Genomic DNA, 57,671 nt, shown 5'->3' with positions numbered 1-57,671 from the left:
CTAAAACCCTTGAAGATTCCATTAATTTAGCTGTATCTTATAATTTGAAACAATCTATTTCTGATGATTCGGAAAGTGATGATGTGCAAATTACTGTAGATAAAACAGTAGTGATGATTAATGTTTCGGACAAATTATTATTCAATAGTGGTAGTTACCGAGTAAGCAGTAAGGCAAATAACCTATTGAAAAAACTTTCAGAAGTAATTAATTCAGAACCAAGTATGGAAGTAATGGTTGAAGGTCATACCGATTCTCAGACATTAGTGCCAGGTTCTTACATTCAAGACAACTGGGATTTAAGTGTTAGAAGAGCAACTTCCATTGTGAGAATTCTACAGGATAAATATAATGTAGAGCCGGCTAAATTAATTGCCGCAGGAAGAAGTAGCTATTCACCTTTAGTTGAAAATACATCTAAAGAGAACAGAGCTAAAAACAGAAGAACAAGAATTGTGATTATTCCAAATCTTGATAAATTCTTTGCTCTTCTGGAGTCGGAATAAGAATTAAAAATATAGTTCTACTATAAAAGGTGAAAGCAAATGCTTTCACCTTTTTTTTGTGATACTCAATATAAAGTCACATACTTTATATTAATAACTGAAACATTCAGGTTTAAAACAATCAATTTTGTAGGAATTAATGAAATTTTTCTTACAAAGACCATAATTCTTGTAATCCGTGTTAACCCCTATGATTATTGTTTAAAATCGTTTTACTAATATTTATGATGTTAATAAATCTTAAAATATTGTGCATTTCATCGATTATATGATGTCTTTTGTCGATTAAGTGTTTTTAATCTCTATATTTGACCTATAGAATTTTGAAAGTTATGAATCGGTCAATCATTTTAGCGGGAATATTAATGCTTATCACAAATTTAGTGTGTATGGCTCAAGCCACCGCTAACTTTACTGCTTCTGCTACTATTATTCAACCAATTGGAATTACTACCACTTCTAATATGAGTTTTGCCAACCTAGACGCTAAGTCTGGTGGAGCAGTAATTTTATCTCCAGATAACACCAGATTAACTTCTGGTGACGTTGCATTAGCCGACGGTACTCCAGCTTCTGCTGCTAGTTTTACAGTTACCGGGGAAACGGGTTTTACATATGCTGTAACTTTACCGTCATCAGAATATGTATTAACCAATGGAAGTGAAAATATGATTATTAAAGATTTCACCAGTAACATTGATAACTCAGGAAGTCTTGCCGGAGGTTCTCAAAATATACGTGTTGGTGCTACTTTAAAAGTTAACCCTAACCAAACACCAGGTAATTATACTTCACCTGCCGGATTTAATGTTACAGTAAATTATAACTAGATTAATTACTTAACGTACCAATTTCCATCTAACATCTTCTCAGTTTTCTTGCCCGTTTTTAACGTAATAGGTTATTTTTTGTGTTAATAAAGTTCAAATTTTTGCACTTTAACGAGTATATAAAGTATATCAACGATTAAATTTTGTTGCAATTTGTATTTAAACTCATATTTGCAGTGTTAAAAAAACGAACCCAAACCTATACACTTTAATACCTACAAACATGAAAAAAATTACTTTTGCTTTATTCGCACTTATCGCTGGAACATCTTTCGCACAAAATTCAGCAAATGCTGAAGCAGCTACTTTTGCTGAAATAGTAGAACCATTAACAATTGAAAAAGATCAAGATCTTAATTTCGGAAGAATTATTGGTGGATCTGCCGGAGGTGGAACTGTAAGCATAAGCGCTGAAGATGCAGCAACTAGAACCATCGATGATGCATTGAATGCACCTGGTGGAACTATACAAGCAGCTAAATTTACAATTACAGGAAGTGACTATAATTATGGAATTAAAATCGAAGGTTCTGATTTAGAATCAGGTGAATCAACAGCCATGAAATACACTCCTGATAGCAATTTGTCTAGTTCAGAAAAAGGAGACCAAACTTTATACGTTGGTGGTGACCTTGTAGTAGGAACTAATCAAGATGCTGGTAATTACGAAGGTACAGTTACAGTAACCGTTACTTACGAATAATTATATATAATTCCTATACTTTAAAAACGCCGCCCATGTGGCGGCGTTTTTCAGTTTTAATCAGATTTTATAATTGGTTCACCTTAACTAAGAAATTACAAATATGTACCTAAAACATTATTTGCTTTCCTTTTTCTTCTTATTGTGTTATAATTTATATTCTCAAGTTTCTGCTACATCTACCGTAGAGAGCAGAGCTACCATTATTGATCCAATAAAAATAGAAAAAACCATAGATCTTGACTTCGGGAATGTGATTAGCGGCTATACTCCCGGAAGTGTTGTTCTTACTCCCGATGGAACTCGAACTGCCAATGGTGTAATGATCTCCAATAGTTTTGCAGGAACTGTTAGTGCCGCAGAGGCAGTAGTAACTCATGGCAATAATAGTTATGCAATAACACTACCTACTTCGTTCACATTATACAATCAGGAAAATCAGAACCAAATTTTAGTAATTGATCAATTTCAAGTTATGCCACTGCTAAACTCTGGTGTCGATGGCGAAGATATTTTAAAGATTGGTGCTACTTTAAATTTGGAGGCTAATCAAATACCCGGCTATTATACTAATACAGGTGGTTTCAATGTTACAGTTTCGTATAATTGATTTAAATGAAGCCACTTTACTTTAAGTTAGATTATCTATATTTGGAAATTATTACAAAATATTAGCTATATTACTTCCAAAGCCCCTAAAATGACATTAAAATTACTCAGAATATTCTCTATTTGTTCTTTAATTATTTTTTCTTCCAGCATATATGCTCAGGGAGATTTAATGGTTATGCCCAAACGTCTTGTTTTTGATGGCTCTCAAAGAGCACAGGAAATAAATCTTGCAAATACAGGAACCGATTCTACCACCTACGCCATTTCCATAGTTCAATACAAAATGACGGAGGAGGGGAATTTTGTAGAAATTTCCGATCCGGAAGAAAACCAACGTTTTGCAACCAACTTTTTAAGATATTACCCGCGTAGAGTGACACTTGCTCCCAATGAGGCTCAAACGGTACGAATTCAGGTAACCAGGACCGGAGATTTAGAGAATGGGGAATACAGATCACATATTTATTTTAGAGCGGTAGAAAAACAAGTTGCTCTTGGAGAGGAAGCTAAAGAAGATTCGGAAGGGATCTCAATTAATATAAAGACAGTTTTTGGAATTAGTATTCCTATAATTATAAGAGAAGGAGAATCTACAACCACAATAGATTTAGACGATTTAAATTTAGATACTTCTGAGACTGCTCCTAAATTATCCCTTGCCATTAAGAGGTCTGGAAACATGTCGGTTTATGGTACTTTATCGGTAAAGCACATCTCTCCTACCGGAACTACTATCGAAGTAGGATTGGTAAAAGGTATAGCTGTATACACTCCAAATATAAAACGAGATTTCTCTCTAAATTTATTCCAATCACCCGAAATAGACTATACCTCGGGAAAATTATTAGTTACCTATAGTGATGAAAACGGTAAATTGTTAGGAAAAAACGAATTTACTATTAAATAAAACGAGTTAAATCGCCTATGGCAAAAGACTACTCATCAGTAAAAAATAAATAGAAATGAGGTTTAACAAGATTATTCCTTATTTCATTTTGCTTCCCCTAATGTTTCTATTTACAGATACTCTTAGCGGACAAAGTATTAATAATATAACATTGTCTAGCAATTCTGTTTGTGCAGGAAGTAATATTGATATTAGTTTCAGTATAAGAAATGGAACTGGTCCAAATAATCGTTTTAATGCGAATACAGAATTCAACATTTACTTATATCGTTATGCGAATGGTAATTATGCATTCTATGGTATAATTGATTCATTTCAATCTTCCTCCTATCCTATCGGAAATAATAATGCTTTAAATATTAATAGAAGTAATATTCCAGTTCCAAATAATCTTCCTCAAAATAACGATTATTTTGTTCTTATCATATCTTCTAATCCAGATGCTTATGATTTTACTAATTATTTTGAAGTAAAATCTAGACCAGCCACTCCAACACTTTCAAATAACGGCCCCATCTGTGTTGGAGGCACTCTAAATCTATCCGCTTCATCAATTTCTGGAGCCACCTATAGATGGAATGGTCCGAATGGATATACATCAACACAACAAAATCCGAGTAGAACAAATGTTACCACAGCTATGGCTGGTACTTATACTGTTGTTGCTACTGTTAATGGATGTACTAGTACCGCTTCCAGTACCAACGTAGTTATTCAACCTGCTAGTACAACATACAATCAAACAGAATCGGGAAATAATAGTTGGATTGGGCATGTTTATGATAATGTAAATTTCACCAATTATCTTGGAGGGTATACAGAAGCTCGCAGTTTTGATCAATCTTTTGGAGGAAATCAAAATAATTTTAGGCTTGGTACTACTAGCTGTTCTCCTACTGTTTATACTGAGACTTTTTCCGTAAGATATAGAATGACTTCAAATCTAAAAGGCTTGTATTACACCACTATTGGAGCAGATGATGGTAATAGGTTAAGTATAGACGGCACTGAAATTTATAATGATTGGAATGATCATGCTTACAGAGAAAATAGTAACATACTATTAAATTTAAATGGCGCTAGTAATCTTGTTCTGGACTATTATGAGAATGGTGGAGGAAATAGAATAAGTTTTGCCAATTTGATGCCTCTTGTAGAAAATACCCTTTCCCAAAATACAAATCAAAATTTATGCTCCGGGTCTAATGCTACTGCAATTTCAGGTGATCAAATTAATACGCTTCCCAACGGTATAAACCGAGTAGGTACAGGTTATCAATGGGTATATTCAAATACTGTAAATGGACCTAGAACTAATATTAACGGAGCTACAGCCGCTACTTTTACGCCTAATACAAATGCAACTCCTTTCAATCAGGCAGGCACCTATTATATTTATAGACAGGTAAAATTATCTAGTAGCAACAATACCGGGAACAATCCTTATGTAACCACACATGAATCCAATGCCGCAACGGTTGTGGTAACAACGGGCCCTACTGCTACTTTAAGTGGTACTACAACTATATGTGAAGGGGAATCTACAGATATAACTGCAACTTTTACAGGAGTTGGACCGTGGACTATTTCAGGAACTATAAATTCTACTCCTTATTCTTATAATGTAAATCAAAACCCTTATACGTTATCGGTTAATCCCACTACATCTACAACATATCGCATCACTAGTATTTCCGATAGTCGTAATTGTACAAATAATTCGGTTAACACTAGTGCTACTGTTACTGTAAATAACAATGTTATTAATAATAGCATCAGTCAGAATCAGAACTTATGTCAGGGTACAGCAATACAACAGTTAACAGGAAGTGTACCATCAGGAGGGAATGGAACTTTTAGTTACCTATGGGAATCTAGTGTTACTAGTGCTACATCGGGCTTTAATGCTGCCCCAGGAAACAATTCTACAATTAACTACACCCCAGGAAATATCACTCAAACAACATGGTTTAGAAGGAGAGTTACTTCATCAACATGTGGGGCCAGCACCTCTAATGTTGTAACAATCACAATTAATTCCGCATTGGCTAATAATAATATAAGTTTTGTAAATGGGAATTCAGGAAAACTTTGCGCAGTAGCCGATGAGAATGCTACACTAAACCTTTCTGCACCCGTAGGAACAGTTTTTACCTATGTAAATTTTGCCAGTTACGGTACTCCTAATGGAAATTGTAACGCATTTACTTACAGCGCATGCCATGCAAATGATAGCCAAAGTATTAGTGAAAGTTATCTTCTAAACAATACTACTGTTTCTATTCCTGCTACTAATGGTATTTTTGGAGACCCATGTCAGGGAACCTATAAAAAACTAGCTGTAGAAGCTACCTATTCTCAACCTATTTGTGTTGGAACAAATCCAGGAGTTATTCTTGGAACAACACCAAGTGGTGGAGATTCTAATTTCACGTATTTATGGCAAATAAGTTCTACAGGGCCAAATTCTGGTTTTACAAATGCACCTGGAACCAATAACACAAAAGATTATAGCCCTGGAGAACTATCACAGACAATATGGTTAAGGAGAACAGTTAGCTCTGGAGGTTGTTCCAGCACTAGTCCTGTATTATTGATACCTGTTAAAACAGATAATGTGTGGACCGGAGCCACAAGTACCAATTGGAATACAACTTCCAATTGGGCCTGTAATACGCTTCCTACTCTTAATACCAATGTTGTAATTAATGGCGGACTTACAAATTATCCGATCTTAAATAATGGCGTCACAGGAAAATCAAAAAGTATTGATATCGCAGCAGGAGCTTCTGTAATTGTAGTGGATAATACTTTAGAAATTGCCGGCGCAATTACGAATGCTGGCAGCTTTAATGTAGAAAGAGGTGGTATCGAATTAAAAGGAAATGTATTACAACAAATTCCGGCCGGAATATTTACGAATAACCGAATAAAGAATATTGCTGTTAATAATTCTTCTAACGGGCAACTACAAGGTCCTCTTGAAGTAACTGGAATAGTTAATGCTGCTATGGGAGATTTAATAACCGGAAATAATTTAAAACTGATTTCAGATGCTGTTCAAACTGCACTTATAGATGGTTCCGGAAATGGGCAGGTTTTAGGAACAGTAACTATGCAACGTTACCTGGATTCTAGCTTTGGATATAAATATTTTAGTAGCCCTTTCAGTAATTCGGTAGTAGGTGATTTTGGAGCTTTTATGGATCTCACAGAAACTTTTCCTACGTTCTATTATTATGATGAGAACCGGCAGGATTCTGAAAACAGAGACGCTACAGGTTGGGAATCATATACAGGTGAAAGCAATCCAATAGGTGTTTTTCAAGGTTATGCTATTAATTTTGGCAGTGCTACCTCTCCTATAACTGTTGAAATTTCGGGAGAGGTAAATAATGGGAATCAAGCCACCTCTTTAATCAGCCATAATAGAACCTATACTAAAGGTTTCAACCTTATTGGTAACCCCTACCCTTCTCCTATAGACTGGAATGCATCGGGATGGGACAAATCGGGTGTTGATGATGCTATTTACTTTTTTACCGCAGGTAATACCAACCGATATACCGGAAGCTACTCATCGTATGTTAACGGGGTGCAAAGTGTTGATGGACTTTCCTCTAGTATAATACCTTCTATGCAGGGATTCTTTGTTCATGTAAAAGATTCACCGGTTGATAGTTACCCTGTAAATCATGTGCTTTCCGCGACAAATCAGGTAAGAGTAAATAATTTCAGTCAGCCATTTTTGAAAGTTGCTGAAAGAGAAAGCCGACCTTTAATTAGATTGATCGCAAATTTCGAAAATACTATTTCGTCGGATGCCTTAGTAATCTATTTTGACCAACTTGCTAAGAAAGAATTTCAGGGAGATCTGGATGCTCTTAAGTTATTTAATACCGATTCGGAAATTCCTAACTTCTATAGTATTTCAAAAGATAATAAGCAGCTTTCTATAAACGCGATCTCAGATTTTTCTCAAAATAATTATGAGAAAATCCCATTGGGTATTGCTATTGAAAAGGAAGGCTGGGCCTATATTCAATTAAAGGATTTAAAGAATGTTTCTTCAAGTTTAAATGTTTACCTGATAGATTCGGAAAAGAGAATTGGACAGAACCTGAGTGAAAATCCTAAGTATAAGTTTTACAGTAAGTCTGGTGAGAATAACAAAAGGTTTTCTTTACTATTTTCCTACACTCCTATGACCGATCCGGCCATTGCTTTTAATGAACCCTTTAGCGTAAATACTCAAAGTTCTACTGTTGTAATTAATATGAATCTAGAACATAATGAAAAGGGAACTATCAAAGTGAGTACCGTTACAGGCCAACTTATAGACGTTAAACCGGTTCAGGGAAATGAGCCGGTAGAAATTGAAGGTATCAAAAGTTCTGGCGTATATTTTATTACTTTAACTGTAAATTCTGAAACATTTTCAAAGAAAGTCCTAATTCGCAAATAATGAAAACGCTCTTAAAACATAAAGACAACTTGAATAAGACTTCCTATGTTATTCTATTATTAATGATGTTTTACGGGAGTTTAGTAGTGGCACAGGAAAATCCCCCAATACCGGTAGAAGTGGATGTAAATACCTCTAGATTTTTAAACTTTGGATCCTTTATTACGGGCGACAGTGGCGGAACTGTATCGGTTGACTACAATAGTATAAGAACTTCTTCAGGAGATATTATATTACTTAATTTAGGTCAAACAGTTTCTTCAGCATTATTTGAAGTTAAAGTAAATCCGGGAACAATTATTAGTATTGCTCCTACTCCCGCTATAGTTATGAACGGTTCTAATGGGGGATCTGTTACATTGAATATAGATAGTTACAGTACAGGATCAACCTTTATTACCACAAGCAGTTCCGAGGTTATAAACGACGTATACATAGGGGGAACCTTAAGCGTTGGTAATTCTACCGCAAGTCCTGCCGGAAATTATAATGGAACTTTTACAATAACTTTTATTCAGCAATAAGTATCTACTCTAATCGATGAGACATAAATACCCTGCTTGTTTTTTTCAATACATATTTTATTTACTTGGCAGGGTAACATTACTCTTACTTTTATTCAGTATAGGAATTCCTACCGTTAAGGCCCAGGGCTATCCGGAATATGATGAACTAACTGTTGATCTTAAAATTCCCAACTACGGAGTATTAGATCTTCCTATTGCGATTAAAAATGAAGATGCTTATATAGGGGTTACCGAATTATTTAACCATTTAAAGATCAAAAACACCAAGGAATCCTCCGGTAATGTGATAACCGGATTTTTAATTAATTCCGGGTTTAAATATAAAATAGATCCCACCAGTAAAAGTATTTTATATAAAGACGTAACCTACCCTGCAAGCGATGCGTTTATAGTAACACCCACAACTACGTATTTAAAGTCCGATTACTTTGGAAAGATCTTTGAAATTAATACAGATTTTAATTTCAGAAACTTAGAAGTTGTTCTGCAAACAGAATTGGAATTACCGCTTTTAAAAGAGATTAGACTGCGTAAAATGCGTAGCAATTTAGATAATGTGAAAGGTATTGTAAAACCAGATACTACAATTGCCAAAACATATCCGTTTTTTAAAGCTGGAATGTTAGATTGGGGAATTACCACTACACAACAGTCCATAAGCGAAAATGACAACCGGTTTAACCTTGGCTTAGGAACAATTATTGCCGGAGGAGAAACAAATGTGCTCTTAAATTATTCAACTCAGGTTCCCTTTATTTCTCGCAATCAATTTTATCAATGGAGATATGTAAATAATAGTAACTCGGTATTTAAGCAAATTACTGCAGGTAAAATATTTACTCGCTCCACCTCCTCGTTATTCGCTCCGGTTGTTGGGCTTCAACTTAGTAATGCCCCTGTCCATAACCGACGCTCTTTTGGAAGTTATACTCTTAGTGATTACACTGAACCGCGCTGGACGGTAGAGTTATATATTAATAACATACTTGTAGACTTCGTAGAAGCCGATGCTTCCGGATTTTACACTTTTGATGTCCCTCTTATGTATGGTAATACCGCTGTTAATTTAAAATTCTACGGTCCGAACGGAGAGGAGCGCTTTGAAGAAAAATCTATAAATATCCCTTATAATTTTATTCCGAAGAATGAATTTGAATATACCTTAAGTGCCGGAATTGTTGAGGATGGAGATAACAGAAAATTTTCAAGATTAAATTTAAACTATGGAATTACCAACGGACTTACAATTGGTGGTGGAGCAGAATATGTTTCTAACACAGCGAGCGGTGAGGTTATTCCTTTTATTAATACCTCCATCAAATTAGCACCCAGCTTTCTGTTTACAGGGGAGTATTCTTACGGGGTAAAAGCTGAAGGTTTATTAAGCTATAGAACTCTCTCCAGTTTTCAAGTCGATTTTAGTTATATAAATTACGACAGGGATCAAACTGCAATAAATTATAATTATCTGGAAGAAAGAAAACTAACCATTTCTACTCCTATACGTACAAAATTCTTTACGGCCTATACCCGATTTGGTCTCAATCAAATTATCATGCCTACTTCAGAGTTTACAACAGCTCAGCTTCTTTTGTCCGGTGTTGTTATGGGAGTAAGCACTAATTTAACCACTTACGGCCTGTTCAATGACCGAAGTGTGGACCCCACAATTTACAGCATCTTATCTCAAACCTATCGCCTACCCTATCAATTCCTCTTTTCTCCACAAATTCAGTATGATTACAATACCAGTGAATTAACAAATATGCGTGTAGAGTTGGAAAGACCTGTTTTTAGAAGAGGTTTCCTCAATTTAAGTTATGAAAATAATCTACAAAGAAATTTATATAATCTTGAGATAGGATTAAGATATATTTTTGATTTTGCCCAAACCGCCGTGGTTTCAAGGTTTGGAAACAAAAACTCATCATTTGTACAATCTGCCAGGGGAAGTTTAAGATTGGATGATAACACAGGAAGTTTAAGCGTAAGTGATAGAAATAGCGCTGGAAAAGGCTCTATTAATATTCTTCCTTTTCTGGATCTCAACTCTAATGGAAAGATGGATGATTCGGAACCGGAAGTACCAAATGTTCATTTAAAGAACAATTTGGGAGCAGTTTCTTATAATAAAAATGAAACTATTATTAATATAACCGATTTGCAACCTTACACAAATCTGGTAATAGAAATCGATACTTTAAGTGTAGATAACATTGCGTGGAGAATTAAAAATCCTAGAATTAGCGTAGAGACGGTTCCTAATCAGTTTAAAAATATTTATGTCCCTATTCATGTTGTGGGAGAAGTTTCGGGAATGGTATATCTTAAAAACGAGTCAGGCACCAACGGTCTGGGTAGGATTATAATTAATATTTTAGATTCCAACCAAGAGGTAATTGCCAATATTCTTACCGAAGGTGATGGGTATTTTAGCTATTTAGGTTTGCCTCCTGGCACATATAAAGCAAAGTTGAATGAAAATCAGCTTTCCAATCTTGGATATTTTTCAAAAACATCTGAAGTCTCCTTTGAAATAGAAATTGATAAATATGGAGACATTGTAGATACTATTGAATTTGTAATTCAGTCAAATTAGTATTCTATCATTAAAATTTCTAATTCTTGCTGTTTTCCGGCCATAAATGCTTGTGTTTTTTCACCAACTTTCTTTCCTGTAAGCGCTTTGGCAATAGGAGCTACAAAAGCTATTTTTTGATCTTTTATATTCGCCTCATCCACACCTACAAGCTGAAATTTCAGGGTCTTTTTATCGTCTAAATTTTTAAAGCTCACCGTTGCACCAAATCGAACTTCATCCTGTGGTTGCTCTTCGGGTTTTAAAATTCTGGAAGAATTAATTCTATCCTGCAATAAATTAATGGTTCCGTCCAACACTGCAAGCGCATGCCTTCGCTCCTTATCGTCTGTAATATCAAGATTTGCTCGCTGCTGTTCAAGTTCCTTTTTTTCATCTATCAGTTTCTTATAACCCAGAGGGGTAACATAATTAATAACGCCCACTGGTAAGGCAGCTCTTGGAGGAATAAAAGGTGCTTCTTCCTGATCATCTTCTTTTACAAAACCTCGACTCATAACTATAAAATTTTCTTTTTTTCAAATTATACAAAAACTGAAGAAGAGAAAAAGGAATTAAGATTACTTTATTAATTAATCTTTTTTTTCGCACAAATTGTGGAACTTGAAATTTGAATCGCTTAGATGTGTATTACGGTATACTTATGCTGATTTATTAAAAGAGATTCATCTACTATTAATACAATTACCTAATAAAAGGTTAAAGTATTTATTTAGTTGATGTATTAGTTGAATTCTCGTAAATTAGAAACATGATTTTGTATAACAAAAAAAGCACTTTTTGCGGTTGCAAAATTAAAACTCCCAATCTCAGATATATCTATTTTTATGGCATTTAGTTTTTTAAAAGGTTTAAGCAGGTCTAACATTGTTGCTCAAACACAAGAGTACTGCATTGATTTTTTAAACAACAGTCGCTGTAAATCTTTACCTTTCCATAGTGTACAACATACTCAGGATGTCTATAAATATGTAAAGACCATCGCAAATTATGAAGAGGTTTTTGGTGCAGATTTAGAACCTATTCTTATCGCTGCATTATTTCATGATACCGGCATGGCCGAAACCTATAAGGACCATGAGGATAAAAGTGTAGTATTTGCCATGGATTATCTGGAAAAGCATAATTATCCAAAGGACAAGATGGAGATTGTGAAAAGCTGTATTATGGCTACCAAAATGCCTCAAAACCCCAAGAATCAGGCTGAAAAAATTATTTGTGACGCTGATCTTTATCATTTGGGTTTAGAGAGTTATATTTTTAGAAATGAGCGCCTTAGAGCCGAATGGGAGCAATTTTTCAATAGGCAATATTCTGATGAGGAATGGTTTGCTATAAATGTTGAATTTCTCGAAAACCAGAAATATCATACCTGGTTCGGAAAAACAGTTCTCCGAAATAGAAAAGATCTCAATTGTAAAATGCTTAAAGAAAGGCATGAAAAATATAAAATCTAGTTACGGTTGTTATAAGGATTTTCTTATTCATTACATCAATTCATAAATATTTCAGAACTTCATAAGATTAAACTCTTTTTAATTCTACTTTTAACTTCCTAATTTAGGGGTATGACTGTAGAAATAATTTTGGTGTTTATCATTTTAGCTATTGTAATTGTATTTTTTGCTCTGGAAGTTTTTCCTGTAGACAAAATTGCTTTTTTTATAATGGTAAGTCTACTCGTCACCAATATAATTAGTCCTGAAGAAGCCATAAGTGGGTTTTCCAACCCTGCAACCATTACAGTTCTCGCCTTAATGATAATAGCTATTGGCTTGGAAACAAATGGGGTTATAGACTGGCTTGCCAAAGGCTTACGGAATTTTAAGGGTCTTCCCATTTATCTCATGATTCCTTTATTTATGCTTATTGCAGGCGGGATTTCAGCCTTTATTAATACAACCGCAGTGGTAATTGTGTTTATTAAAATTATCACCGAACTCTCTGCAAAATATAATATTCCAAGCGAAAAGTTATTGTTGCCTATCTCTTTTGCAGGAATTATTGGAGGAAGCTGTACCCTTATGGGAACTTCTACCAATTTAATTGTTAATGCTATTGCCGTAGAACGGGGTGTAGAAAAGTTTTCCTTTTTTGAATTTACCTGGTATGGCGTTATATTTTTGGTAATTACCATATTAACTGTCACCATCTTTTCAAGATTTCTTCCTAAGAAAAAAGAGACCAACCTAAATGAAGCATATAATTTAGACGAATATATTACTACCGTTATTATAAATCATGATTCTAAACTTATTGGAAGGAACATAGTTGATACTTTTTTCTATGACAATAATGATATAGAAATATTAAGATTGAAAAGGGACGGGATTATAAATGATAGACCTGGAAAATATACTAGCTTACAGGAAAATGATCAGCTGTTATTAAGATCTAACTTAGAAAACCTGGTAAAGCTTAAGGAGAATAAAGGTCTTACTATAATAAAAAAATCGGATGCAGAAAAATTATTAGATCCTCTTAAACATGAAGAACCAATAGAAGAAAGCGTCCAGTTAGTGGAACTTTTAATGCTGCCTAATTCCCCGTTAATAGGTAAAAATATCAACTCGGTTGGGGCCTATGATCTACATGGAGCAGTTCCTTTGGCTATTAAAAAACGAAGAAGTTATATTCATCCAGAAAGCAGGATTTTTGGTAAAAAACGTGACCAAATTGAACTAAGAGTTGGTGACAGATTGTTGGTAGAAGTTTCCCAGCGTACCCTATCCAATTTAAGTAAATTAGAAAATATAGCGATTTTACAGGAGCATGAAGAAGTAGATGTATCTACCAAATCTAAGAAATATATTAGTTTAGGCATCTTATTACTTGTAATTGCACTTTCAGCCTTCTCTATCTTTCCAATCTTAAAAAGTGCACTTGTAGGCTGTTTTCTTATGATCTATTTTAAATGCATAGATCTCGGTAAAATATATTCTCAGGTAAACTGGCAAATAATATTTCTCCTGGCAGGAATGATACCTTTAGGGGTGGCTATGAGTAACAGCGGGGCAGATGAATGGATTTCAGCAAGATTACTCGAATTATTTGACGATCAAACCGGAACTGTAATTGTAGGAATACTATTTTTAGTGACGATGATTATGAGCGGCTTTGTTTCAAACAATGCCACCGCTATTATTATAACACCTATAGCCATTACTATTGCCTTGGCTTTAAAATTAGATCCTAAACCTTTTATTCTTGCCATCATGTTTGCTGCAAATTTTAGTTTCTTCACACCAGTTGGATATCAAACAAATACCATTATTTATGGAATGGGAATCTATAGATTTAGGCATTTTCTTATAATTGGAGGAGCGGTTTCACTAGTACTATGGATTGTAGGTTCTCTTTTACTTTCAAGTAGTTTTACTAATTGAACATATTTAAGAAAATTTCGGGTATTTTTGAAAAAATCAAAATTTGAAATCTCTTTTAGTAATAGGGTACGTATGGCCGGAACCCAATTCTTCGGCTGCAGGGGCGCGTATGATGCAGCTTCTGGACTTTTTTCTTTTGCAAAATTATAAAATAACTTTTGCCTCTACAGCTGCCAAGACCATTCATATGGCTAACCTTGAGGAAATGGACATTAATAGCATCAATATTGAATTGAACAACAGTAGTTTTGATGATTTTATTTCTGCCCTAGCTCCGGATATTGTTTTATTCGATAGGTTTATGATGGAAGAGCAGTTTGGATGGAGAGTAACGAAGATTTGTCCTAATTCAATAAAGATTCTCGATACGGAAGATCTTCATTTTTTAAGAAAACACCGTGAACTGGAGTTTAAAGCTCTACAAAAAAACCAATTAAAAATTAAAGATTCTGAACTGGCAAAACGAGAGATAGCTAGTATTTATAGATGTGATTTAAGCCTTATTATTTCTAAGCAAGAAATGCAGCTGCTTATTACCGATTTTGAGGTTCCTATTAATTTACTGATTTATATTCCCTTCCTATTCGATAAACTTTCTGAAAACACTATAACTGAACTTCCCAAATATGAGGAAAGAGAGCATTTTGTGAGTATTGGAAATTTCAGACACTTTCCAAATTATGATGCGGTCCTTTACTTAAAAAAGGAGATATGGCCTTTAATTAATAAAGAACTTCCACGTGCCCAAATGCACGTATATGGTGCCTATCCTTCTCAAAAAGTTACACAATTAAATGCACCCAGAAATAATTTTTTCATCAAAGGATGGACAAAGAATGCCCAGTGGGAAGTGAAAAATGCAAAAGTTAGCTTAGCTCCACTGCGCTTTGGTGCAGGACTAAAAGGTAAGTTAACGGAGGCTATGTTATGTGGAACTCCTAATGTAACTACCAGCCTTGGAGCTGAAGGGATGCATGGAGAATTGGGATGGAATGGTTATATTGAGAATGCCCCTGTACTTTTTGCGCAAGCTGCAATAGCACTTTACACCAAACCCGATATATGGAAAGAAGCCCAGTTAAGAGGTTTTGACATTATCAATCAGTTATATGATAAAATTCCGCATCAGGAAAGACTAAAACTTAAAATAGAAGAATTATTTAATACACTACAAAAACATAGAACAGCTAACTTTACCGGTGCAATGCTTAATCAGCATAGAAATAAAAGCACTTATTTTCTTTCGAAATTTATTGAGGTAAAGAATGAACTAGAACAATTAAGAGCAGAAAAATAAAAACCGCCTACCCTAAAATAAGGCAGAACGGTTTATTATAAACAAAACGAATCTTAATTTTAATGGATAAGTTCTGGCTCGTTAATTTTGAATAACTTTTGATGAAGAGCCTGCAATGTTGCAATTTTATTATTGGTTTCTACCAGTAGGGAAACATTATTAATACTTCCACCGTACGAGATCATTCTAACCGGTATGTCATTTAATATTTCAAATAATCTAGAAGTTGCTTTATCCTCTATAAGCCCCTCACCTACTATACATATAATGCTATGGTCGGTTTCTACAGTGATCTCACCATAATCTTCCAGATCGTTAATTATAGCCTCTAGATTGTGGGTATCATCTATTGTTAATGAAATAGCTATCTCTGAAGTGGTTATCATATCAATCGCCGTTTCGTGCGCATCAAACACATCAAAGATCCTTCTTAGAAAGCCGTGAGCCATTAGCATTCTATTAGACTTTATTTTTATGGCTGTAATACCATCTTTAGCTGAAATAGCCTTAAGCCCTTTGCTGGTTATCTGCGATGATATCATAGTTCCCTGAGCTTCTGGTGTGAAAGTATTTTTTAAGAAAATGGGAATATTTTTATCAATTACCGGGGAAACTGTTTGTGGATGTAAGATTTTGGCTCCAAAATATGCCAGTTCTGCCGCCTCCTCAAAAGTAAGGTGAAATAATGGATGGGTATGTTCAACATAACGGGGATCATTATTGTGAAAGCCATCTATATCTGTCCATATTTGAATTTCTTCTGCTTCAATAGCTGCCCCGAGAATAGTTGCTGTAAAATCGCTTCCACCTCTTTTTAAAGTATTAATTCTATTGAATTTATCTATTCTCACAAAGCCTTGAGTAACATATACCTTTTCTTCTCCTAGGTTTGAAACGTATTGCTGGAATAACCTTCCTACCTTTTCGGTATCAGGATTTTCCAAATTTGATACATACATAAATTTCTTTGCGTCCAATAATTTGTTCTGTATTCCGGTAGAATTTAAAAAGGCGGAAAAAATACATGATAGTAAAGATTCTCCAAAGGTTAGAATAGCAGAGATCAGGTTTTCGGAATAATCGTTGCTGGTAATTTCTACCAAGCTGGAAAATATATTATCTACTTGGGTAAATACTGCTTCTATTTGACCATGAGGTATCAATTCGGAAATCAGGTTGTAATGTTTGGTTTTTAAGCCAGCAATTATATAATTTACCTCTCGGGAATTTCCGGCTTTAAAATATTCAGTAATCTTTACAAGATCATTAGTTACCCCAGACATTGCAGAAACAACGATTAACTTCTTCCCATCTACATTTTCTACAATATTTCTAACATTTCGTATGCTCTGAGCAGATCCTACAGAGGTCCCTCCAAATTTTAAAACTTTCATAGTTCTCTTTATTTACTAGTGCATAAGTACTCAAACTTTGAAATACTATAAAAAACATAATTAAATTTATATACATTTGCACAAAATGTATATTATTTAACAATGAACACGATCACCTCCTGCGTACACAATATGCTCAGGCATCAACCTTTTTTAGATGATGCACTTGCCAAGGACCTTATAAACTTTAGCGCGTTAGCCGAATACTTGCAACCAGATATTGAAAAAGAGCTTAGAAAACCTGTAAAACAGGGATCTATAATTATGGCTCTTAGAAGGTATGCACCTAAAAAAAATCTGCTTAAGAATTCCAATTTAAGAGAAATGGGAGATATCGTGGTGCGTTCGGGGATTACAGAATATACTTATTTAAATTCCCGTAGCATTTTATCCAGTCAGGCGGAATTATTAAATATTGTTAAAAATGAAGTGGGAATCTATTTTAACTATAGTAGTAATTATCAGGAAAGTAATATTCTAGTTGCAAACGATTTACGTGAGACCGTGGCCGAATGTTTTAAAAATGAAATTTTGGTCACTGTAAAAGAGGATCTTTCCAGCATAACAATAGCCTTACCAAAGAATAGTTCCAAAACAGTTGGACTCTATTTCTATATATTCAAATTATTGGCATATGAAGGTATACCTATATTTGAAATGATATCCACCTCTAATTACTTTGCCCTCTTCGTAGAAAAAGAATATGTTAATCAGGCGTTTTTATTACTAAATGAAATTAAAATTTCATAACTGTATGATGTAGATTATTCTACCAGTAATCAAAATAAACGCCAGTCATAGCTACAACAGCAATTAATACTACGAGTATGATGATAATAAAAACCGACCCAAATCGGGTTTTATTATTATTTTGTATAATATAATCTTCTGATTTATTGTCATTCTCATCACGTATCTGCATATATTATTTTTTAAGATTATAAGGTGTTACTAATTACTTTTGTTCAATTTAATAAAGATTATTCAAACTATAGGCATATTAGCTAAAACTAAAGTTTTCTTAATGCAGATTGTAGCTTATAAATATCTATCTATTTTTAAACAATTAACCTAATCAATAAAATTATGAAAAATATAATTAGAGCTATACTTGCAGGCTGGGGAGCAAAAAAACTTGGTGGCGGTTGTGGCTGTATTGGCGTTATAGTTGTTTTTATAATTCTATGGATTATTTTAGGCTATCTTGGTTTAGGCTAATAGTGTAATTATACTTCCTTCTAATTCATTTTGTTAGAGATATCACTGATTTCTGCGTTATTCGTCCTTCTCTTAAAAAGGTCCACTACATTAAACATAAGCACACAGAATGTGATCCATATTAATCCTGCGATAAATCCTCCGGCAATGTCTGAAGGAAAATGTACTCCTAGGTAAATTCTACTAATCCCAATGGCTGCAATTAAAAGAACAAAAATGCTTATGAGACTAAATTTGAGCCATCTATTCATTTTTAATCTATAACATAAATAAATTAAGAATCCGTAGAAAGATATAGCACTCATTGCGTGTCCACTTGGATAGCTTAGAGTTTCTACAGATACTAAATGTTCTCCCATAGGTCTGGCTCTATCTATAAACCTTTTTAATGCTAAATTTGATAAAGCAGAGACTCCCAAGATCAGGATCATTTGTCCTACATAGCTCCAGTTTTTAAGTTTGAAATAAAAGAAGAAAGCACTTAATAAAGCTACTACCAGATAACCATAGAAATCTCCAATATTCGTTATAAACTGAAGTATTTTATTAAGTATCGGACTTCTATAAGAAATTACATAATTTATAATAGAAGCATCGTAGGTAGCTAAAGTTTTAGATTTTAGGGTCTCGGTAAGTTCAATGAATAGGTTAATCCCTATCACAACTATTATCAAGGCAAGAATGATGGTTAATATATAGGGAAGCTTACTATTATATTTTTTGAAATTTCTCTTTAAAAATTCGGCGATTACCTGTACAAATTGAATTAATTGTGCTTTCATGTGCAATTATGTGTGCTATAACCTTCATAGCCATTTTAAATTTATAACTAATTGCAAATCTATTTATTATGAAATATTATCTCTCCCTATAAATTCTTAAAGTGAATGTTTTAAAAAAATTAGGCGATGGTAACTTATTGGGTGTTAGGAGAAACATCAATGATATCGGCCGCAATATTTTCAACTAAATAATGAATATGCACTCGCTTTCTCCCCCACTTTTTCGCTTTTTGAATATTGTTGCCCATATAGATGTCAATTTTATTTTTCCATCGATGATGCATCTTATCTTTTACAAAAAATACGCCTTCCAGACCTTCAATTCTTACAGGAGTGTTATAATCTAACCCATCTTTTATTAAATCGCGGGATACTGCAATTACATTCATTCCCGGAACTAGGGTATCTCCCCAAGCAGTAATTCTTGGATTGGCACTTCCCGTTTGATATTGAACAGAATTATAGGCACTAGCCGAAACTTCCAGTGTTTGCCATTCCATTATTGCTGCAGGAGAAGTATCTTCTTTTTTGCATCCTATGTAAATCCCCACAAGCACACTTAATGTAGAGAACAAAAATAACTCTCGTATCATCCCTTTAATTTTAAAGATATATGCTATAACTGACATATTTTCCGATTATTATTTGAGGCTGCAATATTTTCCGTATTCATATTGCAAAGTACGAAAAATGGGCCTTTAAAGCCCGTTTCTCTATTTTATGAATATTAATCTTGCATAATATCACAGGGAATTGGTAGAAATATACTTATTAGGACTTTGGCTTGGTTTTGGCACATACTATAGAAATTAGTAAAAAATTAAAAGTAGTTCCATATACTAACTGGATCTCTTTTAAAAATTGAAAAACATTATTATGAGTCAAGTAAAACAGAATGACACGGTAAAAGTACATTACACAGGAAAATTAGCAGACGGGCAAGTCTTTGATAGTTCTGTAGGAAAAGATCCTATTGAATTTACTTTAGGCCAAGGTCAACTGATTCCAGGTTTTGAAAAAGGCCTGATTGATATGCAACTTAATGAGAAAAAAACTATCAATATTCCTAAAGAAGAAGCTTACGGTGAGCCTCGTCAAGAATTAATCCAAGAGGTTGATAAAAGTCAGTTGCCTGAGGAAATCACTCCTGAAGTGGGAATGGGACTTGTTTCTAAAGGACCTGATGGACAGGAAATGAATCTTCTAGTATCAGAAGTGAAGGAAAACTCTATCGTAGTGGATGCTAACCATCCATTGGCTGGAAAAGACCTTATTTTTGATCTTGAAGTTGTAGAGATAAAATAATTTCCAGTTATATTTATTTTAAAGAGCCTGCTTATGCAGGCTCTTTTTATTTTAAGGTATTAACGGTAATTTTTAATGCCTTATAAATGTTATTTTTTAATACTATATTCAAACTTTTCTCATCAGCAAAGCTTTGGTTGATCTCCAATTCAATTCCTGCATAATTTAGCGGAAACCTCCTTCTTAAATAAGTTGTAAACCCATCAGCCGTGCCTTTATACGGATAATTATACCGAATTTTAAGCCTCGGATTTAATACTTTAAGCTCCGTTTTAAAAAGCTTCGAAAACTCTTTTTCACTATTATTGGCAGGATCATATAATAAACCAATATTTGCTTCTCGCACTATTCCATTTAAGACGGGTGTAAAGCTATGTACAGAAATATGCAGCACGTTCTCTCCTAAAGCGATATATTCCTTTATTTTATTTTCAATCTTATCTCTATAATTAGAAAAATACTTTTCTATAAGTTTGGTTTTTTCATCAGGCGAAAGACTTTTGGTAAATTCTGAAAATAACGAACGGTGATGTTGCGACCTGTTGACTTCAATAAGTAGGCGGCTAGTCGTCGTATGCTCATGATAATCGGCAAGCTTTACTAGCTTTTTGTAAATATCAAAGGCACCTAGATCAATTCCCTGGTGAGAATTCAATACCTCTTTATTATTTTCAAATAAATAAGCATAGTGCGGGGGAATCTCATTTCCCGCATGTTCACAGGAGATTATAAGTTTCATGGTAGGAATAGTTTATTTTCGGCAAGACAATTCCCTAACTTTTCATACACTTTTATAATATTCTCTTCGGAAAAATCTGTCCCTACCGCAGATAATATCCGTGTCGATAAACTTTTGCGCTTTAAAATAAATTCAATAGTTTCTCTGTGCTTTGGTGAAATATTATCTTTTACCCTATTATATATTTTAATCCAAAGTTTATTTGCTGAAGTTTCTTCCTTTATATCGAAAAGATTCAGGTATAATTTATTTTCAATTTGTGCATCTTCGGCTTCTTTTATAACCTCATTAAAAATTTTATAAAGATCATTTTCATGCCAGGCTTTTTGATCCTCTAAAGCCACTAGTTCTTCACTTACCAGCACTTTCAAGGTTTCAATAATTAGGACTGCAATGGCAATATCTGCTTTGGGGCATTCCTGTATATCGATAACCCGAATTTCAATTGCGTTTCTATCAAATCTTGCTATTGCTCCTCTGGAATTGAGAAAATGATGATCTAAAATTTTCTCTGTGTCATATGGTTTGATAGCCTTATTGATAGGCTCAAATATTCCCTCGAAATACTCTTTTTTAGTAAACAAGCCTTCCGGAATTACTTTACCAGTCATTTCCGGAATTTCCTTTTGGTTATATTTATATACTTCCATTCTGGCATCTTTAAACCCAGTAAATTTCCCTTCAAATATGGGAGAACTTGAACTTAAGGCAGGAATTATAGGTAATAGGATTCTAATCGCTGCATGTAATCGCTCAAATTCGGCATCATCATAAAAAGGTAAATTAATGTGCATACTTTGTAAATTGCTCCATCCATGCCCTTTACAGTCAAAAATACGATTGTATAAGGCATAAATTTCACTATAATTATGTTGCCATAATTGCATATCGGTATCTGGATTCATCAATGGATGAGAAGCACTGGGCCACAATTTAGAATTTAAATGGGAAAGAATTTCATTGATTTCCTTTATGTTATTGGCAAATAACTCATCTAAATTTTCGAGATCGGATGTTGGCCCATTGGTTTTAAGCTCTACCACATGCCCTACCAACTCGTTACTCCATTCAATTTTACCATTATCGATATCTGATGTTAATGAACCATTTTTGGCAATCATCAGTTCATCCACGATAGGAGTTACTTTATGATCGGCGTTTCTTACAAGCATATACTCCAGCTCTATGCCATATACTTCAAAAAGGTGATAGCTCATATTATTTCTTTAGTAATCTATTTTTAATTGCGGTTAAAATCTCCATATAAACCTTGTCTCCATAGAAAGAATCTTCTACACCAAAGTCTATATTCGGGTTGTCGTTAATTTCAATAACAAGAGGCTGGCCATTTACCTCCTTTACATCAATTCCATATAAGCCCTTTCCCATTAATTTAGCCGATTTTAATGCTACATTTAAAATCTTCTTCGGAACATCCTCTATAGCCATACAATCGGCATTCCCATCCTGATCATCTTTTTTTGGAGCATTCCAGTTATAGATCTGCCAATGCCCCTTAGCCATATAATATCTACAGGCAAAAATTGGCTTATCATCTAAAATGCCTATTCTCCAATCATATTCTGAAGGAGAGAATTCCTGAGCAATAATAAGTTCAGAACTCTTAAGCATAGAGCTCACTAAAGTTTGAAACTCCTCTACAGTCTCCGCTTTTTTAACTCCAAAGGAAAAAGTAGAATCTGGCGATTTTAGAACACAGGGTAAGCCAGTATAAGGCAAAACTTCATGTTTGTTTTCTTTATGAACAATCATGGTTCGTGGAGTGGGGATATTTGCGTTTTGCAAGGCTTCGGCCATAAAAACCTTGTTACAACATTTTAAAATTGCATCGGGATAATCAATAATGGCGATGTCTTCCTGTTGCGCTTTTCTTGCAAAGGCATAGGCTTCATTATTTACCTCGGTGCTCTGGCGAATAAACAAAGCGTCGAATGCGGAAAGTCTAGACAAGTCTTTCGGAGAGATAACCTCTACATAGAAATTCATTTTTTCAGCTATCTCAATAAATTTCTTAATCGCTTTTGGATTACTGGGAGGTGCTGGATCATCAGCTTGTACTAAAATTGCCAGATCAAATTCAGACGTATTAAGTTTGGGAGTATCGTAGCGCTTCTTTGCAAAATACTCTGAAGCAAATGAATACATACTTTCCTTATGCTCCTCTGGTATTTCAGATTCTGCTATTGCTCGAATAGATTTTATATTCCATTTATTGGTGAAATTGAATTTTACCCTTAAAAATGGAATTTGAAAATGCCTGTAGAACATAGCACTTAATTCCTTGTATTTCTGAGCCACGTTCTGACCAAAATAGATGCTTAACGTAAATTTCTGGGATTTGATATTCTTAAAACTTTGCTGAATAAGATCATCAAAATCTTCAGAAATGATCTTCACCAATTTAGGTTCCCTTAAATCTACAATATTCTTAACGGTTGGGATAGCAAGATGCCCCCTGGCTTCGGCTAAAAGAGAAACATAATAACCTTTAGATTGATAAGAATAATCTTTACTCAAGTTAAAGATCCTGGCTTTTTTAAGTTGTGCAAATTTAGAATTGGTCAAGTATTCCTGCGTAGAAATGACACTTACATTATCAACCGATAAATTCCATTTTTCAGGTTGGTTAACAACAATAATTTTATTCATATAATTAATTAAAACTTATCAAAGTTAGAATAAAAACCAGTAGCTAAATAAAATATTATTATGCTATTCGGCATATTTTATATTACAGTATAAGTTAAGATTTTAAGATGAGATTTTAGTATAAAAATAGGCTGCTTACACATCGTAAAAAGTTTATTTATTATTCTTAATTTTCGGAATCAAATTTTAAAATGAACTTTATGAAAATCAAATTACTTAGTATAAGCTTTTTATTAGCCGGAGGTTTTGCTTTTGGTCAGGTAATAGATGACACGCAATTATTGCAGAAAGCAAGAGCAATTCATGAGAAGTTAATTACTATTGATACCCATGATGATATAAATGTAAATAATTTTACCATTGATAATAACTACAGTAGTAATTTAGATTCTCAGGTAAATATTCCCAAAATGTTGGAGGGAAAATTGGATGTGGCCTGGTTTATAGTTTATACTGGCCAGGGAGAACTAACGGATACAGGTTATGAAGCAGCCTACGACAATGCAATGTCAAAATTTGAAGCTATTCATAGGCTAACAGAAGAAATTGCTCCAGGTAAAATTGGACTTGCTACCAATTCAGAAGAAGTAAGAGATTTAGTTAGCCAAGGGAAGCTCGTGGCCATGATAGGCGTTGAAAATGCCTATCCAATTGGGGAGGATCTATCGAACATTAGTAAATTTTACGATCTGGGAGCGAGATATATGTCATTGTCGCATAACGGACATAGTCAGTTTAGTGATTCGAATACAGGAGAAGAGGATAATATCTGGCTTTATAATGGGTTAAGTGAACTTGGCAAGAAAGCTATAGTTGAAATGAATAGGTTGGGAATTATGATAGATGTATCACATCCCTCTAAAGAAGCTATAAAACAAATGTTTGAGCTCTCTAAAGCACCATTAATAGCTTCCCATTCATCTGCCAGAGCCTTATGCGATCACAGTAGAAATCTTGATGACGAATTGCTGATGCTTTTTAAAAAGCATGGAGGTGTTGTACAAACAGTAGCATTCAGATCGTATGTGAATTCTGAAAAAGATGAGGCCTTTAGTAATGCTCAAAATGAAATCTATAAAACAAAGGCTAGTGAAATTGGTTTTAACTTATTAGAGAGAGATAGTATACAAAAATTAAATATCGCTCAGAAAACAGCATATTATGAAGGATATCAGAAAGTAATCGAGACTTCTCATACTGATGTAAAAGCATTAAAAAAACAAACTAGTCCGGTAAATGTCTCCGATTATGTAGATCATATCGATTATTTGGTAGAAAAAATTGGGATCGACCATGTAGGAATTAGCTCCGATTTTGATGGAGGGGGTGGTGTAGAAGGCTGGAGTGATGCTTCTGAAACATTTAATGTTACTTTAGAATTGGTGAAGCGTGGCTATACTGAAGAACAAATAGCTAAACTGTGGGGTGAAAATTTATTGAGGGTGCTAGATGAAGTGCAGGCAGTAGCTAAAAAGCTTCAGAAATTGTAGAAAGAAAAATCAAAGAAAGAAAAGCTGCCACATTGTGACAGCTTTCTTTTTTAATCTAATGTAACTTGAAGAATGTTAGGAGCTCCGCCCTGGCCTTCGTTAGATATATATAACTTTCCATCTTTACTAAAAGTTAATCCTTCAGCTTGCGGGAATTGACCTTCTTTTAAAACATACAGTTCTTTAGCTTTACCGGTGGCATTTAGGATTAATAGTTTTGGATTTTTCCCTTCTAAAATATAGATGTCTTCTGTGACCGGATTAATTCCAATCTCTGAGGGATTCATGCGAGAATTATTTTTTTTCTGGTCCAACTTATTAAAAACAGCATCTTCATAATCAATTCGAAAAACTGGCTTTTCATTAATTGCCTTAATACTCAGATCGAAAGCAAAAACAGGCTTCTTATTCTTTCCGGCTTTATCCTTCACTGCTAAAAGAAGTTGATTGTTATTTCTATCATAACAGAGTCCTTCAAAATTATAATTTTCCTTTAGCTCATACTTATATTTGTAGGTTTTTGGATCTTCTTTATATATATCTTCAATCTCGAAAATTGTACCATTACTTTCTAAAACATAAGCCTTCTTCCCTATCAACGCAACGCCTTCAAAATCTCCATTCTCTTCAAAATCTATTTTTCTTTCAATTTTAGAGGAAGCTAAATCATATATAAATAAGATACCATCTTCGTCTTGTACACAAAGTATTTTATTTCCACTTATCCAGGCTATCCCAGAAATTTCTTCAAGTGCATCAGGTAACTCCCATTTTTGAACGATTTTCAATGCCTGAGCATTTGGAAGATCAAAATTTGGAGCGGTTCCATGAAATGCATAATATATGATTCCAACCACTCCTAATACTCCAATTACAATTAATAAGACTGTTCTTTGCATATTCAAATTTAATTAATCTCTTGCTCGTCCCCTTGTGATTTTAACTACTTATTAAAACTTTAGGTTTTAATTATATATTTTTTTGAATTACATCTAGTTCTGTTAAAAATATGTTAAATACTACCTTTTTATACATAGTACTGTAACAAAATATATTTCCTGTCGTCTATTAGGTATAACTTAAAACTTTTATATTATGGCAACTTTAGAAAACATTATCCAGAATTACAATGTACTGAAAGAAGGAGACTTAACACATCGTAGACATTTTATGAACTTGAAAAGCTCTACCAGAGAGAGCTGGTATAATAGAAGACGTTACGGGGTGTAATTTGATAACTAAATTTTTACTAAATGGTTTATCTTAAAAGCTAATAGCCGATTATTTAAATAATAATCGGCTATTTTATTCATATTATTTGATTATAATATAAACTGAAATCTAAAAATTACCTTAACGTCCTACTTCCTTTTTAGAAGTATTCGTTTATTTGTAAGGATTAATTCCAGTTATGCTTGAAAAATTCAAAAAGTCCAGAAAATTAAAATGGGCTCTTGGCGTCCTACTATCTCTAATAGCAATACCCCTGCTATTTTATACTCTTATATATTTAGGTGCCTTTGGAAAGATACCAAGTACCTCTGATCTTAAAGAATTAAACCAAAGCAAGGCAACTCAAGTTCTGGCTGCGCATGGAGAACTCATTGGTAAATTTTACATTTTTGATAGACAACCCATAACTTACTCTCAAATTCCTCAACATCTAATTGATGCGTTAATAGCTACCGAAGATGTTCGCTATTACGAACACAATGGAATTGATAGTAGAAGTCTATTACGTGTTTTCTTTAAAACCTTGTTACTCCAAGATAAATCGTCTGGCGGAGGAAGCACCATTACCCTACAATTAGCAAAGAATCTATATGGAAGAAAAGATTACGGAGCATTCGGCATAGTGGTTAATAAACTCCAAGAGGCTATTATAGCAAAACGATTAGAAGATATTTACTCAAAGAAAGAAATACTTACGCTGTATCTTAATACAGTTCCATTTAGCGATAACACCTTTGGAATTGAAAGTGCCGCTATGAAATTTTTCAATAAACATACAAAGGCTCTTAATCTGGAAGAAGCTGCTGTATTAATTGGAATGCTTAAAGCATCTCACTACTTTAATCCCAGAATTTTTCCTGAAAGGAGCCGTTTACGCCGTGATGTTGTATTAATGCAAATGGAGAAATATGGTTATTTGTCTAATGCGCAAATGGAGCAAGCAAAACAAAAGAATCTTCAGCTGGATTATCAGTTCTACAGCAGTAACCAGGGCGTTGCTCCGTATTTTCGTGAACAGCTACGAAAAGATGTTAGCGCCATTTTAGACACTTTAAAAAACGCGGAAGGTGAAAAATATAATATCTATAAAGATGGATTGATCATTCACTCTACCATCGATTTCACGATGCAACAACTTGCCGAAGCTTCTGTAAAAGAACATATGCAAGATTTGCAGAAAGCTCATGAACAATCTTATGGTTCCAGAGCTCCTTGGTTAACCAATAACGAAATTATTTTAGCTGCTGTTAAACGCACAGAAGTATATAAAAAGTTGAGTAACCAAGGACTTTCAGACGCTGAGATATTGAAAAGACTTAATAAAGATTCTCATGAAATGGAACTTTTCAATTATGATGAAGAGAAAGTGATTACGGGAACTACTTTAGATAGTATAAAACATTATTTAAAGTTTCTTAATACCGGGTTCTTAGCGTTGGAACCCTCATCTGGCGCCGTAAAAGCCTGGGTGGGTGGTGTTAATTTTGAGCATTTTAAGTACGATCACATCTCGCAAAGTAAACGCCAAATTGGCTCTACTTTTAAACCTATTGTCTATACGGCTGCTTTGGAAAATGGAATAGCACCTTGCTCCTATTTCTCGATCAATGAAGTAACCTATGAAAATGGTTGGACTCCTTCAAATTCGGGCAGTTATGGAGAAGATCCATTTATGAACTACAACCTAAAAACGGCACTCAGTAATTCTATTAACACCATTGCGGTCAAAGTTTTGATGGAAACGGGAATAAGTAATGTAATAAGTCAAGCTGAAAAAATGGGCATTCAGTCCTCATTGCCCAAAGTTCCCTCTTTGGCATTAGGTACTGCTGAATTAAGCATAAAAGAATTAGCCGGGGCGTATACCAGTTACGTGAACAACGGAAAATCTACTACTCCATTTTATATAACCAAAATTGAAGATAGTAAAGGAAATACCCTGGCGGAATTTAAACCAGTACAAAAAAAACAAGCAGCTTTTACTGAAACCAATAGACAGGTTATGATAGAGTTTATGAAGGCCACTGTGAATGAAGGAACCGCTACCCGACTTAGAACTACTTATGGACTTCAAAACGAAATTGCTGGTAAGACCGGAACAACTCAATCTAATAAAGATGGATGGTTCGTGGGTATTACTCCAAAATTAGTAACGGTTACCTGGGTGGGATCAGACGATCATAGAATTGGATTTAGAAATACGCGAATTGGACAGGGAGCAAATTCAGCTCTTCCAGTTTTTGCCCTTTTTATGCAGAAATTAAATCAAAATCCTAATTTTAGTGACATAACCCAGGCGCATTTTAAAAAGCCTTCTGAGGAAGTTGTAGAGCTTTTGGATTGTGAAGCAAGTTCCAGAGATGGCTTTTTTGACCGACTTTTTAATAATCCGGATAAATCAAATAACAAGAAAAAAGAACCCAAAAAGAAGAAAGGGCTTTTTAAACGCTTGTTTGGTAAAAAAGATAGAGACTAGTTTTCACCTACAAAAGAATACCTCTCCTTTTTAAACAGGAACTACACTTTCTGCCCAGCTTCGTGCATCGTCAAGATTATTGAAGTAAGCAAAGGACTGCCCAAATTTCATTTGTTCATGCTGTGCTTTTTCTTTAACATCGGGACATTCTGAAACAACAGCTATGGCTTTAACTTTTTTAAATAGCTTATTTGAATATGCCTCGAGATTGATATTGTATTTATTTTTTCGATGAGAAATAATAGTAAAATCTCGGCCCTCAAAGTGATCAAATATTATTGATAATGTATTCTCTGCCGCTTTAATATCAAAATTGATATTTTCAAAAGCTTCAACAACCACGTAAGTATCGTAGAAATAGAAAGTATAGAACTGGGTTGTTTTAGTAATCATTAGATAAAATTTACTGCTTAAAATTATTAATAAAAATCTTTAAATGTTAACGTTAGTTTAAAAACGTTAAATTAATAACTAAATATGTTAAAAATAATTGTGTTGATTTTTAAATTATCTTATTCTCATTTCTTTGATAGATATTTTACCTATTTATAATCTTTATTACAGCACTTAAATTTGTACTATACAATTCCGGGGCCATATTTCTCAATTATACAATGATTAATAGTTTTTTTATTAATGACTAGATTAGAAAAACAAATTCACGGTTTTTTAAACACTCCAGCATTATGGATAAATAATGATTTTTTTGAGTTTTCACAGTTTCTGTTTTCTTCTAAACCTATTCCCGATAAAGAACAATTAAAAACATTTTTTCCAATTATTACTAAAAGCCCGATTCTTGGAAAAAGAATAGAACTTTTCTTCAGGTTAATTATTCAAAGTCACCCTAATTATAAGTTGTTAGCAGAGAATATACAGATCAATTCACCTGAAAGAACGCTGGGAGAATTAGATTTTATTATAGAAGAATTTCCAAAAAAAAGGATCATTCATTTAGAACTAATGTATAAATTCTACGTGTATGATCCTGAAATAAAAGAGGAAATGGCACGATGGATTGGGCCAAATAAAAAGGATACACTTATAGATAAATTAAACAGAGTTAAATTTCAACAGTTTCCAGTTTTAAAAATCCCTGAAACAAAGAAGCTTTTGGAAACTTTACAAATAGAATTGGATGAGATAGAGCAAGAAGTGTGTTTTAAAGCCAACCTTTTTATACCGGAAGATACTTTGAATTTGAAGTTTCCATATATTAATCCTGAATGTATAGCCGGCTTTTGGATAAAATATAATGAATTTACCCTCTCAAAATATGGAGAACATCAATTTATTACTCCAGAAAAACAGGATTGGATGATGCATCCAAAATATGGGGAGGAATGGGTCGCATATGCACATATGTTATCTACAATATCAGAACTCAATCAAAGGAATAGATCTCCGTTAATATGGATGAAAAAAAGGGATGGGAGTTTCCATCGGTTTTTCATAGTTTGGTGGTAATATTAGAATTAATGAAGTTTTAAGAACAGCTTTTAATAATAGCGTGTAACTTCGCAAGTCTAAATATAATACCCCTCATGAAATCCAATATTGAAAAAGCAATTAGTACCTCTTATCTAAGTATTTTGGGAAATGCTTTATTAGCAATAATTAAAGGAATTGCGGGGGTGTTTGGGAATTCTTATGCACTGATTGCTGATGCTATTGAATCTACCACAGATGTATTCTCATCATTATTAGTATTGTTGGGCTTAAAATATGCAAGCCGGCCGGCAGATGATAATCATCCCTATGGGCATGGAAAAGCCGAGCCTCTTATAACTTTTGCTATTGTTGGTTTTTTAGTAGTATCGGCCACAGTAATAGCTTATGAGAGTATTCAGCATATAAGAACACCCCATAAAGTTCCCAAACCTTATACACTTATAGTTCTTGGAGCGATAGTTATAATAAAAGAAATTTTTTATCGAGTTGTAGCACGAAGAGGTGAACAAACAAAAAGCACGGCATTAAAAGCTGATGCCTGGCATCATAGAAGTGATGCTATTACGTCTTTAATGGCTTTTGTGGGAATTTCTATCGCATTATTCATGGGAAAAGGGTATGAAACAGCCGATGATTGGGCAGCACTTTTCGCATCTGGTTTTATTCTATATAACGCTTACCTGATACTTAGACCTGCATTAGGTGAAGTAATGGATGAACATATGTATGATGATATGATCTTAGATATTAGGGAAGTAGCTGAGCAAGTGGAAGGGGTAAAAGAAACGGAAAAATGCTACGTTCGTAAAACAGGAATGACCTACCATGTAGATCTTCATATAGGGGTAAATTCTGAAATATCTGTTAAGGAAGGACATTTCATAGCACACAAAGTAAAAGATGAACTTCTTGCTAAGATTCCGGAAATTGCTGATGTTCTTATACATGTAGAACCATCAGATGGCTTTCCTATAAATAAAGGATAAATTGAGCCGCTTCAGCAATTACAATTTTAAATAATTATTAGACTGCAATTTTTCAGAAAAAGTTAAATTAGCAATACAACATTAAACTTATGGAAAATAATTTAGCCGTTTTAATTGACGGAGATAATATTCCTTCCGCTTATGTGAAGGAAATGATGGAAGAGATCGCAAAATATGGTAATCCCACTATTAAACGGATTTATGGAGATTGGACCAAGCCACAACTTGGTAAATGGAAAAGTATATTACTGGAAAATGCCATCAATCCAATTCAACAATATGGATATACGCAGGGAAAGAACGCTACAGATTCTGCTATGATCATCGATGCAATGGATATTCTATATTCTGAAAAAGTGGATGGTTTCTGTTTAGTTTCCAGTGACAGTGATTTTACACGACTGGCCACCAGATTGAGAGAAGCAGGTATGAAGGTAATTGGGATTGGAGAAAAGAAAACTCCAGACCCGTTTATAGTAGCCTGTGATAAATTCATCTATATTGAAATTCTTAAAAATGATTCTAAAGAGCAGGAAACAGAAGTTGTAAAAGGCGGGAAACCTTCTACTAAGAAAAATGAAGTAGATAAAATAACCCCGAAAGTTATTAAACTTATTTCTACCACGATATCTGATGTTGCCGATGAAGATGGCTGGGCCTTTTTAGGAGATGTGGGAAGCTTGCTACAAAAAAAACAACCTAATTTCGATTCTAGAAATTACGGGTTTCAAAAACTAACTCCCATGATCAATTCAATCAACAAATTTGAAATAGAATCCAGAGAAAATCAGAATGGTAGATTTAAACTGATTTATGTTAGAAATTTATAATACATAAAAAAAGCGAAGTAAAATTACTTCGCTTTTTTTTATCTAAGCGCCTTATCGTGGCGCTTCTCCAATACTTTTACAATATCCTGTAAACTGAAACCTTTAGCTTTTAAAAGTATCATATAATGAAAGAGCAAATCTGCGCTCTCATTTAAAAATAAGTCATCGTTCGTATCTTTCGCTTCTATTACTGTTTCTATGGCTTCCTCCCCTACTTTTTGAGCAATCTTATTCATGCCATCATCAAATAAAGAAACCACATAACTGGACTCTCCCTGTTTCCTTAGTTCTGGAGCTATCTCACTTTGCTTTTTACGTTGGGTAATAATTCCCTCCAGTTGAGAAAGAAATCCAAAATCCTGAGTGTTATTTTCGCCCCAGCAGGTATCAGAACCTTTGTGACAGGTTGGTCCATGTGGAATAGCCGATATCAACAAAGTATCATTATCACAATCATTTTTAATGGTAACAAGTTCAAGATAATTTCCACTCTCTTCGCCTTTTGTCCAAAGTCGGTTTTTGGTCCTGCTAAAGAAAGTAACTTTCTTCGACTCATTGGTTTTTAAATAAGCCTCTTCATTCATATATCCTAGCATCAAAACATTTTTAGTCTTTGAATCCTGTACGATTACCGGAACCAACCCGTCCTGATTTTTGTTGAAATCTATATTCATTATATTCTCTTTATTTTTACTGTTGCACTTTGTTAATGCGCACTAATTAGTTATAACCGAACTAAAATTCCGTTTCTTCTAAGTTCTTCCTTTAATTCCTTTATTTCTATTTCTTTAAAATGAAAAACGCTCGCTGCAAGAGCCGCGTCTGCTTTTCCTTCTATAAATGTATCACAAAAATGCTGCATATTCCCAGCACCACCAGAAGCAATGATAGGAATATTCACTTCTGAAGATAATCTTGCAATAGCTTCATTTGCAAAACCATTTTTAGTCCCATCGTTATTCATAGAAGTAAAAAGGATCTCTCCAGCACCTCTTTTCTCCACTTCTTTTGCCCAGTTGAATAAATTAAGTTTGGTAGGCACTTTACCTCCCACAAGATGTACGATCCATTCTCCTTCTATCAATTTTGCATCTATAGCCACAGTGATACACTGGCTACCAAATTTAGCAGATAATTCATTGATGAGATCGGGATTTTTTACAGCTGAAGAATTTATAGAAACCTTATCGGCTCCATTTTGAAGAAGTATATCTACATCACCAACAGATGAAATTCCTCCGCCGACAGTAAAAGGGATATTGACCTTTTCGGCAACACGTAAAACTAAATCGGCCAAAGTACGGCGGCGCTCTTCGGTTGCTGAAATATCCAGAAAAACTAATTCATCTGCTCCAAATTTGGCATATATCTCTGCCAGTTCCACCGGATCACCGGCATCTCTAAGGTCAACAAAATTCACACCTTTTACCGTTCTCCCATTCTTAATATCCAAACATGGAATTATTCTTTTGGTCAACATTTTTCTATTGTTTAATTAGAACTGCACTATGCATTCAATATAAAATTTTCTAATTGCTTTAAGCTAATCCTTCCTTCATAGATAGCTTTACCAATTATAGTCCCTTCACAACCTAACTCGGCAAGACTTGGCAGCTCTTCAAAAGTTGAAATTCCGCCGGAAGCTATCAAATTCAATTTCAAATCATTATTTTCAGCCTGTTGAAGAATCTTCTTATAAAGCTCAAAAGAAGGACCTTCCAACATGCCATCTTTGGATATATCAGTACATATTACATACTTTGCTCCTTTTGCTAAATATTCATTAATAAAAGGGATGAGCATCTTTTCAGACTCCTCCTGCCATCCACTGATAGCTACTTTTTCATTATTGGCATCAGCTCCAAGAATGATTTTTTCTTCACCAAATTTATTCAACCAAGATTCAAATATTTCTGGATTCTTTACTGCGATGCTACCGCCGGTAATTTGGTTGGCACCACATTCAAATGCAACTTCCAGGTCTTTATCTGATTTTAAGCCTCCGCCAAAATCTATCTTCAAGTTGGTGTGTGTAGCAATACTTTCAAGTATCTTGTGGTTTACAATATGTTTTGATTTTGCCCCGTCAAGATCGACTAAATGTAAATATTCGATCCCGTGAGCTTCAAATTCTTTAGCAACCTCCAAGGGGTTTTCATTATAGATTTTCTTAGTATTATAATCTCCTTTAGAAAGTCGAACACACTTTCCTTCTATAATATCTATGGCAGGTATAATTCTCATGTAAATTTCTTTATTATTCTATGGCTAATTATAGTTCTAAAAAATTCTTTAAAATTCTTTCTCCGGTAGTACTACTTTTTTCCGGGTGGAATTGAACGCCATAAAAATTATCTTTTTTGATGGCAGTAGTATATTCAACTCCATAATTGGAATGCGCAATTGTTTCAGCACATTCTGGTACATAATAACTGTGTACCAGATATACATAATCTTTATTTTTAACACCGCTAAAAAGGTCAGACTCTAAATTTGTGATTTGATTCCACCCTATTTGTGGGACTTTCACCGTATTATTGAACCTAATTACATTGGCATGAAAAATACCCAACCCCGAGGTGTCCCCTTCTTCACTGTGAGAACACATCAATTGCATCCCCAAACAAATACCCAATACAGGCTGTGTTAATTTTGGAATAAGCGTATGTAAACCCGAAGCCTTCAACATCTTCATAGCGCTACTTGCTTCTCCCACCCCAGGAAATATAACTTTATCGGCTTGTTCAATTTCCTTGGGGTCATTACTCAAAACTGCTTTATAACCCAAGCGTTGAATAGCAAATTTGATGCTTTGAATATTACCGGCTCCATAATCTATAATTACAATCTTCATATTTTATATTCTATAGCATTCCCTTTGTTGAAGGTAAAATCATTTTTTCTACATCCCTTTTAACTGCCATTTTTATCGCTTTAGCGAAAGCTTTAAAAATAGCTTCAATCTTGTGATGTTCATTTACGCCTTCGGCTTTAATATTTAAATTAGCTTTTGCACCATCCGAGAAGGATTTGAAGAAATGTAAGAACATCTCTGTAGGCATTTTACCAATCATTTCTCGTTTGAAATCTGCTTCCCAAACCAACCAATTTCTACCACCAAAATCGATAGCTACCTGTGCTAAGCAATCGTCCATAGGCAGACAGAAGCCATATCGTTCTATACCTAATTTATTGCCTAATGCCTTATTGAATACTTCTCCTAAGGCTATGGCTGTATCTTCTATGGTATGATGTTCATCTACCTCAAGATCCCCCTTTACTTCTATTTCTAGATCCATTTGTCCGTGTCGTGAGAGCTGATCCAGCATATGATCGAAAAATTCGATTCCGGTAGAGATCTTCGAGTTCCCCGTGCCATCTAAATTCAATTTTATTGATATGTCGGTTTCATTGGTCTTTCTAATAATTTCTGATGAGCGGTCCTTCAGTTTTAAGAATTCATAGATTTTTTCCCAACTATCTGTTTTAATACCTATTGATTTTTCTATTTCTGATGTATTATTTTTAAGTTCATCGCTGCCTAAATCAACATGGGTGTCTATAAAGATCCCTGTTCCCCCAAAATTATAAGCGAACTCCATATCTGTCATCCTATCTCCTATCATAAATGAATTTGAAAGATCATATTCTGGATTATTAAGGTAGGTTTCCCGTAGCAGGCCTGTATTTGGCTTTCTGGTAGGAGAATTATCTTTTGCAAAAGTTCTGTCCATTAGTATATCGGAAAATGAAACCCCTTCATTTTCAAATGTTTTCAACATAAAGTTTTGAATAGGCCAGAACTTTTCCTCTGGGTAAGCTGTAGTACCTAATCCATCCTGATTGGTTACCAACACTAGTTCATAATCCAATTCTTTGGCAATTTTAGAAAGGAAATAAAGGGCCTGAGGATAGAATTCCAGTTTTTCCAAACTATCTACCTGATAATCTTCAGGTTCGTGGATTAGGGTTCCGTCTCTGTCTATAAATAACACTTTTTTCATGATTCAATTCTTATATTTCCGAGTCTAATAAACTCGAACTATGATTTTATAATATTATAAACTTTTCAAAGCATCTATTAATGCTGTATTCTCCTCTCTCGCACCAACTGTAAATCTTAAAGTATTCTCACACAGCGGTTGGTTCGTTCTATTTCTTATTACTACACCTTTTTCGAGTAATTGTTTATAACGCAGATTTGCATCATCAACTTTTACCAATAAAAAATTAGCGTCTGATTCATATATTTTAGAAATGAATTTTACTTGAAGTAAAACTTTACATAACTTATCTCTTTCATTCAGTATATCAGAAATTTCCAAATTAACTTCATTAATATTTTCAAGCCTTTTATATGCTTTTCTCTGAGTAAGCTCATTTACATTATACGGAGGTTTAATCCTGTTTAAAATCCTAATAATCTCTTCAGAGGCATAACATATACCTAACCTTATACCCGCCATTCCGTAAGCCTTAGAAAGCGTTTGTGTGACGATTAAATTAGGAAAATCCTTTAGCATTTTGCTCCAGCTTTCTTCCTTAGAAAAATCAATATACGCTTCGTCTATCACCACTATTCCTTTAAAATTATTCAGAATTTTAAAGATGATATCTTTTTGAAATGAATTTCCCGTTGGATTATTAGGAGAGCATAAAAAAATCAATTTTGTATTCTTATCGACCTTTTTAAAAATTTCAGGAACATTTGGTTGAAAATTCTCTGTTAGAAAGACTTCTCTGCTTTCTATATTATTAATATCAGCCAATACCTGATACATCCCATAGGTAGGCGGTAAACTTATGATATTATCCTCCCCTGGCTCACAAAAAGCTCGGTAGATTAGATCCAGAACTTCGTCACTCCCGTTACCTAACAGAATATTCTCAGTAGATATTCCTTTAACTTCTCCTAAACGCTGTTTTAAATTTCGCTGCTGCGGATCGGGATAACGATTTACTCCATTTTCAAAAGGATTCTCATTAGCATCCAGAAAAACCATTTTTGATCCATTAGAAGTATATTCGTCTCTAGCAGAAGAGTATGGCTTCAATTTAGCCACATTTGCCCTAACCAGATTATTTATATTGAAAATTGTATTCATAAACTGTCTCTTGGAATGATACCGATTTTTAATCTGGTATTATTTTAATTCTTTTAATCTTAGTGTTACTGCATTTTTATGTGCCTGTAAACCTTCGGCTTCCGCCATGATCTCTATAGAAGGTCCAATATTCTTTATTCCTTCTTTAGATATCTTCTGAAAGGTCATACTCTTTAGAAAACTATCTAAATTAACACCGCTATATTGCTTGGAATAGCCATTTGTTGGAAGAGTGTGATTGGTTCCAGAAGCATAGTCTCCGGCACTTTCCGGTGTGTAATTTCCAATGAATACAGAACCTGCATTCATTATTCCATTTACATATAACTCTTCATTCTTTGAACAAATAATGAAATGCTCCGGACCGTATTCATTGATCAGCTCTAGAGCTGCTTTATCATTATCTACATAGATCATTTTTGAATTGGCCACAGATCTTTCAGCTAACTCCTTACGTGGAAGTACCTGTAGTTGCTTCTCTAATTCTATTTCTACTAGGGCAAGAAGATTCTTGGACGTTGATACTAGAATTACTTGGCTATCAGCCCCGTGCTCTGCCTGGCTTAATAAATCGGAAGCTACAAACGCTGGAATCGCTGTATCATCGGCTACTACAAGTAATTCAGAAGGACCGGCAGGCATGTCTATAGCGACATTTTGTTTGGTAGCCAACTGTTTTGCTACCGTAACAAACTGATTTCCAGGACCAAATATCTTATAAACTCCGGGTACACTTTCTGTACCGAAAGTCATAGCGCCAATAGCCTGAATTCCACCTATTTTAAAGATCTTATCCACACCACATAATGCTGCGGTATACAAGATGACAGGGTTAATTTTCCCTGTTTTATCTGGAGGAGTACATAAAATGACTTCACGGCATCCGGCCAAATTTGCGGGTGTGGCTAACATTAAAATTGTTGAAAATAAAGGAGCACTTCCTCCGGGGATATATAATCCAACTTTTTGAATAGGTCGTTTTTCCTGCCAACAGTCAACTCCGGAAGTAGTTGATAGCTTTATTTTTTCTGTGCGTTGAGCAGCGTGAAATTTTTCAATGTTAGATTTTGCTAAAGAAATAGCCTCTTTCAATTCTTCGGAAACCTGTTTTTTAGCCTCTGAAATTTCAACAGATGAAACCTGAAAATTTGTTAATTTTACTCCATCGAATAAATCGGTATATTTTGCAACTGCTTCGTCTCCTTTGTTTTTTATTTCAGAAAAAACAGCATTAACAGTCGCCTCTATATCATCAACGGTCTGAGTAGGTCTTTTTAAAATGGCCTCCCAATCTTTTCTTTCGGGATTAAATATCTTATTCATATCAATTGTGTTTAGATAACCATTTTTTCTATAGGTGCCACTAAAATTCCTTCTGCTCCAAGTTGTTTTAGTTCATTAATAACTTCCCAAAATTTTTCTTCATTTATCACCGTGTGAATAGAACTCCAACCTTCTTCATATAATGGCAATACTGTAGGACTTCTCATTCCCGGTAAAAGATTGATTATCTTCTCCAAATTATCATTAGGGGCATTCAATAAAATATATTTCGAGGTACGGGCATTGAGAACCGATTTCATACGGAATTGTAGATCTTCCAAAATAGCTTTTCTTTCAGCGTTAATAAGCGGGGAAACCGCCAGTACCGCTTCACTCTTCAGCATCACCTCCACTTCCTTCAAATTGTTTTTAAAAAGCGTACTCCCGCTAGAAACTATATCGCAAATAGCATCAGCCAGACCGATATTGGGAGCAATTTCTACAGATCCATTAATTATGTGTAAATCAGCTTTAATTCCTTTTTTCTTCAAAAAAGCATTCAAAGTATTCGGATATGAAGTAGCTATTCGTTTTCCATCCAGATCCTGAATTCCATTATATTTTACAGATTTAGGCACAGCAAGGGAAACGCGGCATTTTGAAAACCCGAATTTCTCTGCCTGGATGATATCTTCCCCTTTTTCAACTAACACGTTTTCACCCAGGATTGCAATATCTACAACGCCATCTCTCAAATATTGAGGGATATCACCATTTCGTAAATACAGGACTTCTAAAGGAAAGTTTCGTGCAGTAGCTTTAAGCTGATCTTTTCCATTATCTATAGAAATTCCGGAATCCTTTAAAATCTTCAAGGAATCTTCATTTAACCTTCCGGCTTTTTGAATGGCTATTCTTAATTTTTGTTTACTCATAATCTTTCATTTTAAGGTTAAGAAACCTATTTTATTAAGTTTAATTAGTGGTGAGTAACAACAAAAGGGAATAAAAAAAACCCGTTTGATGTTCTCAAACGGGTTTTTAAAATATGTAAAATTATTACATATCACATTCACCTCGCCTGAGCGCAGTTATGAACATGATGATGATGTAATTGATTTTTTCTCATTATGAAGGCAAATCTAAGTATTTTTTTTTGATAGCAAAATACGTTTACACAAATTTATGATTATTTGAAAGATCAAGACTTAATTGTTACCAAGTATTAAAGGCATTCCGTCATCTCCAGATCCTATAACAACCACTTTAGCATTAGGAGATTTGGCCAATTCTAAAGTAGCCTGAATCCCTTTTTCCTTTAAGATCTTGTCATTTAACGATTCACTCAAAATACGGTTAGCAGTAGCCTTACCTTCCGCATCAATTTTCTGGCGTTGTGCCTCCTGCTCTGCTTTTGTAAGTCTAAATTCATACTCTAAAGATTCTTGCTCCTGGCGTAATTTTCGTTCTATGGCCTCTTTAATATTTACCGGTAGCGAAACATCTCTCACTAAAACCTCATTAACCTGAACGTATTGATCTTTTAAAAGAATTTTAGTTTCATCTAAAATTTCTCTTTGTATAGCTTCTCTTTTACTAGCATATAATTGCTCAGGAATATAGCGACCTACCACCGCCCTTGCAGCTGAACGAACAGCAGGTTGAAGCACACGAGTAACATAATTTTCACCTTTTTCCTGATGCAACGCACCTAATTTTTCGAAAGACGGTTCGTACCAAACTGACACATCCAGTTTTATCTCTAAACCATTGGATGATAATACTTGCATATTTTCTTCTAATGCCTGTTGACGCACTTCATAAACAAAAACCTTATTCCATGGTGCAACCACATGAAAACCTTCTCCTAATGGTGGTTCATCTGTTACTACTCCGTTTCCAAAGGTTTTATACAATACCCCGGCTTCTCCAGATTCAATGGTAATTGTAGATTTTGCAATTAAAATGATTAAAATAACGATCAAAATTAAAATTGGTAAGCCAATTTTAGGTAATTTATCCATAAAAATATTTTTAAAAATTATTAAATTAAACCGAAATATTTTCTCGTAAACCACTCAGCACTAAGGCTTAGGATAAGCAAGCCAAGCAATATTTTCCAGTCGATTAAAGATACTGTTTTTTGCCGGCTTTTTTGTACTGTTACGTACTGTTTATCCAGCATTAGCTCATTTTTAAGTGTCTTGTAATCTTTTAAAAAAAATACTTTCTGATTATTTACTTGCGCTAAACTTTGCATTTTGTCCCAATTGGCAGTTATTCGTTGTTCCTCCGCATTATACTCAACAACGGTAAAGGCACCCTTGCGTATTATTCCTGATGACTTCTCATGAATTTGAAAATTATATTCCCCCGGAGAAAGATTCTCAAATTGAGATTTATAATAATTGCTATTACTAATCATTTGAGCCTCGATTTTTTCCTCAGAATTGGAGTTTACCATGTTTATAAATAACTGAGCACCCTCAGCAAACTGAAAGTTTTTATCAAAATACTGAGCTGTAATACTTACTGGTTCATTCTGTTTGTAAAAAGAAGAAACTTCATAGCTTAATCGCTCTTTCTTTGTGCTTGAAGACAGATATTGAACTAATTTCCCCAGGAAAGTATCAAAATCTTCAAACGTTTTTGACAACATAAAGGATTGAGCTCTCCATTTCCATATATTTTGACCTGTGAGCACTGCATGCCGCGACTCTCCAAGTTCATAGGTAGCCAAAAGAGGAAGATTTTGTGGTACTTCTTTGTTCTTTACAAATAACAAAGTCTCTAATTTAGTTCCATCTACTGTTACCATCTCTGTATTACTTTCCAAAGGCGGAAATTTATCAAACTGAATATTTTCAAACTGAAAAGGAGTATAGGCATCATTATATTGTGGCAAAACCTCTTTCATCAATCTACTGGACCTACCTCTTAAAACAAAATCCATTTTATTTAAAGAGTTCCAGTTAGAAAACCCACCGGTTATTACAAAAGTATTAAGTTGTAATTTCTTAATTTCAGAAAAAACAGAGGTAAAGCTTTCATTTGGGTTGTATATTATAATTAATTGAAAATCAGATAACTTAATATTTTTAATATCATCTATATAAGCTATTTTAACTTTTCTCTGCTTGTTCGATTCAATAGATTCCTTCAAAGCTCCTATATCAGGATGTAATATTGATGAAACAAGAAGAACCTCGCTGGTCTCGTCTATTACTTCCACCGCAAATTGTTCAGAATTATTAAAATGATTTTTTTCTCCTTTTACAGAATCCAGCTGCACTGTATAAATTTGAGTACCAACTCTAATAGCTGAAAGAAGCAAATTGATTCTTTTTGAATTTTCAGCTTGATTAAGTTTAAAAGATTGCGTTGCGACAATTTTACCAGCTGATACAATTTTTATATTGGTGGTTATTGGCCGATTGCCTTTATAATTCACTATAAGCTCTACGGGAAATTGATTTCCTTTGAAAGCATATTTATTGACATTAACCTGATTTATATAGACATCTGTACCAGATATAGTGTCTCCCACTATGATGGGTAAAATTGATGAATTTGCATTCATTGAGAAATACTGATAATCCTCACCAAAATTTTGATTACCATCAGACACTAAAACGGTGGCACCTGTTGTTTCTTTGTTAAGTTGATCTACCGCCTTTAATGAGGAAAAAATATCAGTTTGCTGTCCGACAAAACTCAGGGAATCTATGTTGAGAGCAGATAATCCTTCACTAAACCCATAGAAATTCACATCAAATTTATTTATTAAATCTGCTTCATTTGAGATGTTTTTCAGAAATTCTTGAACACTATCAGTTTTTTTTAAATGATGTATGGAAGCTGACTGATCTACTAAGATGTTCAGCTTAGGTTTTTCTTCAATTAACTGTTGCTGTTGAATATCAGGGTTTATTAGCAGTAGTAGCAAGACAAAAATGCTTGTAAACCGAAATGCAGCTAAAAAATATGATCTCAGGTTATAATTTATGTCTGACTTGAAGTAGCTAAAAAAAGCAAACCCTAACGCAAAGAATGCAGCTAGGGTTATAAATATAATAGTCTTTAATGACATGTTTCAGAAATACGGATTACAGGGATAGAAGTTATAAATAAAATCAATCATCCGGTACTATTTTCTATTAAGTTAACATCCCACCATTAACCTGTAAAACCTGACCTGTTACATAAGAACTCAAGTCGCTTCCTAAGAAAACACATGCGTTTGCAATATCTTCTGGAGTTCCTCCTCGTTTTAACGGAATAGAATCTCTCCATCCCTGAACAGTTTTTTCATCCAATTTATTTGTCATTTCAGTTTCAATGAAACCGGGAGCAATTACATTGGTTCTAATATTCCTTGATCCAAGTTCTAAAGCCATAGATTTAGAAAAACCAATAATACCAGCTTTAGAAGCAGCATAGTTTGCTTGTCCGGCGTTACCTTTCACACCCACCACAGAACTCATGTTTATAATACTACCACTTCGCTGCTTTAACATAGTACGTTGAATCGCCTTTGTCATATTGAAGACCGACTTAAGGTTCACTTCGATTACCTGGTCGAAATCTTCTTCACTCATTCTCATTAGAAGATTATCTTTGGTTATTCCGGCATTGTTCACTAAAATGTCAATCTGCCCAAAATCGGCAACCACATCTTTTATAAGCTTTTCAGCCTCCTCAAAATTTGCTGCGTTCGATTGATATCCTTTTGCCTTCACTCCTAGTTCGGTTAATTCTGCCTCCAGTGCATCGGCTGCTGCTACAGAAGATGCATATGTAAAAGCTACGTTAGCACCGTGCTTTGCAAAAACTTCAGCTATACCTTTACCTATTCCACGGCTTCCACCGGTAATAATGGCATTTTTCCCTTCTAATAATTTCATATAATTGTTTTTTTAATAATTGATCTGCTTTTAATTTTTAAAACACTTACGTTACTTAATGCAAATGCTTGCGCCAAAGCAAACAGCGGTAAACCACTTCAGTATTTTATAATTTCTGTTCAAATATAACAAAAGCAAAAAGTAATAAAATAAAAAATCCTCTTGAAATAACCCCAAAACAGGGAATCAAGAGGATTAAATATTAGTATATGCTTGTCTTAACCTCTAAGAACTTCAGCAACTTTTTTACCAATTTCAGCAGGAGAATCTACTACATGAATTCCATTCTCTTTTAGAATAGCTTTCTTAGCTTGTGCAGTATCTTCACTTCCACCTACAATAGCTCCGGCGTGTCCCATGGTACGACCTGCTGGTGCAGTTTCACCGGCAATAAAACCAATAACTGGTTTTTTGTTACCGTTTTCCTTCACCCATCTTGCAGCATCTGCCTCTAACTGTCCGCCAATCTCACCAATCATAACGATACATTCTGTTTCGTCATCATTCATAAGTAATTCTACAGCTTCTTTTGTAGTAGTTCCAATAATTGGATCTCCACCAATACCAATTGCTGTAGTAATACCTAGACCTTGTTTTACAACCTGATCTGCAGCCTCATAAGTTAAAGTTCCAGATTTTGAAACAATACCAACTTTACCTTTCTTAAAAACGAAACCTGGCATGATACCAACTTTAGCCTCTCCGGGAGTTATCACTCCAGGGCAGTTAGGACCTATTAAACGACACTTCTTATCTTTAATATAATTAGTAACTTTAATCATATCTGCTACGGGAATACCTTCAGTAATAGTAATAATTACTCCTATTCCAGCATCTGCGGATTCCATAATTGCATCGGCAGCAAAAGCTGGCGGTACAAAGATTATGGAAACATCGGCTCCGGTTTCTTTCACAGCATCAGAAACTGTATTAAACACAGGCTTATCCAAGTGAGTTTGCCCTCCTTTTCCAGGAGTAACACCACCTACTACATTGGTACCGTATTCTATCATTTGTTGAGCATGAAATGTACCTTCACTTCCGGTAAATCCCTGTACTATTATTTTTGAATCTTTATTGACTAAAACACTCATAGTTGTTATTGATTTTTGCGCTACAAAAGTATGTTTTTATATATAAACCTTAAAGGCTTTTTAAAATTTTGTTCTTAGAAAAGAACTCATATTCTCCGGACTTTCATCTGCAGGCTGACTAATTTGATATCCTTTGTACAATTTACCATCTTTAATCTCCCAAATCGCAATAAAATGGGCCATTGGAATTTCCTCATCAGGATTTTCAATAGTTCTAATATGATATGTAAAACGAATGGTTATTTCCTCCTTATCCTTTAAAAGATGACTTATTTCAGCTCTCATTGAATCAAAAGATTTAGACATTCCTGTGCTCATCTTTAGAATATCGGAATAATTCATCTTATTGAAGCCGGCGCTACTATTCCAAAAAAGCTCGGCATCCGGATGAAGATAATTCTTTATCTCGTCAGGGTTTTTGTAAAAATTGGACGTATAAAACTCTTCGACTAATTTTCTCTTGGTCAAGCTCATAATTCTATTTTAATTTTGAAATAATTCCAGGAAGCTTCTTTGCCGCAGCAAACTCCTTTAATTTTGTTCTGGCCTCTCCATGAGGAGTTCCCCAGTAAGTAGTATTTTCATCGGTAGATTTAGAAACACCGGTTTGCGCAAGAAGAACAGTTCCTTTTCTAATTCTAACATCACTTCTAATACCTACCTGTCCCCAAATGGTAACTTCATCTTCAATAATCACGCATCCAGCTATCCCGGTTTGAGCAGCTATTAAACATTTTTTACCCACAATAGTATCGTGCCCAATCTGCACCTGATTATCCAGTTTAGTGCCTGCACCTATAAAAGTATCTCCAGAAACCCCTTTATCTATGGTACATAAAGCACCAATTTCAACATCGTGATCTATAACTACCCTCCCTCCGGATTTCAATTTATCAAATCCTTCAGGTCTGGTTTTATAATAAAATGCATCGGCTCCAAGAACAGCTCCGGCATGGATAATAACATTATTACCAATTACAGCATCATCGTAAATACTAACGTTAGAATGAATAAGACAATTATCGCCAATCTTTACATTATTACCAATAAAAACATTTGGCTGTACTATAGTATTCTCTCCTATTTGAGCAGATTCTGCGATACTAGCTATAGATTTTTCAAAAGGCTTAAAATATTCTGTAAGCTTATTAAAATCTCTAAATGGATTACTTGAAATAAGAAGGGCCTTTCCTTCAGGACAATCAACTTCTTTATTAATTAAGATAATGGTTGCTGCTGAATTTAAAGCTTTATCATAATATTTAGGATGATCGACAAATACAATATCACCTTCTGTTACAACATGAATCTCATTCATACCGTAAACAGGAAAATCAGCTGCACCAACAAAATCACATGAAATGATCGTGGCAATTTGCTGAAGCGTATGTTTTTGAGGAAATTTCATTATATGATAGTTGCTTTTAATTTTTTATAGCAGGGATCAAACATAAGAGATATTCTATAAATATCAAAAGTTAGGAACCTCAAAATTTTTGCTCCTAACTTTTGATACTTTTTAACAAATTCGGAATTAAACTTACTCTTTAATACGTTCTTTATAAGTTCCCTTTTCTGTTTCTATTTTTACCTTATCTCCTTCATTTATAAATAAAGGTACGTTTACCTCTGCTCCAGTCTCTAAAGTTGCAGGTTTTGTAGCGTTTGTTGCAGTATTCCCTTTTACACCCGGCTCTGTATGTGCAACTTCAAGAATAACACTTGCCGGCATTTCTACTGAAAGTGGCATGTTATCTTCTGTATTGATCAACACAGTTACTACTTCTCCTTCTTTTAAAAGCTGAGGCATATCCAAAGCATTTTCGGTAAGACGAATTTGTGTGTAATCTTCTACATTCATGAAATGATAGAATTCTCCGTCATTATATAAGAACTGAAACTTGTGTGTTTCCACACGCACATCTTCGATCTTATGTCCTGCAGAAAAAGTATTATCTAACACTTTTCCGGTTGTTACACTTTTTAATTTTGTTCTTACAAACGCAGGCCCTTTACCGGGTTTAACGTGAAGAAATTCAATTATTTTATATATATCATGATTATATCTAATACATAATCCATTTCTGATATCACTTGTACTTGCCATGTTTCTTATTTTTTAATTTGAACTAAAATATCCCTTCATAATTCCGCGTTGAGAATTCTTGATAAATTCTAAAATCTCATCACGCTCTGCAGTTGCTTGCATTTCAGCTTCAATAATGGCAACCGCCTGAGAATTATTATAATTTTTCTGATAAAGAATTCTATAAATATCCTGTATCTCTCTAATTTTCTCTGTGGTGAATCCTCTTCTTCTCAATCCAATTGAATTGATACCAACATAAGATAATGGTTCTCTTCCTGCCTTTACAAAAGGTGGAACATCTTTTCTAACCAAGGATCCCCCAGTTACAAAAGCATGATTACCAATACTGCAAAATTGTTGAATAGCTGCCATTCCCGCAAGAATAACATAGTCGCCTACGTTAATATGTCCGGCAAGAGTACTGTTATTAGAGAAGATACAGTTATCACCCACGATACAATCGTGAGCAATATGGCAATATGCCATAATCCAGCAGTTCTTTCCAATGACCGTTTTCATTCGGTCGCTCGTTCCTCGATTGATAGTTACACACTCTCTAATGGTGGTGTTGTCCCCTATCTCGGTAGTTGTAGCTTCATCATTGAATTTCTTATCCTGTGGAATAGCAGAAATTACTGCTCCCGGAAAAATATTACAGTTCTTACCTATTCGAGCGCCTTCCATTATTGTTACATTGGAGCCAATCCAGGTTCCTTCACCTATAACAACATCATTATGAATGGTTGTAAATGGTTCTATAACCACATTCTTGGCTATTTTCGCTCCCGGATGCACATATGCTAAGGGTTGATTCATTTCGTTTTGTTTTGTTTAACAATTTGGGCCATTAATATAGCCTCTGTCGCAAGTTTTCCGTTTACATACGCATAACCTTGCATCTGGCAGATACCTCTTCTTATAGGCGCCAGTAATTCTAATTTAAATATTAATGTGTCTCCCGGTACTACCTGCTGCTTGAACTTTACATTATCTATCTTCATAAAATAGGTAAGATAATTCTCTGGGTCGGGAACAGATTTTAGTGCTAAAATACCCCCCGTTTGTGCCATGGCTTCTACTTGAAGTACACCCGGCATCACCGGCTTTCCGGGAAAATGTCCTACGAAAAACGGTTCGTTCATGGTAACATTCTTTACACCAATAACGCAACTCTCTGTTAGAGAGTATATTTTATCTACCAATAAGAATGGGGGTCGGTGTGGCAGAATATTCATAATATCATTAACATCCATCAACGGAGCCTGATCAAGGTCGACCTTTGGGACGTTATTACGTCTTTCATTCTTGATATATTTGGAAACTTTCTTAGCGAATTCAGTATTCACAAAGTGTCCGGGCTTATTTGCAATAACTTTCCCTCTAATACGAGTACCAATTAAAGCAAGATCGCCCAACACATCTAATAATTTATGACGTGCCGCTTCATTAGGATAATGCAGTGTAAGGTTATCAAGAATTCCGTTAGGTTTAACAGAGATATTATCTTTATTAAAAGCCTTTCTAAGCTTCTCCATAGTCTCCGGACTCAATTCTTTATCTACATAAACAATCGCATTATTTAGATCTCCGCCTTTAATTAAACCATGCTCTAACAAAGTTTCAATTTCATGCAGAAAGCTAAAAGTACGTGCATTAGAAATTTCTGATTTGAACTCAGATAAATTCTGAATAGAAGCATTTTGAGTTCCTAGCACCTTCGTACCAAAATCAACCATGGTAGTTACCTGATAATGATCACTTGGCATTACTATTATTTCGCTACCTGTTGCCTCATCTCTATAAGAGATTACTTCATTAATCACAAATTCCTCTCTATCTGCCTCCTGAGCTACAACTCCGGCTTCTTCTAAGGCTTCTAGAAAATATTTAGAGGAACCATCCATTATTGGTGGTTCTGAAGCATTTAATTCTATAATTATATTATCTATTTCCAAGCCCACACAAGCTGCAAGAACATGCTCGGAAGTTTGAATACTCACTCCGTTTTTTTCAAGGTTAGTACCTCTTTGGGTATTGGTAACGTAATTAGCATCAGCTTCTATACAAGGACTATTCTCTAAATCGATACGTTTAAAGACATAACCTGTATTTTCCGGTGCCGGCTTAAAAGTAAGTGTCACATCTAATCCAGTGTGAAGTCCTACTCCGGTTAAAGAAACTTCTTTCTTTATGGTTTGCTGTTTTGAAAGCATTTCAGCCATTTTATAATTTTTTTTCAATATTATTTATTCGCTCTACTATCTTGGGAAGGTTTTTAAAATGGACATACGATTTATTGAAATCGCTATATCCAAAGGAAGGAGTTCCTTGAATCATATCTTCATCGGCAATATTTCTTCCTATTCCAGATTGTGCCTGAATTTTGACTTTGTTACCAATAGTAAGATGACCTGCAATTCCTACCTGACCTCCAATGAGGCAATTCTTACCAATTTTGGTAGATCCTGCCACTCCCGATTGGGCAGCAATAGCCGTGTTTTCTCCTACTTCTACGTTATGAGCAATTTGCACCTGGTTATCAAGCTTCACTCCTTTTCTAATGATAGTTGAACCAAGGGTTGCTCTGTCAATCGTGGTACCCGCTCCTATATCTACATAATCTTCAATAATAACATTTCCTATTTGTGGAACTTTAGAATACTTTCCATTCTCATCAGGAGTAAATCCAAAACCATCTGCTCCAATCACCGATCCACTATGTATTACACAAGAATTCCCAAGTATACTTTCTGAATATATCTTTACTCCTGCAAAGACCACAGTATTATCGCCTATAACAACATTATCGCCTATATACGAATTAGGATAAATCTTAACATCATTTCCAATCTTCACATTTTTACCAATGTAAGCAAAGGCTCCTAAGTATATATTTTCACCATAAGTTGCACTGTCTGAAATGTAACTAGGTTGCTCAATTCCGCTCTTATTAAGTTTTACCTGGTTATAATACTCCAATAAGGTTGAAAAAGCTTTGTATGGATCTTTAACTCTTATTAAAGTAGTATCTATTTCTTCTTCAATATAAAAATCATCTTTAACGATGGCAATAGATGCATTCGTAGAATATATATATGAGGTATATTTTGGATTGCTCAAAAAAGTTAATGACCCTTCTGTGCCTTCTTCTATTTTAGCCAATTTAGAAACTTCAGTATCTGGATTACCATCTACGGTACCTTCTAGAATTTCGGCTATTTGTGCTGCAGTAAATTTCATTCTGGCAAAAGTAAAAAAAATGCGTTAATGTTTACTCTTTGGGTAACACATATAATATTTAGTTACCCTTTTTGATAGTGCTTTCAGGTTTAACTGATCGGAAGCTTTCGCCACATCCGTTGTTTTTCCGTTTTTATGCAAAATTTGTATCTTATTAGTATCACTACTATAGGCCACATTAAATACCTCTCCGCTAAACACGAAATAATCGGCTTCATGTGGAGTAATATCATATTTCTTTTGAAGAATAGCCTTATGCTTCTCCAATTTCTCTTTATGAATAGGCTTTTTCTTTAGTTTTACTTTTAGGAGATCTCTATTTAATAACATAGCGCTCAGGTTACTAAGTACGAAATCGGGATGATTTATCCATTCTTTCATTGCGCATATAATATCGTAATCATCAAGTTTGGCAAAGGTTGCTAACGTCTTGGCATCAAAATTTTTAAGCTCAATTTTGTTATTTAAGAAATACTCTAAAGCGGTACTGGCATGTAATTCTCCCCCATTATCAATAATCTCTTTCGCACGTTTTAAAACCCTAATTAAGAGTTGTTCTGCTGCCACTCCGGTTTTATGAAGGTACACCTGCCAATACATTAATCTTCGCGCTACCAGAAACTTCTCTACAGAATAGATCCCTTTTTCCTCTACTACTAACTGATCGTTTACCACGTTAAGCATGGTTATAATACGCTCACTGTTAATATTTCCTTCAGGTACACCCGTATAAAAGCTATCTCTTTTAAGATAATCAAGCCTATCCATGTCTAATTGTCCGGAAATAAGCTGATTCATAAATTTACGGTGGTAACTCCCCTGAAAAATTTCAATGGCCAGCGTTAAACTTTGGTTAAAGTCTTTATTCATTTCCTCCATAAATAAGAGGGAAATACATTCGTGGGATACACCTTCTACAATACTGTGTTCCATTGCATGTGAAAAGGGACCATGTCCTATATCATGCATTAAAATAGCTATTTGAAGGGCCTCTTCCTCCTCTTCTGAAATGTTTATTCCCTTAAAACGAAGGATCTCTACAGCCTTTTGTATTAAGTGCAAACATCCTAGTGCATGGTGAAATCTTGTATGATGCGCTCCAGGATAAACTAAATATGACATGCCCATCTGTGAAATTCGGCGCAGTCTTTGAAAGTATTTATGTTCAATGATCTTAAATATCCTCTCATTCGGAATGGTAATAAAACCGTAAATTGGATCGTTAAATATTTTGAGTTTAGTTTTAATAGCCAATCTTAAAATTGTTTATAATTTACAACAAAGATACATATATGAATAATATCAAAATACTTTGGGCAGACGACGAGATAGATATGCTCAAACCACACATCATATTTTTAGAATCTAAAAATTACGAAGTTACTACTTGCAGGAGCGGGACCGAAGCTGTAGACAAAATAAAACAAGAGAATTTCGACATCGTTTTTCTAGATGAGAACATGCCAGGGCTCACCGGGCTAGAAACATTGAGCGAAATAAAAGAAATGCGCGCAGATGTACCGGTAGTGATGATCACTAAAAGTGAAGAAGAAACTATCATGGAAGAAGCTATAGGCTCGAAAATTGCCGATTATCTTATAAAACCGGTAAATCCCAATCAGATTCTTCTCTCAATAAAAAAGAATCTTGATCATTCCAGACTTATAACCGAGAAAACAACTTCCAACTATCAGCAGGAATTCAGAAAGATAGCCATGGATATGTCTTATGTAAACTCTTTTGAAGAGTGGGCAGAATTTTATCAGCGTCTGTTATATTGGGAAATGCAACTTGAAAATATTGAAGACAGTGGAATGTTTGAAATATTGGAATCACAGAAGTTAGAAGCAAATAACCAATTCTGTAAATTTATTGATAAAAATTACCCTGAATGGTTTAAAAAGAATGCCGATGCTCCTATAATGTCTCATACCCTATTCAAAACTAAGATAGCACCGGAAATAAGTAAGAATCAACCTACCCTACTCGTAGTGGTAGACAATTTAAGATATGATCAATGGAAAACATTTGAACCAATAATTAATAATTACTATAAGAAGGAAGAAGAATCAGCATTCTACAGTATTTTACCCACTGCCACTCAATATGCCAGAAACGCAATATTTTCTGGTTTAATGCCAAGCGAAATGGAAAAACTTTTTCCGGAGTACTGGTTAAATGATACCGATGAAGGTGGAAAAAACATGTTTGAAGCCGAATTTTTAAAATCGCAGTTAGATCGGCTTGGTCTAAACATAAAATATGAGTACCATAAAATATCTTCCTTAAAAGCTGGCAAAAAGTTGGTAGAGAATTTTAGGTCACAAAAAGAAAATGACCTAACAGTAGTGGTCTACAATTTTGTAGATATGCTTTCCCACTCTAAAACAGAAATGGAAGTAATAAAGGAATTGGCATCAAACGATAAATCTTATCGATCTCTAACTCAGAGTTGGTTTAAAAATTCTCCATTATTAGAAATTATTCAGCAAGCGCAACAAATGGGTTTCAAATTAATTTTAACTACAGATCATGGAACTATTAATGTAAAAACCCCATCTAAAGTTATTGGCGATAAAAACACCAGCTTGAATTTACGTTACAAAACCGGGAAGAGCCTTACTTATGAGGATAAAGATGTTTTAGCTGCTAAAGACCCCAAGGCTATTCACCTTCCTACCTTAAATATGAGCAGCTCGTTTATTTTTGCCAAAGGAGATATGTTCTTTGCCTACCCTAATAATTATAATTATTACGTGAACTATTTCAAGAATACCTATCAACATGGCGGGGTCTCTATGGAAGAGATGATCATCCCATTTTGTGTGTTACAGCCTAGATAATAATTAATTACGTATCTTTACAACGCCAATAATCCAAATTTAAATGACTTTAACTTACGAACTGTCAGAAATTGACAGTATTGCTACAGCGCTACTTAGTAAGGTTAAAAGTAAAACTTTACTATTTTATGGAGAGATGGGGGCAGGTAAAACAACCCTCATAAAAGCTATAGCAAAAGCTCTTGGAATACAAGATATAGCCTCCAGTCCTACTTTCTCCCTAGTTAACGAATACGAATCTGAACATGGTCCTGTATTTCACTTTGATTTTTATAGAATTGAAGATGAAAGTGAAGCTTTAGATATGGGAATTGAAGATTATTTGAATACAAATTCTTGGAAATTGATAGAATGGCCTCAAAAAATTTCAAAATTATTGGATTCTGAGGTTCAAAAACTGGAATTATCAGTCGTTGATAAGAACAAAAGAATGTTAAAAATTTGTTAAAAACGCAAGCAAAAAGTACATTTACCACTTTCAAGTTGGTGTAAGAAAAAAGTCACCTTATTTCAAAAATTGAAACGTATGAAATTATAATTTTGGTTTCACATCGAAAATTGTTGAATTTTAGCTTATTTTTGACAAGTATTTTTGTTGAAAATACAGGCTTTTTTTTGCTCTAAAAAGGGCGCAAAGGTACGGATAAGGTATTTACTTTTAGCATCTTATAATGTTATAGGTTTGTCTCAGACAATCAAACGAAACAAACAATATAAAACCTAACATTATGAAACTTAAAGCAATCTTATTCGCAGCAGCAATCTTTGGAGCAACTTTTTTTGTAACTTCAACTTCTGACAACGACAATCATAATGACCCAATTCAAAAACAAGCGATTGATAGATCAGCCATCAAAATACCTACTAACGGGTAGTATACTGGCTTTCTTAATAGCGTTTTCACCATATATATTCTATTTATATGAAATTTTCCCAGACGGTCCCGTTTGGGAAAATTCTTTTTTTACTTATGAAAGTCTATATTACCAAAGTGTAGCGGTGGCTGCTTGGACCTACCTTGGTAAGGTTACTCCTTTATTCCTATTATTGATTTGGTTCTTTACATGTAAACATTGGTGGTACCATGCTATTTTAGTACCCATTGTGATGTATACATACCAGATTTGCAGTACTGTCTATGAAGATGTCTATCATGTTGTTAATCCAATGGATACCAATCAACTTATATATCTTGCACCTTTTTTTATTGGAGTATTAGTTATTGTATATTTAGTACGAACACAAATTTTCGATAGAATATATGGGATAGACCTTAGTGAGTTAAATGAAACAGATATTTCGGTATTTTCAAAAATGTCTGCAAAAGATGAGGTGGAGATCAATGAATTCCGAAAAGACAATTTTGTTGTGCCAGATGAACCTCAAGAAAATTACTACCGTAAACTTTAATAATTAATTCCCGTTATATTTGCTGAAAATTGTTGTAATTTAAGTCTTTACTATCAACTCGGCATGATTAAACAAAATTCTCCCTTCACTAAAGAACAACTACTTCCTCAGGAAGAAACCCTCGAGATATACAGGAATAAAGGTGAGCTGTTCATTGGTATTCCTAAGGAAACTTCTTATCAGGAAAAAAGAGTTTGCCTTACTCCAGATGCGGTAGCCGCAATTACTGCTCACGGTCATCGGGTGATTATAGAAGCCGGGGCCGGAAAATGGGCTAGATTCAGCGATCAGGATTACTCGAATGCCGGAGCCGAAGTTACCAAGGACACAAAAAAGGTCTTTTCTTGTCCTACTATTCTAAAAATTGAGCCGCCATCTTTCGAGGAGTTGGAAATGATCAATCCTCAAACCATCCTTATTTCTGCCTTGCAGCTAAAAACTCAGTGTAAAGAATATTTTGAAAAGTTAGCAACAAAAAGAATTACGGCACTTGGGTTTGAATTCATAAGAGATGAAGATGGATCTTACCCTGCAGTTCATGCTCTTAGTGAAATAGCCGGCACCGCATCTATCCTCATTGCTTCAGAAATTATGAGCAATCATGCAGAAGGAAGTGGTCTTATGTTTGGAAATATTAGTGGTGTGCCTCCAATTGAAGTGGTAATACTTGGCGCAGGTACCGTGGGTGAATTTGCCGCGCGATCGGCTATTGGTTTGGGAGCAAATGTAAAAGTGTTCGATAGCAGTTTAACTAAATTAAGAAGTATACAAACAAATATTGGGCAAACATTATATACTTCTACCATTCAGCCTAAAAATTTAAGTAAAGCGCTGAAGCGTTGTGATGTTGTTATAGGTGCAGTGCGTGGAAAGAATCGTTCCCCTATACTGGTAACCGAACAGATGGTACAAAGCATGAAAAATGGGAGCATTATAATTGATGTGAGTATAGATATGGGTGGCTGTGTTGAAACCAGTGAAATTACCACTCATGATAAACCCATATTTACTAAACATGGAGTAATACATTACGGTGTACCTAATATACCCTCAAGATATGCTAAAACAGCCTCCGTCTCTATAAGTAATATTTTCACCCCTTACCTTTTGCATATTGCAGAGGAAGGTGGTTTAGAAAATACTTTGAGATTTGACAAGGGTTTGAGAAATGGATTGTATTTTTACCACGGTATATTAACTAACAAATCTATTGCTGACTGGTTTGACCTTTCTTACCGTGATATCAATTTGCTTATTTTCTAAAATTATATGAATTTATTTCAAAGAATTGGATACTTTTCCATGGGGCTTATTATGGGAATTGGAATTTTAATGTTCTTTCTAGGAGGAAAAAAAACTTCTTGTGATTATTCCCCGAATGCTCGCGTACTTAAAAATATCCGTATCAAGGAGCGTCATTTTTCACCAGATGCACTGCAATTTTTTACTTTTAATAAAATTGATACTTCTACTGTATCTACAATCTTAAAAGATGGAGATGTAGATTTTGGTGAAAGTGACACCAGATCCAATAAATGTAAAACCTATTATATTTCTGGGAATACTCCTTCTGGTGAAATTGAACTTGAAATTGAGAATTGTAAAGAAAAAGCCACTGTTCAAAAAGTGAAATTCATGGACTAATCTTTAACTTCTGAAATAATAAAAAGCCTTTGAATTAGTTCAAAGGCTTTTTATTATTTCTATATAATCTTCAATAAAATTAAAGAATTTGGGCTGCGTGTTCTTTAGTTTTCACCTTGCCAATTATATCTTCAATCATACCATTTTCATCAATTACAAAGGTCGTTCGGTGTATTCCATCATATTCCTTTCCCATAAATTTCTTTGGTCCCCAAACGCCATATGCATTAATTACGTCCTTCTCCTCATCGGCCAATAAAGAAAATGGCATATCATATTTATTCTTGAAATTTTGCTGTCTTTTCTCACTATCGGCACTTACCCCAAGTATTTCATAACCTTGTTCCTGAAATTTTCCCCAGTTATCTCTTAAATTACAAGCTTCAGCAGTACAACCTGGAGTACTAGCTTTAGGATAAAAAAAAAGAACTAACTTCTTGCCCTTAAAATCGGTGAGATTAATTATTTTTCCGTCTTGATCTTTTCCTGTAAATTGAGGAGCAGAATCTCCTATTTGCAATGATGTCATAATTAGCACATTTGTTTTGTAAAAGTAAGCATAATGAATAAAAAGCAAAAGGTACAGTTTGTTATTGATACGTTAAATGAAATATATCCCGAAGTACCTATTCCTCTGGATCATAAAGATCCTTATACGCTTTTGATAGCAGTATTGATGTCTGCACAAAGCACCGATGTTAAAGTCAATCAAATCACTCCACTTCTTTTTGAATTAGCTGATACTCCCTATAAAATGGTGAAATTATCTATTGAGGAAATAAGGGATATTATTAAACCTGTTGGCTTATCTCCCATGAAGTCTAAAGGAATTCATGGTTTATCTGAAATTCTTATTGAAAAATACAATGGGGAAGTACCACAAAGTTTTGAGGCCTTAGAGGCTTTACCCGCTGTTGGACATAAAACTGCCAGTGTTGTAATGTCTCAGGCATTTGGTGTCCCAGCTTTTCCTGTAGACACGCATATACATAGGCTAATGTATCGTTGGAACTTAACAAATGGAAAAAATGTAGCGCAAACCGAAAAAGATGCAAAACGTTTATTTCCAAAAGACCTATGGAACAAACTACACCTTCAAATAATTTTCTACGGTCGACAGTATTCCCCCGCTAGGGCTTGGAATCTAGATAAAGATATCATTACCGCTACTATAGGAAGAAAAAGTGTTATAGATTCATATTATAAGAAGAAATAGATTCCTCTTATAATTTATCAAGTACAAATAAATAAGACCCGTAGGCTAATAAACGGGTCTTATCAATTTAGTTCAGCACTGTGTCAAATTTCATTTTCTGATACTCTGTAATGCACAGTGCCTTAGAGTAACTTAAAAGAAACTGAATGGTCTCTTTTTTAGGGTTCATGTTCTTCAATTGCTCTTCTTTCGAAGGTTTAGTGTAAAGGTTCTTCATTATGGTCCACTTATTAAGTTGGTTTAAATGAAAAACGCAATTAGAACATTATTATTGCAGGTTTAATTTGTTAAAATCAAATTATGCTTTTCTATAATTTTACGCAGGTTGATTAAGGCATAGCGCATACGCCCTAAAGCCGTGTTAATGCTTACTCCCGTTCTCTCAGAGATTTCTTTAAAACTCATATCCTTATAGATACGCATTGTAAGCACTTCCAATTGGTCTTCAGGCAATTC

58 protein-coding genes (2 of these 58 cut by a window edge) are annotated in these 57,671 nt (G+C 34.5%); 26 read left to right on the top strand and 32 right to left on the bottom strand.

Annotation, left to right across the window (positions count from 1 at the left end):
* The 8 genes from L1I30_RS07670 to L1I30_RS07635 form a co-directional block, all read left to right on the top strand.
* Positions 1-506, top strand: partial view of an OmpA/MotB family protein gene (locus L1I30_RS07670; RefSeq protein ID WP_236133692.1) — the 3' portion only. It extends 322 nt beyond the left edge of the window; the window shows 506 of its 828 coding nt (coding positions 323-828); its start codon lies beyond the left edge, outside the window; the stop codon is at positions 504-506.
* Positions 507-895: 389 nt separating this feature from the next.
* Positions 896-1,336, top strand: a complete 441-nt coding sequence (locus tag L1I30_RS07665) for a DUF4402 domain-containing protein (RefSeq protein ID WP_236133691.1) — start codon at positions 896-898, stop codon at positions 1,334-1,336.
* A gap of 223 nt (positions 1,337-1,559) precedes the next feature.
* A complete protein-coding gene (locus L1I30_RS07660; protein ID WP_236133690.1) occupies positions 1,560-2,039 on the top strand; it encodes a DUF4402 domain-containing protein in 480 nt (159 codons plus the stop codon).
* Positions 2,040-2,142: 103 nt separating this feature from the next.
* A complete protein-coding gene (locus L1I30_RS07655) occupies positions 2,143-2,649 on the top strand; it encodes a DUF4402 domain-containing protein (RefSeq protein WP_236133689.1) in 507 nt (168 codons plus the stop codon).
* A 90-nt stretch (positions 2,650-2,739) separates the two neighbouring features.
* Positions 2,740-3,558, top strand: coding sequence for a fimbrial biogenesis chaperone (locus L1I30_RS07650; RefSeq protein WP_236133688.1), 819 nt, complete (start codon positions 2,740-2,742; stop codon positions 3,556-3,558).
* A gap of 55 nt (positions 3,559-3,613) precedes the next feature.
* Complete coding sequence (locus tag L1I30_RS07645) at positions 3,614-8,023, top strand: DUF8693 domain-containing protein (protein ID WP_236133687.1); 4,410 nt, start codon at positions 3,614-3,616, stop codon at positions 8,021-8,023.
* Positions 8,023-8,547 (top strand): DUF4402 domain-containing protein, encoded by a 525-nt coding sequence (locus L1I30_RS07640; RefSeq protein ID WP_236133686.1) that lies wholly within the window; start codon positions 8,023-8,025, stop codon positions 8,545-8,547. Before L1I30_RS07645 ends, L1I30_RS07640 begins: the two co-directional genes overlap by 1 nt.
* Before the next feature lie 16 nt (positions 8,548-8,563).
* Positions 8,564-11,149 carry a hypothetical protein gene (locus tag L1I30_RS07635; protein WP_236133685.1) on the top strand — a complete coding sequence of 862 codons (2,586 nt, stop codon included), beginning with the start codon at positions 8,564-8,566 and terminating at the stop codon, positions 11,147-11,149.
* Here the strand turns inward: L1I30_RS07635 and L1I30_RS07630 are convergent.
* On the bottom strand, positions 11,146-11,646 hold the full coding sequence (locus L1I30_RS07630) for a GreA/GreB family elongation factor (protein WP_236133684.1): 501 nt from the start codon (positions 11,644-11,646) through the stop codon (positions 11,146-11,148). The genes L1I30_RS07635 and L1I30_RS07630 overlap by 4 nt on opposite strands.
* A gap of 330 nt (positions 11,647-11,976) precedes the next feature.
* On the opposite strand from L1I30_RS07630, the gene L1I30_RS07625 reads away from it, so the two are divergent.
* The 3 genes from L1I30_RS07625 (at position 11,977) to L1I30_RS07615 (ending at position 15,832) form a co-directional block, all read left to right on the top strand.
* Complete coding sequence (locus tag L1I30_RS07625; protein ID WP_236133683.1) at positions 11,977-12,606, top strand: HD domain-containing protein; 630 nt, start codon at positions 11,977-11,979, stop codon at positions 12,604-12,606.
* A gap of 111 nt (positions 12,607-12,717) precedes the next feature.
* Positions 12,718-14,535: an SLC13 family permease gene (locus L1I30_RS07620; RefSeq protein WP_236133682.1), complete on the top strand. Its 1,818-nt coding sequence runs from the start codon at positions 12,718-12,720 to the stop codon at positions 14,533-14,535.
* 43 nt (positions 14,536-14,578) lie between these two features.
* Entirely contained in the window at positions 14,579-15,832 is a 1,254-nt protein-coding gene (locus tag L1I30_RS07615; RefSeq protein ID WP_236133681.1) for a glycosyltransferase, read from the top strand.
* A gap of 59 nt (positions 15,833-15,891) precedes the next feature.
* Here L1I30_RS07615 and L1I30_RS07610 read toward each other — a convergent pair whose 3' ends face one another.
* Entirely contained in the window at positions 15,892-17,226 is a 1,335-nt protein-coding gene (locus L1I30_RS07610; protein WP_236133680.1) for an aspartate kinase, read from the bottom strand.
* A gap of 102 nt (positions 17,227-17,328) precedes the next feature.
* On the opposite strand from L1I30_RS07610, the gene L1I30_RS07605 reads away from it, so the two are divergent.
* On the top strand, positions 17,329-17,976 hold the full coding sequence (locus L1I30_RS07605) for a hypothetical protein (RefSeq protein WP_236133679.1): 648 nt from the start codon (positions 17,329-17,331) through the stop codon (positions 17,974-17,976).
* 19 nt (positions 17,977-17,995) lie between these two features.
* Here the strand turns inward: L1I30_RS07605 and L1I30_RS07600 are convergent, their stop codons facing one another.
* Positions 17,996-18,148, bottom strand: coding sequence for a hypothetical protein (locus tag L1I30_RS07600; RefSeq protein WP_236133678.1), 153 nt, complete (start codon positions 18,146-18,148; stop codon positions 17,996-17,998).
* A gap of 164 nt (positions 18,149-18,312) precedes the next feature.
* Here L1I30_RS07600 and L1I30_RS14315 point away from each other — a divergent pair, with 164 nt between their 5' ends.
* Positions 18,313-18,444 (top strand): hypothetical protein, encoded by a 132-nt coding sequence (locus tag L1I30_RS14315; protein ID WP_262911035.1) that lies wholly within the window; start codon positions 18,313-18,315, stop codon positions 18,442-18,444.
* Positions 18,445-18,464: 20 nt separating this feature from the next.
* Here L1I30_RS14315 and L1I30_RS07595 read toward each other — a convergent pair whose 3' ends face one another.
* Positions 18,465-19,226, bottom strand: a complete 762-nt coding sequence (locus L1I30_RS07595; protein ID WP_236133677.1) for a phosphatase PAP2 family protein — start codon at positions 19,224-19,226, stop codon at positions 18,465-18,467.
* Positions 19,227-19,360: 134 nt separating this feature from the next.
* Positions 19,361-19,855, bottom strand: coding sequence for a 3D domain-containing protein (locus L1I30_RS07590; RefSeq protein WP_308444053.1), 495 nt, complete (start codon positions 19,853-19,855; stop codon positions 19,361-19,363).
* Positions 19,856-20,102: 247 nt separating this feature from the next.
* Here L1I30_RS07590 and L1I30_RS07585 point away from each other — a divergent pair, with 247 nt between their 5' ends.
* Positions 20,103-20,531, top strand: a complete 429-nt coding sequence (locus L1I30_RS07585) for an FKBP-type peptidyl-prolyl cis-trans isomerase (RefSeq protein WP_236133676.1) — start codon at positions 20,103-20,105, stop codon at positions 20,529-20,531.
* Positions 20,532-20,577: 46 nt separating this feature from the next.
* Here the strand turns inward: L1I30_RS07585 and L1I30_RS07580 are convergent, their stop codons facing one another.
* The 3 genes from L1I30_RS07580 to L1I30_RS07570 are packed head-to-tail and all read right to left on the bottom strand — an operon-like array spanning position 20,578 to position 23,940.
* A complete protein-coding gene (locus tag L1I30_RS07580; RefSeq protein ID WP_236133675.1) occupies positions 20,578-21,270 on the bottom strand; it encodes an N-formylglutamate amidohydrolase in 693 nt (230 codons plus the stop codon).
* Complete coding sequence (locus L1I30_RS07575) at positions 21,267-22,487, bottom strand: glutamate-cysteine ligase family protein (protein ID WP_236133674.1); 1,221 nt, start codon at positions 22,485-22,487, stop codon at positions 21,267-21,269. Before L1I30_RS07575 ends, L1I30_RS07580 begins: the two co-directional genes overlap by 4 nt.
* 1 nt (position 22,488) lies before the next feature.
* On the bottom strand, positions 22,489-23,940 hold the full coding sequence (locus tag L1I30_RS07570; protein ID WP_236133673.1) for a RimK family ATP-grasp domain-containing protein: 1,452 nt from the start codon (positions 23,938-23,940) through the stop codon (positions 22,489-22,491).
* Positions 23,941-24,140: 200 nt separating this feature from the next.
* Between L1I30_RS07570 and L1I30_RS07565 the strand changes: the two genes are divergently transcribed.
* Positions 24,141-25,430 (top strand): dipeptidase, encoded by a 1,290-nt coding sequence (locus tag L1I30_RS07565; RefSeq protein ID WP_236133672.1) that lies wholly within the window; start codon positions 24,141-24,143, stop codon positions 25,428-25,430.
* A 50-nt stretch (positions 25,431-25,480) separates the two neighbouring features.
* Here the strand turns inward: L1I30_RS07565 and L1I30_RS07560 are convergent, their stop codons facing one another.
* Positions 25,481-26,329, bottom strand: a complete 849-nt coding sequence (locus L1I30_RS07560) for an SdiA-regulated domain-containing protein (protein ID WP_236133671.1) — start codon at positions 26,327-26,329, stop codon at positions 25,481-25,483.
* A gap of 196 nt (positions 26,330-26,525) precedes the next feature.
* On the opposite strand from L1I30_RS07560, the gene L1I30_RS14310 reads away from it, so the two are divergent.
* Both L1I30_RS14310 and L1I30_RS07555 read left to right on the top strand, forming a co-directional pair.
* On the top strand, positions 26,526-26,660 hold the full coding sequence (locus L1I30_RS14310) for a hypothetical protein (RefSeq protein WP_262911034.1): 135 nt from the start codon (positions 26,526-26,528) through the stop codon (positions 26,658-26,660).
* A gap of 181 nt (positions 26,661-26,841) precedes the next feature.
* Positions 26,842-29,139: a transglycosylase domain-containing protein gene (locus L1I30_RS07555; RefSeq protein ID WP_236133670.1), complete on the top strand. Its 2,298-nt coding sequence runs from the start codon at positions 26,842-26,844 to the stop codon at positions 29,137-29,139.
* Between the two features lie 30 nt (positions 29,140-29,169).
* On the opposite strand, the gene L1I30_RS07550 is transcribed toward L1I30_RS07555, so the two are convergent.
* Positions 29,170-29,532 carry a hypothetical protein gene (locus tag L1I30_RS07550; protein ID WP_236133669.1) on the bottom strand — a complete coding sequence of 121 codons (363 nt, stop codon included), beginning with the start codon at positions 29,530-29,532 and terminating at the stop codon, positions 29,170-29,172.
* A gap of 243 nt (positions 29,533-29,775) precedes the next feature.
* Between L1I30_RS07550 and L1I30_RS07545 the strand changes: the two genes are divergently transcribed.
* From L1I30_RS07545 to L1I30_RS07535, 3 genes are all read left to right on the top strand, one after another.
* Positions 29,776-30,606 (top strand): DUF1853 family protein, encoded by an 831-nt coding sequence (locus L1I30_RS07545; protein ID WP_236133668.1) that lies wholly within the window; start codon positions 29,776-29,778, stop codon positions 30,604-30,606.
* 77 nt (positions 30,607-30,683) lie between these two features.
* Positions 30,684-31,577, top strand: a complete 894-nt coding sequence (locus tag L1I30_RS07540; RefSeq protein WP_236133667.1) for a cation diffusion facilitator family transporter — start codon at positions 30,684-30,686, stop codon at positions 31,575-31,577.
* 89 nt (positions 31,578-31,666) lie between these two features.
* A complete protein-coding gene (locus L1I30_RS07535; RefSeq protein ID WP_236133666.1) occupies positions 31,667-32,407 on the top strand; it encodes an NYN domain-containing protein in 741 nt (246 codons plus the stop codon).
* 38 nt (positions 32,408-32,445) lie between these two features.
* Here the strand turns inward: L1I30_RS07535 and hisIE are convergent, their stop codons facing one another.
* From hisIE to L1I30_RS07440, 19 genes are all read right to left on the bottom strand, one after another.
* Complete coding sequence (gene hisIE, locus L1I30_RS07530; RefSeq protein ID WP_308444055.1) at positions 32,446-33,084, bottom strand: bifunctional phosphoribosyl-AMP cyclohydrolase/phosphoribosyl-ATP diphosphatase HisIE; 639 nt, start codon at positions 33,082-33,084, stop codon at positions 32,446-32,448.
* A 47-nt stretch (positions 33,085-33,131) separates the two neighbouring features.
* Complete coding sequence (gene hisF, locus L1I30_RS07525) at positions 33,132-33,887, bottom strand: imidazole glycerol phosphate synthase subunit HisF (RefSeq protein WP_236133664.1); 756 nt, start codon at positions 33,885-33,887, stop codon at positions 33,132-33,134.
* A gap of 26 nt (positions 33,888-33,913) precedes the next feature.
* Entirely contained in the window at positions 33,914-34,651 is a 738-nt protein-coding gene (gene hisA, locus L1I30_RS07520) for a 1-(5-phosphoribosyl)-5-[(5-phosphoribosylamino)methylideneamino]imidazole-4-carboxamide isomerase (RefSeq protein WP_236133663.1), read from the bottom strand.
* 28 nt (positions 34,652-34,679) lie between these two features.
* Entirely contained in the window at positions 34,680-35,261 is a 582-nt protein-coding gene (hisH, locus tag L1I30_RS07515) for an imidazole glycerol phosphate synthase subunit HisH (RefSeq protein WP_236133662.1), read from the bottom strand.
* A gap of 10 nt (positions 35,262-35,271) precedes the next feature.
* Positions 35,272-36,411 carry a bifunctional histidinol-phosphatase/imidazoleglycerol-phosphate dehydratase HisB gene (gene hisB, locus L1I30_RS07510; protein WP_236133661.1) on the bottom strand — a complete coding sequence of 380 codons (1,140 nt, stop codon included), beginning with the start codon at positions 36,409-36,411 and terminating at the stop codon, positions 35,272-35,274.
* 54 nt (positions 36,412-36,465) lie between these two features.
* Positions 36,466-37,512 carry a histidinol-phosphate transaminase gene (hisC, locus tag L1I30_RS07505; RefSeq protein WP_236133660.1) on the bottom strand — a complete coding sequence of 349 codons (1,047 nt, stop codon included), beginning with the start codon at positions 37,510-37,512 and terminating at the stop codon, positions 36,466-36,468.
* A gap of 39 nt (positions 37,513-37,551) precedes the next feature.
* Positions 37,552-38,835: a histidinol dehydrogenase gene (gene hisD / locus L1I30_RS07500; protein WP_236133659.1), complete on the bottom strand. Its 1,284-nt coding sequence runs from the start codon at positions 38,833-38,835 to the stop codon at positions 37,552-37,554.
* Between the two features lie 11 nt (positions 38,836-38,846).
* On the bottom strand, positions 38,847-39,710 hold the full coding sequence (hisG, locus tag L1I30_RS07495) for an ATP phosphoribosyltransferase (protein ID WP_236133658.1): 864 nt from the start codon (positions 39,708-39,710) through the stop codon (positions 38,847-38,849).
* 273 nt (positions 39,711-39,983) lie between these two features.
* Complete coding sequence (locus L1I30_RS07490; RefSeq protein WP_236133657.1) at positions 39,984-40,799, bottom strand: prohibitin family protein; 816 nt, start codon at positions 40,797-40,799, stop codon at positions 39,984-39,986.
* Positions 40,800-40,819: 20 nt separating this feature from the next.
* Positions 40,820-42,721 carry a VWA domain-containing protein gene (locus L1I30_RS07485; protein WP_236133656.1) on the bottom strand — a complete coding sequence of 634 codons (1,902 nt, stop codon included), beginning with the start codon at positions 42,719-42,721 and terminating at the stop codon, positions 40,820-40,822.
* A 211-nt stretch (positions 42,722-42,932) separates the two neighbouring features.
* Entirely contained in the window at positions 42,933-43,679 is a 747-nt protein-coding gene (fabG, locus tag L1I30_RS07480; RefSeq protein ID WP_236133655.1) for a 3-oxoacyl-[acyl-carrier-protein] reductase, read from the bottom strand.
* A gap of 218 nt (positions 43,680-43,897) precedes the next feature.
* A complete protein-coding gene (sucD, locus tag L1I30_RS07475) occupies positions 43,898-44,773 on the bottom strand; it encodes a succinate--CoA ligase subunit alpha (protein WP_236133654.1) in 876 nt (291 codons plus the stop codon).
* A 60-nt stretch (positions 44,774-44,833) separates the two neighbouring features.
* Positions 44,834-45,247 carry a nuclear transport factor 2 family protein gene (locus L1I30_RS07470; protein ID WP_236133653.1) on the bottom strand — a complete coding sequence of 138 codons (414 nt, stop codon included), beginning with the start codon at positions 45,245-45,247 and terminating at the stop codon, positions 44,834-44,836.
* A 4-nt stretch (positions 45,248-45,251) separates the two neighbouring features.
* The gene (locus L1I30_RS07465) at positions 45,252-46,181 is read right to left on the bottom strand and encodes a UDP-3-O-(3-hydroxymyristoyl)glucosamine N-acyltransferase (protein WP_236133652.1); all 930 of its coding nucleotides are present in this window, start codon (positions 46,179-46,181) and stop codon (positions 45,252-45,254) included.
* 132 nt (positions 46,182-46,313) lie between these two features.
* Positions 46,314-46,880 (bottom strand): elongation factor P, encoded by a 567-nt coding sequence (efp, locus tag L1I30_RS07460; RefSeq protein WP_236133651.1) that lies wholly within the window; start codon positions 46,878-46,880, stop codon positions 46,314-46,316.
* Between the two features lie 12 nt (positions 46,881-46,892).
* Positions 46,893-47,678 carry an acyl-ACP--UDP-N-acetylglucosamine O-acyltransferase gene (lpxA, locus tag L1I30_RS07455; protein ID WP_236133650.1) on the bottom strand — a complete coding sequence of 262 codons (786 nt, stop codon included), beginning with the start codon at positions 47,676-47,678 and terminating at the stop codon, positions 46,893-46,895.
* Complete coding sequence (locus tag L1I30_RS07450; RefSeq protein ID WP_236133649.1) at positions 47,675-49,084, bottom strand: bifunctional UDP-3-O-[3-hydroxymyristoyl] N-acetylglucosamine deacetylase/3-hydroxyacyl-ACP dehydratase; 1,410 nt, start codon at positions 49,082-49,084, stop codon at positions 47,675-47,677. Before L1I30_RS07450 ends, lpxA begins: the two co-directional genes overlap by 4 nt.
* Before the next feature lies 1 nt (position 49,085).
* Positions 49,086-50,102 (bottom strand): UDP-3-O-(3-hydroxymyristoyl)glucosamine N-acyltransferase, encoded by a 1,017-nt coding sequence (gene lpxD / locus L1I30_RS07445; protein WP_236133648.1) that lies wholly within the window; start codon positions 50,100-50,102, stop codon positions 49,086-49,088.
* Between the two features lie 24 nt (positions 50,103-50,126).
* Positions 50,127-51,356 (bottom strand): HD domain-containing protein, encoded by a 1,230-nt coding sequence (locus L1I30_RS07440; protein ID WP_236133647.1) that lies wholly within the window; start codon positions 51,354-51,356, stop codon positions 50,127-50,129.
* Positions 51,357-51,394: 38 nt separating this feature from the next.
* On the opposite strand from L1I30_RS07440, the gene porX reads away from it, so the two are divergent.
* The 5 genes from porX (at position 51,395) to L1I30_RS07415 (ending at position 55,999) form a co-directional block, all read left to right on the top strand.
* The gene (porX, locus tag L1I30_RS07435) at positions 51,395-52,945 is read left to right on the top strand and encodes a T9SS response regulator signal transducer PorX (RefSeq protein WP_236133646.1); all 1,551 of its coding nucleotides are present in this window, start codon (positions 51,395-51,397) and stop codon (positions 52,943-52,945) included.
* 43 nt (positions 52,946-52,988) lie between these two features.
* Positions 52,989-53,393 (top strand): tRNA (adenosine(37)-N6)-threonylcarbamoyltransferase complex ATPase subunit type 1 TsaE, encoded by a 405-nt coding sequence (tsaE, locus tag L1I30_RS07430; RefSeq protein WP_236133645.1) that lies wholly within the window; start codon positions 52,989-52,991, stop codon positions 53,391-53,393.
* A gap of 365 nt (positions 53,394-53,758) precedes the next feature.
* Complete coding sequence (locus L1I30_RS07425) at positions 53,759-54,355, top strand: hypothetical protein (protein WP_236133644.1); 597 nt, start codon at positions 53,759-53,761, stop codon at positions 54,353-54,355.
* Between the two features lie 63 nt (positions 54,356-54,418).
* Complete coding sequence (locus tag L1I30_RS07420) at positions 54,419-55,618, top strand: alanine dehydrogenase (RefSeq protein ID WP_236133643.1); 1,200 nt, start codon at positions 54,419-54,421, stop codon at positions 55,616-55,618.
* Positions 55,619-55,624: 6 nt separating this feature from the next.
* The gene (locus L1I30_RS07415; RefSeq protein WP_236133642.1) at positions 55,625-55,999 is read left to right on the top strand and encodes a hypothetical protein; all 375 of its coding nucleotides are present in this window, start codon (positions 55,625-55,627) and stop codon (positions 55,997-55,999) included.
* Between the two features lie 79 nt (positions 56,000-56,078).
* On the opposite strand, the gene bcp is transcribed toward L1I30_RS07415, so the two are convergent.
* On the bottom strand, positions 56,079-56,528 hold the full coding sequence (gene bcp, locus L1I30_RS07410) for a thioredoxin-dependent thiol peroxidase (protein WP_236133641.1): 450 nt from the start codon (positions 56,526-56,528) through the stop codon (positions 56,079-56,081).
* Between the two features lie 33 nt (positions 56,529-56,561).
* Here bcp and L1I30_RS07405 point away from each other — a divergent pair, with 33 nt between their 5' ends.
* Positions 56,562-57,215, top strand: a complete 654-nt coding sequence (locus L1I30_RS07405) for an endonuclease III domain-containing protein (protein ID WP_236133640.1) — start codon at positions 56,562-56,564, stop codon at positions 57,213-57,215.
* Between the two features lie 67 nt (positions 57,216-57,282).
* Here L1I30_RS07405 and L1I30_RS07400 read toward each other — a convergent pair whose 3' ends face one another.
* The gene (locus tag L1I30_RS07400) at positions 57,283-57,432 is read right to left on the bottom strand and encodes a hypothetical protein (protein ID WP_236133639.1); all 150 of its coding nucleotides are present in this window, start codon (positions 57,430-57,432) and stop codon (positions 57,283-57,285) included.
* Positions 57,433-57,494: 62 nt separating this feature from the next.
* Positions 57,495-57,671, bottom strand: partial view of an RNA polymerase sigma factor gene (locus tag L1I30_RS07395; RefSeq protein ID WP_236133638.1) — the end only. 408 nt of this gene lie beyond the right edge of the window; the window shows 177 of its 585 coding nt (coding positions 409-585); its start codon lies off the right edge, out of view; it ends in the stop codon at positions 57,495-57,497.

The sequence above is a fragment of the Gillisia lutea genome (genome assembly GCF_021568705.1).
Classification (GTDB): domain Bacteria; phylum Bacteroidota; class Bacteroidia; order Flavobacteriales; family Flavobacteriaceae; genus Gillisia; species Gillisia lutea.
The sequence above is the reverse complement of the archived record's forward strand: the minus strand, read 5'-3'. Positions and strand labels throughout refer to the sequence as shown.

Coding starts and splice junctions, on each gene's coding strand:
- L1I30_RS07665 (WP_236133691.1), top strand. CDS start 896: ATGGCTCAAGCCACCGCTAACTTTACTGCTTCTGCTACTATTATTCAA.
- L1I30_RS07660 (WP_236133690.1), top strand. CDS start 1,560: ATGAAAAAAATTACTTTTGCTTTATTCGCACTTATCGCTGGAACATCT.
- L1I30_RS07655 (WP_236133689.1), top strand. CDS start 2,143: ATGTACCTAAAACATTATTTGCTTTCCTTTTTCTTCTTATTGTGTTAT.
- L1I30_RS07650 (WP_236133688.1), top strand. CDS start 2,740: ATGACATTAAAATTACTCAGAATATTCTCTATTTGTTCTTTAATTATT.
- L1I30_RS07645 (WP_236133687.1), top strand. CDS start 3,614: ATGAGGTTTAACAAGATTATTCCTTATTTCATTTTGCTTCCCCTAATG.
- L1I30_RS07640 (WP_236133686.1), top strand. CDS start 8,023: ATGAAAACGCTCTTAAAACATAAAGACAACTTGAATAAGACTTCCTAT.
- L1I30_RS07635 (WP_236133685.1), top strand. CDS start 8,564: ATGAGACATAAATACCCTGCTTGTTTTTTTCAATACATATTTTATTTA.
- L1I30_RS07630 (WP_236133684.1), bottom strand. CDS start 11,646: ATGAGTCGAGGTTTTGTAAAAGAAGATGATCAGGAAGAAGCACCTTTT.
- L1I30_RS07625 (WP_236133683.1), top strand. CDS start 11,977: ATGGCATTTAGTTTTTTAAAAGGTTTAAGCAGGTCTAACATTGTTGCT.
- L1I30_RS07620 (WP_236133682.1), top strand. CDS start 12,718: ATGACTGTAGAAATAATTTTGGTGTTTATCATTTTAGCTATTGTAATT.
- L1I30_RS07610 (WP_236133680.1), bottom strand. CDS start 17,226: ATGAAAGTTTTAAAATTTGGAGGGACCTCTGTAGGATCTGCTCAGAGC.
- L1I30_RS07605 (WP_236133679.1), top strand. CDS start 17,329: ATGAACACGATCACCTCCTGCGTACACAATATGCTCAGGCATCAACCT.
- L1I30_RS07600 (WP_236133678.1), bottom strand. CDS start 18,148: ATGCAGATACGTGATGAGAATGACAATAAATCAGAAGATTATATTATA.
- L1I30_RS14315 (WP_262911035.1), top strand. CDS start 18,313: ATGAAAAATATAATTAGAGCTATACTTGCAGGCTGGGGAGCAAAAAAA.
- L1I30_RS07595 (WP_236133677.1), bottom strand. CDS start 19,226: ATGAAAGCACAATTAATTCAATTTGTACAGGTAATCGCCGAATTTTTA.
- L1I30_RS07590 (WP_308444053.1), bottom strand. CDS start 19,855: ATGTCAGTTATAGCATATATCTTTAAAATTAAAGGGATGATACGAGAG.
- L1I30_RS07585 (WP_236133676.1), top strand. CDS start 20,103: ATGAGTCAAGTAAAACAGAATGACACGGTAAAAGTACATTACACAGGA.
- L1I30_RS07580 (WP_236133675.1), bottom strand. CDS start 21,270: ATGAAACTTATAATCTCCTGTGAACATGCGGGAAATGAGATTCCCCCG.
- L1I30_RS07575 (WP_236133674.1), bottom strand. CDS start 22,487: ATGAGCTATCACCTTTTTGAAGTATATGGCATAGAGCTGGAGTATATG.
- L1I30_RS07570 (WP_236133673.1), bottom strand. CDS start 23,940: ATGAATAAAATTATTGTTGTTAACCAACCTGAAAAATGGAATTTATCG.
- L1I30_RS07565 (WP_236133672.1), top strand. CDS start 24,141: ATGAAAATCAAATTACTTAGTATAAGCTTTTTATTAGCCGGAGGTTTT.
- L1I30_RS07560 (WP_236133671.1), bottom strand. CDS start 26,329: ATGCAAAGAACAGTCTTATTAATTGTAATTGGAGTATTAGGAGTGGTT.
- L1I30_RS14310 (WP_262911034.1), top strand. CDS start 26,526: ATGGCAACTTTAGAAAACATTATCCAGAATTACAATGTACTGAAAGAA.
- L1I30_RS07555 (WP_236133670.1), top strand. CDS start 26,842: ATGCTTGAAAAATTCAAAAAGTCCAGAAAATTAAAATGGGCTCTTGGC.
- L1I30_RS07550 (WP_236133669.1), bottom strand. CDS start 29,532: ATGATTACTAAAACAACCCAGTTCTATACTTTCTATTTCTACGATACT.
- L1I30_RS07545 (WP_236133668.1), top strand. CDS start 29,776: ATGACTAGATTAGAAAAACAAATTCACGGTTTTTTAAACACTCCAGCA.
- L1I30_RS07540 (WP_236133667.1), top strand. CDS start 30,684: ATGAAATCCAATATTGAAAAAGCAATTAGTACCTCTTATCTAAGTATT.
- L1I30_RS07535 (WP_236133666.1), top strand. CDS start 31,667: ATGGAAAATAATTTAGCCGTTTTAATTGACGGAGATAATATTCCTTCC.
- hisF (WP_236133664.1), bottom strand. CDS start 33,887: ATGTTGACCAAAAGAATAATTCCATGTTTGGATATTAAGAATGGGAGA.
- hisA (WP_236133663.1), bottom strand. CDS start 34,651: ATGAGAATTATACCTGCCATAGATATTATAGAAGGAAAGTGTGTTCGA.
- hisH (WP_236133662.1), bottom strand. CDS start 35,261: ATGAAGATTGTAATTATAGATTATGGAGCCGGTAATATTCAAAGCATC.
- hisB (WP_236133661.1), bottom strand. CDS start 36,411: ATGAAAAAAGTGTTATTTATAGACAGAGACGGAACCCTAATCCACGAA.
- hisC (WP_236133660.1), bottom strand. CDS start 37,512: ATGAATACAATTTTCAATATAAATAATCTGGTTAGGGCAAATGTGGCT.
- hisD (WP_236133659.1), bottom strand. CDS start 38,835: ATGAATAAGATATTTAATCCCGAAAGAAAAGATTGGGAGGCCATTTTA.
- hisG (WP_236133658.1), bottom strand. CDS start 39,710: ATGAGTAAACAAAAATTAAGAATAGCCATTCAAAAAGCCGGAAGGTTA.
- L1I30_RS07490 (WP_236133657.1), bottom strand. CDS start 40,799: ATGGATAAATTACCTAAAATTGGCTTACCAATTTTAATTTTGATCGTT.
- fabG (WP_236133655.1), bottom strand. CDS start 43,679: ATGAAATTATTAGAAGGGAAAAATGCCATTATTACCGGTGGAAGCCGT.
- sucD (WP_236133654.1), bottom strand. CDS start 44,773: ATGAGTGTTTTAGTCAATAAAGATTCAAAAATAATAGTACAGGGATTT.
- L1I30_RS07470 (WP_236133653.1), bottom strand. CDS start 45,247: ATGAGCTTGACCAAGAGAAAATTAGTCGAAGAGTTTTATACGTCCAAT.
- L1I30_RS07465 (WP_236133652.1), bottom strand. CDS start 46,181: ATGAAATTTCCTCAAAAACATACGCTTCAGCAAATTGCCACGATCATT.
- efp (WP_236133651.1), bottom strand. CDS start 46,880: ATGGCAAGTACAAGTGATATCAGAAATGGATTATGTATTAGATATAAT.
- lpxA (WP_236133650.1), bottom strand. CDS start 47,678: ATGAATCAACCCTTAGCATATGTGCATCCGGGAGCGAAAATAGCCAAG.
- L1I30_RS07450 (WP_236133649.1), bottom strand. CDS start 49,084: ATGGCTGAAATGCTTTCAAAACAGCAAACCATAAAGAAAGAAGTTTCT.
- lpxD (WP_236133648.1), bottom strand. CDS start 50,102: ATGAAATTTACTGCAGCACAAATAGCCGAAATTCTAGAAGGTACCGTA.
- porX (WP_236133646.1), top strand. CDS start 51,395: ATGAATAATATCAAAATACTTTGGGCAGACGACGAGATAGATATGCTC.
- tsaE (WP_236133645.1), top strand. CDS start 52,989: ATGACTTTAACTTACGAACTGTCAGAAATTGACAGTATTGCTACAGCG.
- L1I30_RS07425 (WP_236133644.1), top strand. CDS start 53,759: ATGACCCAATTCAAAAACAAGCGATTGATAGATCAGCCATCAAAATAC.
- L1I30_RS07420 (WP_236133643.1), top strand. CDS start 54,419: ATGATTAAACAAAATTCTCCCTTCACTAAAGAACAACTACTTCCTCAG.
- L1I30_RS07415 (WP_236133642.1), top strand. CDS start 55,625: ATGAATTTATTTCAAAGAATTGGATACTTTTCCATGGGGCTTATTATG.
- bcp (WP_236133641.1), bottom strand. CDS start 56,528: ATGACATCATTGCAAATAGGAGATTCTGCTCCTCAATTTACAGGAAAA.
- L1I30_RS07405 (WP_236133640.1), top strand. CDS start 56,562: ATGAATAAAAAGCAAAAGGTACAGTTTGTTATTGATACGTTAAATGAA.
- L1I30_RS07400 (WP_236133639.1), bottom strand. CDS start 57,432: ATGAAGAACCTTTACACTAAACCTTCGAAAGAAGAGCAATTGAAGAAC.